This window comes from Buttiauxella cochleicola (assembly GCF_021282405.1).
In the GTDB taxonomy this organism is placed as follows: Bacteria; Pseudomonadota; Gammaproteobacteria; order Enterobacterales; family Enterobacteriaceae; genus Buttiauxella; species Buttiauxella massiliensis.
On sequence record NZ_JAJSOU010000023.1, the window covers coordinates 1 to 52,694 of the forward strand.

At 48.8% G+C, this 52,694-nt stretch carries 42 protein-coding genes, 1 other RNA gene and 1 pseudogene; 10 read left to right on the forward strand and 34 right to left on the reverse strand.

Features of this window, described 5'->3' with window-relative positions; all coding sequences use genetic code 11:
• Positions 1–152: 152 nt before the first annotated feature.
• From emrB to LVQ79_RS21080, 14 genes are all read right to left on the reverse strand, one after another.
• Positions 153–1,691 (reverse strand): multidrug efflux MFS transporter permease subunit EmrB, encoded by a 1,539-nt coding sequence (gene emrB, locus LVQ79_RS21015; protein ID WP_232866611.1) that lies wholly within the window; start codon positions 1,689–1,691, stop codon positions 153–155.
• A gap of 15 nt (positions 1,692–1,706) precedes the next feature.
• Entirely contained in the window at positions 1,707–2,879 is a 1,173-nt protein-coding gene (gene emrA, locus LVQ79_RS21020; RefSeq protein WP_232866614.1) for a multidrug efflux MFS transporter periplasmic adaptor subunit EmrA, read from the reverse strand.
• Between the two features lie 134 nt (positions 2,880–3,013).
• Entirely contained in the window at positions 3,014–3,544 is a 531-nt protein-coding gene (gene mprA, locus LVQ79_RS21025) for a transcriptional repressor MprA (protein WP_064513278.1), read from the reverse strand.
• An 84-nt stretch (positions 3,545–3,628) separates the two neighbouring features.
• Complete coding sequence (gene ygaH / locus LVQ79_RS21030) at positions 3,629–3,970, reverse strand: L-valine transporter subunit YgaH (RefSeq protein WP_232866616.1); 342 nt, start codon at positions 3,968–3,970, stop codon at positions 3,629–3,631.
• Positions 3,967–4,707, reverse strand: a complete 741-nt coding sequence (locus LVQ79_RS21035) for an AzlC family ABC transporter permease (protein WP_232866618.1) — start codon at positions 4,705–4,707, stop codon at positions 3,967–3,969. Before LVQ79_RS21035 ends, ygaH begins: the two co-directional genes overlap by 4 nt.
• Positions 4,708–4,831: 124 nt before the next feature.
• On the reverse strand, positions 4,832–6,007 hold the full coding sequence (locus LVQ79_RS21040; RefSeq protein ID WP_232866621.1) for an MFS transporter: 1,176 nt from the start codon (positions 6,005–6,007) through the stop codon (positions 4,832–4,834).
• A 118-nt stretch (positions 6,008–6,125) separates the two neighbouring features.
• Positions 6,126–7,118, reverse strand: coding sequence for a glycine betaine/L-proline ABC transporter substrate-binding protein ProX (gene proX, locus LVQ79_RS21045; protein WP_151995079.1), 993 nt, complete (start codon positions 7,116–7,118; stop codon positions 6,126–6,128).
• 54 nt (positions 7,119–7,172) lie between these two features.
• The gene (gene proW / locus LVQ79_RS21050) at positions 7,173–8,252 is read right to left on the reverse strand and encodes a glycine betaine/L-proline ABC transporter permease ProW (RefSeq protein ID WP_064513270.1); all 1,080 of its coding nucleotides are present in this window, start codon (positions 8,250–8,252) and stop codon (positions 7,173–7,175) included.
• A complete protein-coding gene (gene proV / locus LVQ79_RS21055; protein WP_232866624.1) occupies positions 8,249–9,448 on the reverse strand; it encodes a glycine betaine/L-proline ABC transporter ATP-binding protein ProV in 1,200 nt (399 codons plus the stop codon). The genes proW and proV overlap by 4 nt, the downstream gene beginning before the upstream one ends.
• A 444-nt stretch (positions 9,449–9,892) precedes the next feature.
• Positions 9,893–10,855, reverse strand: a complete 963-nt coding sequence (gene nrdF, locus LVQ79_RS21060; protein WP_232866626.1) for a class 1b ribonucleoside-diphosphate reductase subunit beta — start codon at positions 10,853–10,855, stop codon at positions 9,893–9,895.
• 9 nt (positions 10,856–10,864) lie between these two features.
• The gene (gene nrdE / locus LVQ79_RS21065) at positions 10,865–13,012 is read right to left on the reverse strand and encodes a class 1b ribonucleoside-diphosphate reductase subunit alpha (protein WP_232866629.1); all 2,148 of its coding nucleotides are present in this window, start codon (positions 13,010–13,012) and stop codon (positions 10,865–10,867) included.
• The gene (nrdI, locus tag LVQ79_RS21070; RefSeq protein ID WP_232866632.1) at positions 12,985–13,395 is read right to left on the reverse strand and encodes a class Ib ribonucleoside-diphosphate reductase assembly flavoprotein NrdI; all 411 of its coding nucleotides are present in this window, start codon (positions 13,393–13,395) and stop codon (positions 12,985–12,987) included. Before nrdI ends, nrdE begins: the two co-directional genes overlap by 28 nt.
• Positions 13,392–13,628: a glutaredoxin-like protein NrdH gene (gene nrdH, locus LVQ79_RS21075; protein ID WP_151995085.1), complete on the reverse strand. Its 237-nt coding sequence runs from the start codon at positions 13,626–13,628 to the stop codon at positions 13,392–13,394. The genes nrdI and nrdH overlap by 4 nt, the downstream gene beginning before the upstream one ends.
• A gap of 208 nt (positions 13,629–13,836) precedes the next feature.
• Positions 13,837–14,265, reverse strand: coding sequence for a carboxymuconolactone decarboxylase family protein (locus LVQ79_RS21080; protein WP_232866635.1), 429 nt, complete (start codon positions 14,263–14,265; stop codon positions 13,837–13,839).
• 131 nt (positions 14,266–14,396) lie between these two features.
• Here LVQ79_RS21080 and pdxR point away from each other — a divergent pair, with 131 nt between their 5' ends.
• Entirely contained in the window at positions 14,397–15,728 is a 1,332-nt protein-coding gene (gene pdxR / locus LVQ79_RS21085; RefSeq protein ID WP_232866673.1) for a MocR-like pyridoxine biosynthesis transcription factor PdxR, read from the forward strand.
• Positions 15,729–15,832: 104 nt separating this feature from the next.
• Here the strand turns inward: pdxR and LVQ79_RS21090 are convergent, their stop codons facing one another.
• Positions 15,833–16,159 (reverse strand): ElaB/YgaM/YqjD family protein, encoded by a 327-nt coding sequence (locus LVQ79_RS21090; RefSeq protein WP_034457412.1) that lies wholly within the window; start codon positions 16,157–16,159, stop codon positions 15,833–15,835.
• A gap of 160 nt (positions 16,160–16,319) precedes the next feature.
• On the opposite strand from LVQ79_RS21090, the gene LVQ79_RS21095 reads away from it, so the two are divergent.
• On the forward strand, positions 16,320–16,661 hold the full coding sequence (locus LVQ79_RS21095) for a DUF2002 family protein (protein WP_064513255.1): 342 nt from the start codon (positions 16,320–16,322) through the stop codon (positions 16,659–16,661).
• Positions 16,662–16,699: 38 nt separating this feature from the next.
• Here LVQ79_RS21095 and alaE read toward each other — a convergent pair whose 3' ends face one another.
• Positions 16,700–17,155 (reverse strand): L-alanine exporter AlaE, encoded by a 456-nt coding sequence (gene alaE, locus LVQ79_RS21100; protein ID WP_064513254.1) that lies wholly within the window; start codon positions 17,153–17,155, stop codon positions 16,700–16,702.
• Between the two features lie 333 nt (positions 17,156–17,488).
• On the opposite strand from alaE, the gene LVQ79_RS21105 reads away from it, so the two are divergent.
• On the forward strand, positions 17,489–17,776 hold the full coding sequence (locus LVQ79_RS21105) for a DUF2623 family protein (RefSeq protein WP_232866637.1): 288 nt from the start codon (positions 17,489–17,491) through the stop codon (positions 17,774–17,776).
• Positions 17,777–17,821: 45 nt separating this feature from the next.
• Here LVQ79_RS21105 and LVQ79_RS21110 read toward each other — a convergent pair whose 3' ends face one another.
• The 3 genes and pseudogenes from LVQ79_RS21110 to LVQ79_RS21120 form a co-directional block, all read right to left on the reverse strand.
• Positions 17,822–18,001, reverse strand: a complete 180-nt coding sequence (locus tag LVQ79_RS21110; protein WP_232866639.1) for a GDFGVC terminal motif YodC-like protein — start codon at positions 17,999–18,001, stop codon at positions 17,822–17,824.
• Between the two features lie 83 nt (positions 18,002–18,084).
• The gene (locus LVQ79_RS21115) at positions 18,085–18,609 is read right to left on the reverse strand and encodes a rhodanese family protein (RefSeq protein WP_154152856.1); all 525 of its coding nucleotides are present in this window, start codon (positions 18,607–18,609) and stop codon (positions 18,085–18,087) included.
• A gap of 549 nt (positions 18,610–19,158) precedes the next feature.
• Positions 19,159–19,633, reverse strand: a pseudogene (locus LVQ79_RS21120) (FHIPEP family type III secretion protein); the annotation flags it as partial.
• Between the two features lie 272 nt (positions 19,634–19,905).
• On the opposite strand from LVQ79_RS21120, the gene LVQ79_RS21125 reads away from it, so the two are divergent.
• Positions 19,906–21,429, forward strand: coding sequence for a sensor domain-containing diguanylate cyclase (locus tag LVQ79_RS21125; protein ID WP_232866641.1), 1,524 nt, complete (start codon positions 19,906–19,908; stop codon positions 21,427–21,429).
• Positions 21,430–21,507: 78 nt separating this feature from the next.
• Here the strand turns inward: LVQ79_RS21125 and LVQ79_RS21130 are convergent, their stop codons facing one another.
• From LVQ79_RS21130 to LVQ79_RS22620, 7 genes are all read right to left on the reverse strand, one after another.
• Complete coding sequence (locus LVQ79_RS21130) at positions 21,508–22,368, reverse strand: PA4780 family RIO1-like protein kinase (protein WP_232866644.1); 861 nt, start codon at positions 22,366–22,368, stop codon at positions 21,508–21,510.
• A 195-nt stretch (positions 22,369–22,563) separates the two neighbouring features.
• Positions 22,564–23,208, reverse strand: a complete 645-nt coding sequence (locus LVQ79_RS21135) for a Qnr family pentapeptide repeat protein (RefSeq protein WP_232866646.1) — start codon at positions 23,206–23,208, stop codon at positions 22,564–22,566.
• A 211-nt stretch (positions 23,209–23,419) separates the two neighbouring features.
• Positions 23,420–23,824: a dTDP-glucose pyrophosphorylase gene (locus LVQ79_RS21140; RefSeq protein ID WP_232866648.1), complete on the reverse strand. Its 405-nt coding sequence runs from the start codon at positions 23,822–23,824 to the stop codon at positions 23,420–23,422.
• Positions 23,825–23,955: 131 nt separating this feature from the next.
• The gene (locus LVQ79_RS21145; RefSeq protein WP_232866650.1) at positions 23,956–24,246 is read right to left on the reverse strand and encodes a Bor family protein; all 291 of its coding nucleotides are present in this window, start codon (positions 24,244–24,246) and stop codon (positions 23,956–23,958) included.
• A gap of 315 nt (positions 24,247–24,561) precedes the next feature.
• Complete coding sequence (locus tag LVQ79_RS21150; protein ID WP_232866652.1) at positions 24,562–25,656, reverse strand: GGDEF domain-containing protein; 1,095 nt, start codon at positions 25,654–25,656, stop codon at positions 24,562–24,564.
• A gap of 221 nt (positions 25,657–25,877) precedes the next feature.
• On the reverse strand, positions 25,878–26,168 hold the full coding sequence (locus tag LVQ79_RS21155) for a helix-turn-helix domain-containing protein (RefSeq protein WP_232866654.1): 291 nt from the start codon (positions 26,166–26,168) through the stop codon (positions 25,878–25,880).
• Between the two features lie 66 nt (positions 26,169–26,234).
• Positions 26,235–26,306, reverse strand: a complete 72-nt coding sequence (locus tag LVQ79_RS22620; RefSeq protein ID WP_120066499.1) for an ash family protein — start codon at positions 26,304–26,306, stop codon at positions 26,235–26,237.
• 397 nt (positions 26,307–26,703) lie between these two features.
• Here LVQ79_RS22620 and uraH point away from each other — a divergent pair, with 397 nt between their 5' ends.
• From uraH to LVQ79_RS21175, 4 genes are all read left to right on the forward strand, one after another.
• Positions 26,704–27,105, forward strand: coding sequence for a hydroxyisourate hydrolase (gene uraH, locus LVQ79_RS21160; RefSeq protein ID WP_232866656.1), 402 nt, complete (start codon positions 26,704–26,706; stop codon positions 27,103–27,105).
• Between the two features lie 183 nt (positions 27,106–27,288).
• Positions 27,289–27,672 (forward strand): phage polarity suppression protein, encoded by a 384-nt coding sequence (locus LVQ79_RS21165; protein ID WP_232866658.1) that lies wholly within the window; start codon positions 27,289–27,291, stop codon positions 27,670–27,672.
• Positions 27,673–28,079: 407 nt separating this feature from the next.
• Complete coding sequence (locus LVQ79_RS21170) at positions 28,080–29,138, forward strand: DUF262 domain-containing protein (RefSeq protein WP_232866660.1); 1,059 nt, start codon at positions 28,080–28,082, stop codon at positions 29,136–29,138.
• A 2-nt stretch (positions 29,139–29,140) separates the two neighbouring features.
• Positions 29,141–29,866 carry an MAE_28990/MAE_18760 family HEPN-like nuclease gene (locus tag LVQ79_RS21175; RefSeq protein ID WP_232866661.1) on the forward strand — a complete coding sequence of 242 codons (726 nt, stop codon included), beginning with the start codon at positions 29,141–29,143 and terminating at the stop codon, positions 29,864–29,866.
• A 34-nt stretch (positions 29,867–29,900) separates the two neighbouring features.
• Here LVQ79_RS21175 and LVQ79_RS21180 read toward each other — a convergent pair whose 3' ends face one another.
• The 8 genes from LVQ79_RS21180 to smpB form a co-directional block, all read right to left on the reverse strand.
• Positions 29,901–30,929: a DNA cytosine methyltransferase gene (locus LVQ79_RS21180; RefSeq protein ID WP_232866663.1), complete on the reverse strand. Its 1,029-nt coding sequence runs from the start codon at positions 30,927–30,929 to the stop codon at positions 29,901–29,903.
• A gap of 49 nt (positions 30,930–30,978) precedes the next feature.
• Positions 30,979–32,199, reverse strand: coding sequence for an integrase domain-containing protein (locus LVQ79_RS21185; RefSeq protein WP_232866665.1), 1,221 nt, complete (start codon positions 32,197–32,199; stop codon positions 30,979–30,981).
• Between the two features lie 205 nt (positions 32,200–32,404).
• Positions 32,405–32,767, reverse strand: a transfer-messenger RNA (tmRNA) gene (gene ssrA, locus LVQ79_RS21190).
• Between the two features lie 57 nt (positions 32,768–32,824).
• A complete protein-coding gene (locus LVQ79_RS21195) occupies positions 32,825–33,988 on the reverse strand; it encodes an HlyD family type I secretion periplasmic adaptor subunit (RefSeq protein WP_232866675.1) in 1,164 nt (387 codons plus the stop codon).
• Positions 33,989–33,995: 7 nt separating this feature from the next.
• Complete coding sequence (locus LVQ79_RS21200) at positions 33,996–36,182, reverse strand: type I secretion system permease/ATPase (protein ID WP_232866666.1); 2,187 nt, start codon at positions 36,180–36,182, stop codon at positions 33,996–33,998.
• Positions 36,179–37,585, reverse strand: coding sequence for a TolC family outer membrane protein (locus LVQ79_RS21205; protein WP_232866667.1), 1,407 nt, complete (start codon positions 37,583–37,585; stop codon positions 36,179–36,181). The genes LVQ79_RS21200 and LVQ79_RS21205 overlap by 4 nt, the downstream gene beginning before the upstream one ends.
• 225 nt (positions 37,586–37,810) lie before the next feature.
• The gene (locus tag LVQ79_RS21210) at positions 37,811–50,398 is read right to left on the reverse strand and encodes a BapA/Bap/LapF family large adhesin (protein ID WP_232866669.1); all 12,588 of its coding nucleotides are present in this window, start codon (positions 50,396–50,398) and stop codon (positions 37,811–37,813) included.
• A 792-nt stretch (positions 50,399–51,190) separates the two neighbouring features.
• Positions 51,191–51,673, reverse strand: coding sequence for an SsrA-binding protein SmpB (gene smpB, locus LVQ79_RS21215; protein WP_064513222.1), 483 nt, complete (start codon positions 51,671–51,673; stop codon positions 51,191–51,193).
• A gap of 154 nt (positions 51,674–51,827) precedes the next feature.
• Between smpB and LVQ79_RS21220 the strand changes: the two genes are divergently transcribed.
• Positions 51,828–52,265 (forward strand): type II toxin-antitoxin system RatA family toxin, encoded by a 438-nt coding sequence (locus LVQ79_RS21220; RefSeq protein ID WP_034457334.1) that lies wholly within the window; start codon positions 51,828–51,830, stop codon positions 52,263–52,265.
• Complete coding sequence (locus LVQ79_RS21225; RefSeq protein WP_232866670.1) at positions 52,255–52,545, forward strand: RnfH family protein; 291 nt, start codon at positions 52,255–52,257, stop codon at positions 52,543–52,545. Before LVQ79_RS21220 ends, LVQ79_RS21225 begins: the two co-directional genes overlap by 11 nt.
• Positions 52,546–52,694 lie beyond the last annotated feature (149 nt).

The window sequence follows — 52,694 nt, forward strand, 5'->3', positions numbered from 1 at the left end:
CAGCAACGCAGCGATGCTAAAACTCCCCTCGAGGCGTGAGCGTGAATATGCAAGGGAAGTGAGAGAAAAAAGGTCGAAATATCCCTTAAAAAACAATGCCGGTCACCTTAAGTGACCGGCATTAGCCAATCGGCCCCTTTAGTATTTCTGACTTAGTGCGCTCCGCCGCCGCCACCACCGGCACCAAACGGTGGTCTGGCAAACCAGATTAAACCCAGCAATAGAATAAATATTCCTGCAGAAACCCAGAAAATCTCATTGGCTGAGATAATCAGCCCCTGATTGGTGATCTGCTGCGCAATATAGCCAGAGGCTTGTTGCGGTGACATCCCCAGATTTTCCAGTTTTGAATACATCTCCTGTGCATTTGGGTTAAACGGTGAAACGGACTCCGTTAACTGCGCGTGGTGTAACGCCTCGCGGTTAGTCCAGAGCGTCGTGGTTATCGACGTACCAATCGAACCGGCAAGGGTTCGGGTAAAGTTCGACAAACTCGATGCAGCGGCCATACGCTCAGGCGGCAACCCGGAAAGTGTAATTGTCGTCAGTGGCATAAAGAAACATGCCACAGCGAAGCCCTGAATAAACTGCGGCCAGGCCGATGCGCCGAAATCCATTCCCGGCTCGAAGGTATATGCACGCCAGTAGAAACAGACGGCGTACATAATAAAGCTGAATGTCACCAGCCTTCGCATATCGAGCTTATGAGCAAAACGCCCGATAATCGGCGACAGCAGCACAGGAAGAAGCCCGACCGGTGCCGATGCCAGACCTGCCCAGGTTGCCGTGTAGCCATATACCTCCTGCAATAGCTGCGGCAGCAACACAATTGCGCCGAAGTAGAGCATGTAGGCGAGACTGATACACAAGCAACCAATGGTGAAGTTTCGCGACTTAAACAACGACAAGTCGACTATCGGGTTGTCGTCCGTTAGCTCCCAGACAATCAAGAAACTTATCGTCACCACCGCGACGATTGTCAGAACGACCACTTCTGTTGAGTTAAACCAATCCAGCTCTTTACCGCGGTCGAGCATGATTTGCAGGCTACCAATACCCACCACCAACAGCGCAAGGCCGATGGCATCAATACGGCGCTGCTCGGTTTTGGTTTCACGCCCACGCAAGGTTTGCATCGTCAGCAGAACGACCACCGCCCCGATGGGCACGTTGATAAAGAAGATCCAACCCCAGTGGTAGTTATCACTGATAAAGCCACCGAGAATTGGCCCACAAATCGGTGCCACGATGACCGTCATCGACCACAGCGCCAGCGCGATACTTCGCTTAGCAGGCGGGTAGTTATTGAGCAACAGACTTTGCGAAAGCGGAATCAACGGCCCGGCAACGATCCCCTGGATAACGCGGAAGAAGATCAGCATCTCCAGACTTTTGGACACGCCGCAAGCCCATGAAGCCAGCACGAACAGAATCGTCGACCACATAAACAACTTCACTTCACCAAAGCGCTTAGCAAGCCACCCGGTGATAGGAATTGAGATGGCGTTGGCCACCCCAAATGAAGTGATAACCCAGGTCCCCTGGCTCAAAGATGAGCCAAGGTTACCGGCAATGGTCGGAATGGCCACGTTGGCGATGGTAGAATCCAGCACCTGCATAAAGGTCGCCAATGACAAGGCGATGGTCATGATGACCAGCGGTGCCCCTTCTAGCGGTTTTTGTTGTGCCATACAACCTCCGCTTTGTTAACCCGCATTGGCCTGGATGATGTTATTAATCAGCTCATTAGCAGGTGCCAGGTTGAGTTCGCGCGCATTACTTTCATACACCGGAGAGTGACGCGTCTTGTTAGCCAGAATACTGCCTTCACGGTTGCTGGTATCCACGGTAACTAATGTGGACAAGCCAATACGTAGCGGGTGTTCTTGAAGTTGCTTCGCATCAAGCTCAATACGTACTGGCAGGCGCTGAACGACTTTGATCCAGTTGCCGGTAGCGTTTTGTGCCGGGAGCAGTGAAAACGCGCTGCCGGTACCCATGTCCAGGCCTACGACCTTGCCAGTGTATTCAATTTTGTCGCCGTAAATATCACTGACAACCGTTGCAGGTTGGCCGATACGTATATGCGCAAGCTGGGTCTCTTTAAAGTTCGCATCTACCCACAAACCACTTGCTGGCACGATAGCCATCAGAGGAGTTGTTGGGCTAATTTGCGCACCAACCTGAACAACGCGGCGTGAAACATAGCCGGTCATTGGGCTGACAATTTTGGTGCGGGCTAGCGCCATCCATGCGTTACGCAACTCGGCAGCCGCTTGTTTAACACTTGGCTGTTCTTCGAGTTTGCTACCCAGAACCATGGCCTGGTTTGCATTGTATTGTTGAATGGCAACATCCAGTTGCGCTTGAGCCGTCGCGACGGCATCTCGGGCGTGTTGCAATTCTTCACGGCCAATCAGGTTTGCGTTACCTAAAGGTACGCGGCGATTAAGGTCGCTTTGAGCTTGAGCAAGCGAAGTCTTTTGCAGCGCAATATTGGCCTGCAACTGCTTACTATTAATCATTAACTGACGTGTCTGGCGCACGCTTGAAGCCAACACGGTTTGTGCCTGCTCAAAAGCTTGCTCAGCGTCAGCCTGGTCTAACGTCACCAGAACATCGCCCTGTTTAACGAAGTCGGTATTTTCAGCCCAAACTTTGGTTACGCTTCCGGAAACCTGGGACATTATCTGTACCTGATTACCGGCCACATACGCATCATCCGTATTTTCGTAGTGACGTAACACCAAAAACCAATAAATCCCATATGCCACAGCAATAATTACAAACAGCAGGGTCAATACAAGTAAGGCACCTTTACGTTTGCCTTTCTTGTTACCCGGCTGTTGCGGGGTTTGAGTCTCCGCATGTGCGCTCATGCTTATCTCCACACTTTTTTATTATAGTGATCGGCTGAGCCGACCTGTTAGACCCAACAGGCCAGCAAGGTGAGTTGCTGGCCTGTCGGTATTCATCTTTTTTGGGGTATTACGATTTCACGCGATGACAGCACTTAGCGCACGGCTTCAAGTACAGTCTGGTTTTCGTCCATTTCATCAAGGCGGGTCAGCAGTTTGCGGGTAATATTTTCCAACTGCTCTTTCTCCGTACCGCTCAGCGCAGACCACAGCTCATGCAGGCAGTGGTGTTGCGGCGGTAACACCTGACGTATGAATTCCTGACCTTTTTCGGTCAAATGCAGATGCAGGCAGCGGCGATCGTTATCGCTTTCACGGCGTTCAATCCAGCCACGCTTTTCCAGCTCATCGGCAATACGGGTCGCATTGGTACGGGAAGAACCCAAAGCACAGCTCAATTCTGAAGGCTGAATACTGTGGTTTTCCTGTGATTCAAGAGTGATCAACGCCATAAATAGCGTCTCGTTAATGCCCTGAGCTTTCAGCATTTTATTGCGGTTTTCCAAAAGCTTGCCCTGCATGTGCATGCACAGGCGCGTCAGCAGAACTTCCTGATATGGGAATTCCTCGTAGCGTTTGGCGCGAAATTTTAGCATTTGTTCAATGGGCGTAAACGAACTATCCATTTTGGCATAACCTCATTAGTTGCGGTCGATATAATAACGATGGTGACAAATAAAGTAAATGTATTGTTTATACGTTTTTTATCGTCAGACGGCGATCACCATCATGAGTTTCCAGGTTAATCCATAACCCAGAGCACTTAATAACGTCGGGATAATAATGCTGCGAGTCTTGTAATAACTCAGCCCGAGAATGATAAAGCCCATTAACGTAGGGACCAGACGCTGCGCATCGTGCATGATCTCCGGCACACTTGAGACCACCAGCAGAGCGCAAATTGACGCGATACCAATGCTATCGAGCAGTACGCCAGTCGCACCACGTTTGGCTGGGCGTGTCGAATTTGCCCTAATACGCAGAGGTAAATAGCGGAATAGATAGTTGGCAAGCCCGACCAGCAGACCCAGCAAAAGTACTTGTGTACTCATCCCGGTTCTCCTTGATAAAACGCCTGAATCAGTGCCGCCAGACAGCCACAGACAATGCCTGCGAGGATGGACGCTGGAATCGAAACCAGCGTGATGCCCAACAGCGCGCCAGCAAGCGATGCGGTAACAGTCCAGGATTGCTTACGCTGGAATGACGCCAGCAAGAAGCTCAGGAATAGGGCAGGCAGCATAAAGCCTAACGCTGCTTCTACTGCCGGGAAGTTATCCAGCAAACCATTACCAGACCATGAACCTAACGCGGTGCCCAATATCCATGAAAACCACGAACTGAATGCGATGCCGATCATCCAGTTTTCGCTCCAGCGACGATTATCACGGACCAGTTTCGCTGTTGCGGCAGCAAACACTTCGTCGGTCAGGCCAAAGGCCCAAATCGCGGTTTTAGGTTTACTTAGCTGGCGAGTGATTCGTTGGCGCAGGGAAGGGCCGTATAAGACGTGGCGCACATCCATTGCCATTACTGTTAATGCTGCAACCCAGAGTGAGCTACCCGCAGCCAGTAATGCGGTAATAACAAACTGGCTAGCGCCTGCATAAATAATGCAGGAGAAAAATAGACTTTCGAATGGGGTAAATCCTAGCTTTGTGGCATTCAGCCCAAACGCAAATGCTACCGGGATATAACTGATGACAATCGGTAAACTGTCTTTCAGCCCTTCAGCCCAGGTAGCATCGTTTTGATTATTATTTAATGGAACTTCTGCAGGACTATCCATATTAACTATTTATCTATTTCTGACGTTAATGTCACTCGAATGAACAAACAGGGATAACCTTAACAGACTGGTACGACCCTTAATACCCCAAATTATTCAAGGGGAATGTAAAGGATTAGTGCCATCACGGCTGACGGTGATAGCCACGCCACCACACTACTAAATTTAGTAGGGCGATGATGGCACCTGCCGCGCAAACGCCATTCCATCCAGCATGTTGATAAGCACTGGCAGAAATAACTGAACCTGCGGCACCACCAATAAAGTAGCTAGTCATGTAACCGGCTGTCAGGCGATTTCGTGCATCCGGCATCATGCGATAAATAACGGTTTGATTAGTGATATGCACACCCTGAACCGTTAAATCCAGCACCAGAATCCCGATGATAAGTGCTATCACAGAGAACTGACCCATGGCGACAGCAATCCATGACAGCAGTAGCAGCACCAGGCCAATTGTGGTGGTGAGATGCGCTTTGCCTTTGTCGGCAAACCCGCCAGCTGGACGAGCGCCCAGCGCACCCGCGGCACCCGCCAGGCCGAACAGGCCAATCGTAGCTTCAGAGAAGTTAAACGGTGGCGAAGCCAATAAAAATGCCATCGACGTCCACAGAATGCTGAAGTTGGCAAACGTCAGGCAGCCCAACAGCGCGCGCGTTCGCAGCAGCGGGTTTTTGATAAAAAGGCCGAATACGGAAGAGAGTAATTGGGGATAATTCAGATGCGTTTCAGTCTTCACTTTCGGCAAGCCGCGCCACAGGGCTAAAGCCATCAAAACCATGAGAACACTGGCAACCCAGTAAACGGTACGCCAGCCGCCGAGACTCGCCAGCAACCCGGCAATGGTTCGCGCCAGTAAGATGCCGAGCAGCAGCCCGCTCATAATCGTGCCGACGACTTTGCCGCGTTTTTCTGGCTCGGCGAGCGTGGCCGCCAACGGCACCAGAATTTGTGCAACCACCGAGAACAAACCGGTTAGCGCGGTGCCTAGAATCATCACCCACAGCGTCTGGCTCAGTGCGGTGATCACCATGCCGCCTGCGGCAAGCAGCGTCATAAACACAATCAAACTGCGGCGTTCAAACATATCGCCCAGTGGTACCAAAAGCAGCAAGCCTGCCGCATAGCCCAGCTGCGCGGCGGTAACAATAAATCCGGCCTGGTTAATCGACAGGGAAAACGCATTGGCGATGGTATCGAGCAGCGGTTGCGCGTAGTAGTTGCTGGCAACGGCCAGACCCGTGGCGATAGACATCAGGACGATGAGCGCGGGGCTGAGTCCGTGGTGAGTATTTTTCATTCTTATTCTTCGGTTGGTAATGACAGGTCGCGAATGATAGCGAAAATTGAGGCAAGCAGGGGTTAGATTGTGCGGTAGGAAATTGGCGGGTGATGTGCATCTCCCGCCATAACAAGTTTTACTTCGTCGCTAATGCTTCTTTCACCCAGCCATCAAACTGTGCCTGGTGCGCTTTAATCCAGCCATCAACGTGACCCTGAATATCCGCTTCTGAGGATTTACCGTTATGCATCATCGCATTCTCGGCATTGATATCCGCCAGCGGCAGTTTCATCAGGCTAAACAGTTTCGCCGCCTGCGGGTTTTTCTCGGCCCAGGCTTTGTTTGCCACGATATGCATGGTGTTCACCGGGAAACCATAGTTCGCGCCGTTCGGCAGTTTGGTGTCGATGTTCTTTTGCTCACCCGGCAAGGACGAGAACGGCACCTGCAACCACACCACATCTTTCCCTGGTTTGAGCACATCGCTCACCCAGTAAGGCGTCCAGGTGTAATACAGTACCGGTTTGCCTTCTTTGTAACGTGCAATGGTATCCGCCATCATCGCTGAATAATTACCGTGGCTAACCGTTACCGTATCGGCCAGCTTATAGGCTTCGTTCTGATGGTTAATCACCGCTTCACAACCCCAACCCGGCGTACAACCCATCATGTCGGCTTTGCCATCGTCGTTGCTGTCGAACAGTTTGGCAATCTTCGGATCTTTTAACTGCTCAACGTTGGTGATGTGGTATTTATCTGCGGTCTTTTTATCAATGAGATAACCCTGCGCCGCGCCGGTCACATAGGTGCCTTCGCGATAAAACTTGTTACTGCCACCCGCGGCGGCATACATATCGTCATGCAGTGGCTGCCAGTTCACTGCGGTAAATGTGGCATCGCCAGAAGCAATCGAGGTGTAACCCACGTTGTAATCCACTTCGCTTGCCGTGTTTACGGTGTAACCCAGTTTTTCAAGGGCACGGCTGACAAGCTGTGTCTGGAAGGATTCTTCAGAAATGGTGCTTTGAATGGGCTGAACCGTAATGCCTTTACCCGGCAAGTCAGCGGCAAAAGTGCTGGTGGTAACGAGTGTGGCAAGAGCTGTCGCGAAAAGAGTCGTGTGTCGCATCGTTATTCCTGTTTTGGTGATGGGCGTGAGGCGGCACGAATGCCGCCATCATGTTTATTTGATGAAGGGACGGGTCAAAAGACCAATTGGGCCGGTATTGAACCAGCGGCGGTTGCCACGGCTGCGCGAATCGCGGCCAATGGACTGAGTTAAGCGGTCGAGAATAATGGCAAGAATTACAATGCCGACGCCGCCGACGGTCGCAAGACCCATATCGAGGCGGCCAATACCGCGCAGAACCATCTGGCCCAGACCACCAACGGCAATCATCGAGGCGATAACCACCATCGAAAGTGCCAGCATCAGTGTCTGGTTAACGCCCGCCATAATGGTCGGCATCGCCAGCGGTAACTGAACCTTGAACAGCATCTGGCGCGGGCTTGCGCCAAACGAACGCGAGGCTTCAATTAGATCTTCCGGCACCTGCTTAATACCCAGAATCGTCAGGCGCACAATTGGCGGCAGGGCAAAGATAATCGTCACCACCACGCCAGGCACGTTACCGATACCGAACAGCATTACGATTGGCACCAGATAAACAAACGCTGGGGTGGTTTGCATCGCATCCAATAAGGGGCGAATTATTTTTGCTGCCCGTTCGCTGCGTGCCAGCCAAATCCCTAGCGGCAGGCCGATTATCATGCAGAACATCAGGGCCGTCAGCACCAGCGCCAGCGTCACCATAGCTTGTGACCAGGCGCCAATCGCGCCAATTGCCACCAGTGAAATCAACGTTGCGATACCCATACCCAGGCTCGACATCTGCCAGGCAATCAGCGCAAACAGGATGATGGCAACTGGTGCAGGCATCCCCAGCAAGAAGTGCTGGAAGCCACTGAGGATATAATCCACCGGCACGCGAATGCCCTGAAACACCGGGCGAAAGTGCGTCACCACCCAGTCGATACCGTGAGTTACCCAGCTATCGAGCGGGATCAGCGTCTTATGGAACGGATCCAGAATGTTAAAATGTTCTGGCTGTGGCGCAGGAGCTGAATTCAGCCAGTCTGCACTGCCACTTGCCGCAGGCGTGGATGCCGCCTGGCTGCCCCATGCATCTGCGGTTGCAGCGGCATGGTTGGTTGTTGTGTCGGCAGCCGCACTGCCGGTATCCCACGGATTTGCTTCACTCATTGACTTACCCCTTCACGATCTAACGCCTGGAGTAGCACCCCTTTTGAGATGATACCCACGTACTGACTCTCTTCCCCAATAACCGGAACCGCGCATGGAGCCTGGCCGACATGGGTGAGCAACTCGCTCAGAGACGTATCAGCGGAAACTGCCGCTGGCGTTTCGAGGTAAGCTGTGTCCAGACCCTCGCCCGCAGCGAGTGCGGCTTTAAGAGAGTCGGTCGAGACAATACCGAGGAATTTTTGCCCGCGTTCGATGACATAACCGAATTCACGGTCTTCATCTTGCAGCAATTTCAGCGCAGAACGAGGGCCAAAACCGGCGGTTTTACGCAACAGACCAGCAGGGCTTCGGCGCGCAATATCTTTAGCGCTAAATACCTGACTAATATCCACACCGCGGAAGAAGGTGCGTACATAATCATTTGCCGGATTATTGAGAATTTCATCCGGTGTGCCGACCTGTATTACTTCACCACCTTGCATAATGGCAATTCGGTCACCAATACGCATTGCTTCATCTAAATCGTGGGAAATAAATACAATGGTACGTTGGTGTTTAGCCTGTAATTTAATTAATTCATCCTGCATTTCAGTACGAATTAATGGATCGAGTGCGGAGAAGGCTTCATCCATCAATAATATATCTGGATTAATTGCCAATGCACGGGCTAAACCAACACGTTGGCGCATACCGCCAGAAAGCTCATCAGGATAAGCGTGGGAATAATTTTCAAGCCCTACCTGACGCAACGCATCCAGCGCTTTTTCCTGACGCTCTTTCAACGGAATTCCCGCTAATTCCATGCCAAAGGCAGTGTTATTTAACACTGTCATATGAGGCATCAAAGCAAATGACTGGAATACCATGGAGATCTTACTTTTGCGAACCTCGCGGAGTTCTGATTCTGATATTTTGGCGATATCAACGCCATCAATCAGTACCTGCCCACGGGTTGGTTCAATCAGGCGATTGAGAAGGCGAACCATGGTGGATTTACCGGAACCCGATAACCCCATGATGACAAAAATCTCGCCTTCTTCAATTGCCAGACTGGCGTCTTTTACGCCAAGCGACAGCCCTGTTTTTTCCAGTAGTTCAGCTTTTGAAATACCCTTTTCAATATATTTAAATGCGCGCTGTGGGTGCTCACCAAATACCTTATATAAATTCTTCACTTCAAGTTTAATTGCCATGCAATAAAGTTATTCCTGTATTTATATATTTATACACAATTCCTGATGGAAATATTCACTGCATATACCCTAACATACTCAGAATCTGAGACAACCCTCGATTTCTGATATATCCAATATCCACGCGGCTTGAGTGGGCAGAATTTCCCATGAGTAAAGGGCTGAGGGCAAATCAGAGAAAGATGATATTTTTTGTAAGCGAAGGCGAAATTTGCCTGAATAGCGCGATATTCAGGCAAAAATGTAAACAGCAATTTTGTAGTATTTAATTAAAATATCAACGCCAGAAATGTGCGGTTTATTTGGCATAAATTACGATAAGAAACCAAAATAATTCGAGTTGAGGGAAGGCGACAAAGCCGCAAGTCCCCAGGAGCATAGATAACTATGTGACTGGGGTGCGCGGGTGCAGTCAACGCACCTGCGGCTCGAAGTATGAAGGTTTTAGAAATCCCAATCTTCATCGATTGTTTCCACCGCTTTCCCCATTACATACGATGAGCCAGAACCCGAGAAAAAGTCGTGATTCTCGTCCGCATTGGGGGAGAGTGCTGCCAGTATCGCTGGGTTCACCTCTGCCATTTCTGGCGGGAATAGCGCGTTGTAACCCAGGTTCATTAACGCCTTATTCGCGTTGTAGCAAAGAAAGGCTTTCACCTCTTCCTGCCAACCCACATCACCGTAAAGCGCATCGGTATAAGCGACTTCGTTATCGTAAAGATCCATCAGCAAATCGAGGGCAAAGTTTTGCAGCTCGGTCTGGCGCTCAATGCTTTGCTGTGCCAGCACTTTCTGGAATTTGTAACCGATATAATAACCGTGCACCGCTTCGTCACGAATAATCAGACGAATCAGGTCAGCCGTGTTAGTTAATTTGCCACGGCTCGACCAGTACATCGGCAAATAAAATCCAGAATAGAAAAGGAATGATTCCAGAAATACGCTGGCAATTTTCTTCTTCAATGGGTCATCGGCGTGGTAATGAGCGAGGATAATTTGCGCCTTACGTTGTAGCGGCGGGTTTTCTTCGCTCCACGCATACGCCGCATCAACATCTTTAGTCTGGCAAAGCGTTGAGAAAATCGAGCTATAGGAGCGGGCGTGCACCGCTTCCATAAAGCTCACGTTAGACAAAACGGCTTCTTCATGCGGCGTGATCGCATCATTCATTAATACCGGCGCGCCAACCGTATTCTGAATAGTGTCCAGTAGCGTCAATCCGGTAAACACGCGGATAGTCAGTTGCTGTTCTTCATCGCTGAGCGATTGCCAGGCCGGAATATCGTTCGACAGTGGGATTTTCTCCGGCAACCAGAAATTGCTGGTCAGGCGATTCCACACTTCGAGGTCTTTCTCATCCTCGATATTGTTCCAGTTGATGGCACTTACACGGGTTAACTGAGTCATGTTTTCTCCTTATAAAGCGCAGGACACACAGCCCTGCACCTCCGTTCCATCCAGTGCCATCTGGCGCAAGCGAATGTAATAAAGCGTTTTGATGCCTTTTTTCCAGGCATAAATCTGCGCTTTATTAATGTCACGAGTGGTGGCGGTATCGCGGAAAAACAGCGTCAGCGATAAACCTTGATCAACGTGGCGTGTGGCTTGCGCATAGGTGTCGATAATTTTTTCCGGGCCGATATCGTAGGCATCCTGGTAAAACTCCAGGTTGTCGTTAGTCATAAACGGAGCCGGATAATAAACGCGCCCGATTTTGCCTTCTTTGCGAATCTCAATACGCGACACTATCGGGTGGATGCTTGATGTTGCGTGGTTGATATAAGAGATGGAACCCGTCGGCGGGATAGCCTGCAAATTCTGGTTATACAGGCCGTATTCCATAACATCCTCACGCAACTGCTGCCACTGTTCGCGGGTGGGAATAGCGACCCCGGCTTTGGCAAATAATGCGCGCACCTTCTCGGTTTTTGGCTGCCATGTTTCGTGCAGATACTGGCGGAAATATTCGCCATTCGCATAACGTGATTGCTCGAAACCAGCGAAGCGCTGTTTGCGTTCTCGTGCCAGTAAATTGGATGTGCGTACTGCATGCCAGGTCACGGTATAAAAATAGAAATTGGTAAAATCCAGACCTTCCGGCGAGCCGTAGGCAATGCCTTCACGCGCCAGATAACCGTGCAGATTCATCTGCCCAAGGCCGATGGCGTGGGATGCGGCATTTCCGGTTTCAATCGACGGTACCGAGCGGATATGGCTCATATCGGAAACCGCCGTCAGGCCGCGAATCGCTGTTTCTATCGTCTTGCCAAAATCCGGGGAATCCATGGTGTGGGCGATATTCAGTGAGCCGAGATTGCAGGAAATATCTTTGCCTATCTGCGCGTAATCGAGGTTTTCGTCATAAGTTGACGCGCTGTTCACCTGCAAAATTTCTGAACATAGGTTGCTCATATTAATGCGCCCGGCAATCGGGTTTGCGCGATTTACCGTGTCTTCAAACATAATGTACGGGTAACCGGACTCAAACTGGATCTCGGCCAGTGTCTGGAAGAAATCACGCGCATTAATAAAGGTCTTGCGAATACGCTCGTCTGCCAGCATTTCTTCGTAAAGTTCGCTGACGGCAATATCACCAAACGGCTTGCCGTAAATACGCTCGACGTCATACGGTGAGAACAGCGCCATCGGCTGATTATCTTTCGCCAACTGGAAAGTGATATCCGGGATCACCACGCCAAGCGAGAGCGATTTGATACGAATTTTTTCATCAGCATTTTCGCGTTTGGTGTCGAGAAAACGCAAAATATCGGGATGATGGGCGTGAAGATAAACCGCGCCCGCGCCCTGACGCGCACCGAGCTGGTTGGCATAAGAAAACGCATCTTCCAGCATTTTCATAACCGGAATAACACCGGATGACTGGTTTTCGATGCGTTTGATCGGCGCGCCAACTTCACGCAAATTGGAGAGCAGGAAAGCTACGCCACCGCCACGCTTAGAAAGCTGCAATGCGGAATTTACCGCGCGACCAATCGACTCCATATTGTCTTCAATTCGCAGCAAGAAGCAGGACACCAGTTCGCCGCGCTGCATTTTCCCACAGTTCAGAAAAGTGGGCGTGGCAGGCTGGAATCGGCCGCTGAGCATTTCATCCATCAATTGCGTGGCGAGGTTTTCGTTACCCTGCGCCAGTGTTAACGCCACCATGCACACACGGTCCGGGAAATGTTCCAGATACTCTTTACCGTCGTAAGATTTCAGTGTGTAGCTGGTGTAATACTTCCATGCGCCGAGAAATGTCTGGAACTGGAAACCACTGTTGAGCGCCTTCTCAAACAACGTGATAACAAAACGGCTGTCATAGCGTTGTAGCACGGCATTGTCGTAATAACCTTCAGCCACCAGATAGTCGAGGCGGGCTTGCTGGTGGGGAAACTGGCGCGAACGGGGTAGCACATGTTGTTTATGGAATTGCTCTACCGCCAGCTTATCTTTCTCAAACTGGATATGGCCTGCGGAATCATAAAGATTCAACATGGCGTTGAGTGCGTGATAATCCGCGCTTTCCGTCGCCATTACGCTGATAGCTTCTGTCGTTGCCAAAATTCGTTGACTCCCTTACGCACGTTTTCAATATCTTGCTCGGTGCCGAGTAACTCAAAACGATAGAGATACGGCACCTGGCATTTCTGGGCTATCACGTCGCCCGCCCGGCAAAATCCTTCACCGAAATTACGATTACCGCTGGCAATCACACCGCGCAGTAACGAGCGATTTGTCGGATTATTTAAAAATCGAATGACCTGGGGCGGTACGGCACCGGCAATTCCACCACCGCCGTAGCTTGGCACTATCAAAATATAAGGCTCTGGAACGATCAGCCGCTGTTTGAAATCCAGCGGAATGCGCAGCGCGGGTAATTCCAGGCGTTCGACAAAACGCAGAGTATTTTCCGAGGTGCTGGAGAAGTAGACGAGGTTGCTCATGCAGTGGCTCGTAAGCGCAGGCGGTTGATCATATCCGGCCGGAATCCGCTCCAGCTCTCTTGTTCAGTGACCACAACAGGCAACTGGCGAAAACCTTTTTCCCGTAAATCATCAGCGGCTTCAGGGTGTAAATCGAGGTTAATCAGCTCAAAATCGAACCCACGGCTTTCCATTGCCCGCTTGGTGGCATGGCACTGAACACAGTCATTTCGAGTGTATATGGTAATGCGCATGATTCTTATTCTCTCTGTTGTTGAGAGTATGAATACTAGATGTGGGTAATAAAATAATCAACCATACAAGATATAGTATTTTTGAATAAGGATAGAAAAGGTGATGAGCGGGGCGGGTTGCGGGAAAAAAGAATTTTTAGGGTGGATTAGCGCTAGCGAATCCACCACTATGGTGCGGGCGTCGCTGCGCCAATCCGACCAGAAAAAACTACATACGCATACTGATCGCCAGGCGGTTGAACGCATTCATCAGGCTTGCAGTGAAAGTAAGATCGCTAATTTCTTGTGCGGTGAAGAATTGCAGTAGTGGCTGATAAACCGCATCTTCCGCGCCTTCAGTGATAAGAGTGATGGCTTCGGCCCAGGCTAATGCCGCGCGCTCTTTTTCACTGAAGTGATTACTCACTTTCCAGCCCGCCAATGCATCTAGCTTGGTCTGGTCTACGCCATCTTTGCGCAGTGCTTTTGAGTGCATCTCGAGGCAATAGGCGCAGCCGTTAATTTGCGAGACGCGCAGGAAAACAAGTTCAATCAGTGTCGAGCCGAGTGAGCTCGACTCCAGACCTTTCAGTGCCTGAAGCATTGGCTTGAATACGGCTGGGGAAAGGTCGTAGTAAGGCTGGCGTAATTCAATCATGGTGTAATCCTCGTGTTGGTGTGCGGGCAATTTAACACTATGATGGACTACTAAAGAGAGCCATAAATTAACTAATAAAGCAGGCCATAATGGCAAAGTCGATTGAACCCGTAGTGAGTGCTCATCATTCGATTCCGCGTTACCAGCAAATCGCGAGGCAGCTTAAGCAGGCTATCAGTGATGGCGAGCTGGTTGCCGGAAGCCGCTTGCCATCAAGTCGCACTATGGCGCTGGAACTTGGGGTGGCCCGGGCAACCGTGGAAAATGCCTACGGGGAGCTGGTTGCACAAGGGTGGCTGGAAAGACGCGGCCAGGCAGGGACCTTTGTCAGCTTGTCGGTGACGAAAGGCGCAAATAACCCCGAGACGACAACCAGCCAACCGCAAGGTACACCACGTCCGTTCCAGGTGGGTTTACCCGCGCTGGATGCATTCCCACGAGCATTGTGGTCGCGAATTATGGGACGGCGCTTACGTCTGCAAACACGCTACGATCTCGTGTTACCCGAAGCGAACGGGGAATCGACATTGCGCCAGGCCATTGCCGATTATTTGCGTTTCTCACGCAGCATCGACTGCCAGCCGGAGCAGATTTTTATCACCGCAGGTTTTCAGGCTGCAATGAGGCTGGTTGTGCATACCCTTGCCAAACCTGGTGACGGAATCTGGCTCGAAGATCCCGGTTATCGCTATGTGCGCCCGGTATTTTCAGAAGCGGGCATGGCATTACATCCGGTGCCGGTCGATGGTGAAGGGATGCAGATTGATTATGGTATTAACCATTTCCCAGATGCGCGTTTTGCACTATTGACCCCGGCTCATCAAAGCCCGCTGGGCGTGGCTTTATCAATAACTCGCCGTCGCCAGTTGCTTGACTGGGCTGCGACAAATCATAGCTGGATTGTTGAGGACGATTACGACAGTGAGTTCCGCTACCATGGAAAACCGCTGCCGCCGATAAAAAGCCTTGATGGTCCGCAGCGCGTTATCTATGCCGGAACGTTCAGCAAATCTTTGTTTCCCGCTTTACGCGTCGCCTGGCTGGTGGTGCCGCAACAGGAGGTTGAGGCATTTTCACAGCACACACATTTTCTGCCATGCACCGCTCCATTGTTGATTCAGCAAACCATTGCAGATTTCCTGCGCGAAGGGCATTTCTGGCGGCATCTGAAAAAGATGCGTTTGTGCTACAGCGAGCGAAGAGTATGGCTGGAGAGTGCATTGCAACAACAGGGGTTTGATGTCGTCCCACAGGCGGGAGGTATTCAACTGGTGATGCGCGTAAAGGGTGATGACCGTGTACTGGTGGCTAAGGCACGCGAGGCAGGGCTTGCGGTGCAGGCTTTAAGCGACTGGCGCATCGTTTCAAAAGGGGAAGGGGGAATATTGATGAGTTTTACTAATCTCACCTCACAAACTATGGCGTTAAAAGCCGCTAAACAACTACGCGATGCGATTAGTTGAAATCAAACAGCCACAAAGATGTGGTTTGAGGTATGACGGATATAAAAAACCCCGGAAGTGGCTCCGGGGTTAGACGCATATTTATTATCACTACACTTTTCGGATTATCGACGGGAAGCTAATAAAGCCCCGATGAAAATACCTACAGCGGCGCTGATACCCACGCTCTGCCATGGTTTATCGCGCACATATGTATCTGCACAACCTACTGCATCACAAGCAGCCTGTTTTACGCGGGTGCGACCATGAAGGCGAGCTCTTGTCTCTTTAAGCAGAGACTCCGCTTTTTTGCGGGCAGCTTCCCCTTCTTCTTTAACATCGCTACCGAACGATTTAAGAACCTCTTCCAGCGTGTCAGCCAGTTGGTTCACGTCACGGTTAATATCATCAACGCCTTCGTCTACATCATTTCGATTTACGCGGTTAAACATTGGTTTCTCCCTTTTTGCGATGTACTACTCAGTGTAGACCATAATTTTTAGTAATGAGTCAGTTCACTCTCTTTCACCGTCTTTATGGACTAATCTGAAAGCGTTGCTAATGCTGGTTATTGTAAGGTTGCGCTGCAATAGAAGATGACGAGGAAAAAATATGTATTTACGACCTGATGAGGTGGCCCGCGTTCTTGAAAAAGCCGGTTTTACCATGGATATAGTGACACCGAAAACCTACGGATACCGGCGTGGGGAAAACTACGTTTATGTAAATCGTGAGGCGCGGATGGGGCGAACAGCTTTGATCATTCACCCCACGTTAAAAGAACGAAGCCAGACTCTGGCAGAGCCTGCGACAGATGTAAAAACCTGCGATCATTATCAGCAATTTCCACTCTATCTGGCTGGTGAAACTCATCAGCATTACGGTATTCCGCATGGATTTAGTTCACGCGTCGCCCTGGAACGTTACTTGTCTGGCTTATTTGGCGAGCACTAATTCGAATGAGGCGTTGTTGGGTTCACACCTCAACGCTATCACACCTCTGCTTTTGCGCTTCGATAACCGCTGATACGGAATAAGCGACGGCAATAATCAAGAAAATAGCCATACGCAGCGCCCATAAGCATTGAGACGATGATATTTGAGCTTACCGCCGCGACTATTTGATTCCAGTCAGCTCCGACCGACCACAAAATAGCAACATATACAGGTGACTGGAACGTCACGTAAGCCAGTACATCGGCGAGATTTTTCGCCCAACTGGCCTGGCTGTAGCGTTTGGTAAAACGCATAAATGCATCACGGTAAAAACCGTATGGCCAGGCAATCAGGATGTTTACGGGAATGGCGACCAGGCGCGAAGAGAGTGATTGCTCAAAACTCATGCCTGAGAGAAAGATTTCAATCATCATGTTCACAACCGAGCAATACACTACCATCGCAAAAGTATCTGCGACTGCATGGCGCAGGCGTGACTCAGGAGAAAACATTATTCCAACTCCGCATGATAATTAGCGATATACACTGCCATTTGGTGTAAATGGTAGTGCTAATAAATGATTTGTTTATGGCGGCTAGATTATATCCCTGCATGCAATTAGACAATTAGTGATAAATTTTTATTTAAAGGCATTTCGTCAATAAAATCCGCTAAATGAGACATCTCAGGCAGAGTTTCCTGATTTTGTCGTTTGGCTATTAATTTTTTATTTAAAATCAAATGGTTAATTTTTCATGCGTTGCCTCATTTTTAAGGCTATCCAGGGCCTGAAAAATCGTTATATAATTTGTTATATAGCGATGTAATCAACAGGAGCATTCAAGTGGATAATCATTTTGGAAAGGGATTGATGGCAGGGCTCAAAGCCCGTGAAGCTGACAGTGTCACCAGAGTCACTCGTTTTTGCCCGGACTATAAACGCGGATTTGTGCTGGGGTTCAGCCATCGTATTTCAGAACAGACGGGCGACCGCCAACGGGCCGCATGGGAAGCAGGGGTGTTGACTCGTCGCTACAATCTCGACAAAGAATTGGTGGCTGATTTTTTCAAAGAAGTGAATGCGGATACCGCAGTGAAATGCTTTTTTGCAGGTTACGACAGAGGTTACTGAGAAACGTTGTTTGGCGGGCAAAACAAGACCCGCCTGAGATAGGCATTAGCAAACGCCAAAATCGTCATCTTCTTTATACAGCGCAACGTCTTCTGCCTTTAAGGTGACTGTTTCGCCTGTCAAAATGCTTCTGGGCGTACAGAACAGAGTATCTCCCTGAACATCCAGAACTTCATATTTTGGGCCGCCTTTTTTGGGCTGCACCAGATCGCCTAGTTTGAACATAGTTTTCCTCTTTCAACGAAGATAAATAAACAACGTCTATGGTTAACCATAGCCCAAAGCTGCAGGGTATATGTCGATTTAACCTAACGTTTGTTCCACGGCATTTTTTCGAGCAGACGCGCCATGCCACAAAAACCGCTTATACCTGCAAAGAGCAAACCTGCGCCGACAAATCCTGAGAGTAAGAAGAAACCTGGATGTACTGCGTAACCCAACACTACGCCTGCAAGCACCAACGTACCCGCAGCAATTTGTACCTGGCGCATCAAAGGTAATGGTTGTGATTTATCCGCAAGAATTTCCTGCCCGTCTTTCTTCCAGGCATCTAACCCACCAGTGAGGATCAATACTTTCGCCGGAGCCACAGCATCAGCCAGCTTTTGAGCATTTTGCGTGGTGCGCATGCCGGACTGGCAATGAAAAATCACAGTATCGAAAGGGTCGAACGGGCCAAGGCGGTCACCGTTTTCAATGGCCGAAAGAGAGAGCAAATGCGCCTCAGGGATATTCTCACGCGCATGTTCATCCCGCTCGCGGATATCAATCAACGCGGCTCCTTGGGCGACCAGAATTTTGGCCTGTGCGGGGGAAATAGTCTCGATAGTCATGTTGTTCCTATTGGCAATAGAGTGCTTTTACTGAGCTAAGGAGACGATAAATGAAAAAGGAATGCACGGTTTTTTGGAAGTTTTTGATCGGTAGATCATCGATGAAGGGGTGCAGGAATATCAAACTATAGGACCTGGCCTGGATCTGGGTACTATGAGTGCTGCATTGAAAGTGTAGTAGAGCCTTTTGAAGGGAAGTTTTAATCGCCCTAAAAATATGGCTGTACCATTATGAGTGCGAACATCAAAGATATATGCCATAAGCCAGTGTTACTAAAATTAATTGAAAAATATGTCGACCTATAAGGGGGCTACGACAAGTAAACGTATTATTACCGTTTTTACTGACATTTATTGGACGGCATTTACCATTGTAGATGACGAATAACATAATGATTATATTACTACTGCTCCTCAAGTGATGATCTATACACATTGCAGTATGCTTAATTGTTTATATCATCTTACTATTATTGGTCATATATATCAGAGAAGTAATTGGTACAGGGTTAGCTATGAGAGCCAAACAGAGGGTCTGAAAAGGATATATAAGTTGGCAACCAAATCTTCTGCCAGTTTAGGTGCCTGCTGGTTCAAGGGATGATGTAGATGAGTGATTTCGTCGTAATTAAACAACTCAGGCAAGTAATTACGCGCTATTTTATTGACGTGAGTTGCGACGACGCTTGCACAATCCACCACCTGATAACCCAGATTCACCGCCTTCGCTTTTTGCTCCGGTAATATCAGGGTAATCGTCATATCATAAGCCGAGTTTGTATCCTGCACCCCATCGATTTCTCCGTATAGTTCCGCTCCGCACCAGGAATTGCGTGTTAGTTTCAGTACTGATGTCGCTACTGTCACACACTCGGGTCACAATAATTGCTGCAGCAGTAGAAAGTAGCAGGGAAGGAATTTGCGCGACTAGGCTATCAACGATGGACAGCAAAACATACTGTTTGAATGAGTGGCCAGCATCGAGGTTATGGGAAAATAGACCGATACAGATACCGCCGATAACTACTTGGCTAAAGGCGTCAATCACGTTACCGGGGGCACCTTCGCTTTCGTGACCATGCAATAACACCACACGGGTAGCACTGCTTGCTATTTTAATAGGTTATACGATAATAGTCGCCCGATTAACTGGATGTTTATCATGTTTGTGAGTATTAAAAAGTGATTGATTTGTTATTTGTTTAGAATGCAATGGTTAAATCATAGACATCAAGTCTATTTAATAGTTATTGAATTATGCTGTTTCTTTGCATAACAACTAAGAATTCCTTACTCATGTTAACACTAACTTCAAAACGCGCTCTGGCAATAACAATTTCTGTTGTACTTGCGCCATTTTTTTTAATTTCTATTTATTCTTTCTTCTACATTCGAATCAATACATCAAATCATTTTGATGAAACTATGTACAGGTTTACATCAAATAGCGCCCATAACTGCATTGAAAACCCAATAAGAAAAATTAATGTCCTGTTTAGTTCCTTGTCAGGTGTTATCGATAAATATGATATAAATCAGTACATTTCTTCTAATAACGCTGAATTGAATTTACTCATTCCATCTTTAGTTAATGCAAACGAAATGCTGTCGAGTGTACTCATTTCTGATAATCAAGATAACTACAAATTTTATCCACCTTTTGAATTAGAAAATTATAAACCAAGTTCGCGCCCCTGGTATCACCGGGATGGCTTTAAAGATCAAGTGTTCTACTCTGAACCTTATACTTCGGCAAAAAAAACCAACTCTGGAAAAAAGAAAGATAAATCGATAAGCGTGAGTATGAATCTCTTTGACAAGCATTCTGAATTTATCGGGAATATTGCATTTGATCTGAGTTTTATTGCTATGAGCAATAATATGCAGGGGCTTATCGTCCCCTATAATGGTCACTTCAAGGTCGCAGCAATGGATGGCTCTGTAATTATGTCCTCCAATGTTAAGGATATTTTTAACCGAACCGTACCAGATTCGTGGATTAGAGAAGCAAAAGACTCTACGGGCTACTTTAGAGACGAAGTAAACAACAAGATTGTTTTTTATCAGGCCTATCAAAACCCCGACTGGATTGCCTTCACCTCGGTTGATATTAAAGAGTACGATAAATTATTAAACGATTCCTATATTGTGCTGGTATATGTCATTCTGGCCTGTATATTTTGCTATTTCATTATGGCCCTGATTTGTAGAGCATACTTTAAGCAGTGGATCGATACACTTTATAAAAATATTAATGATGATGTGAATGAGTTGCCACATAATTTTGCCGGGTTATGTCAGGGGTTGGCTAAAAAAAATGAAACTCTGAAAGAGGCAGTACAGGCTGCAAGTACCGACACCCTGACGAAAATAGGTTCCCGCCGCAGGTTTGAAGAGGACGCCCTTAACCTGGTTCGTTCAAATACACCTTTCCATCTGGCGATGATTGATTTAGATAACTTTAAAAAAATTAATGATACCTATGGTCACCCGACGGGTGATTTCGTTTTACAGCATGTAAGTAAGATTGGGCTTGAACGTTTAGGTGGTACTCATTCTATTTATCGTTTTGGCGGTGAAGAGCTGGTCGCCATCTTCTGCGGAATCACATTTGCTGAATGCTATGAAATTATTGATAGCTGGCGTTATACCGTTAGTCGCAGAAAATGGCGCGAGCAAAATCTAACGGTCACATTTAGCTGTGGAATAGCCAGTTCCGGGGATGGTAAAACACTGGATGAAATTGTTGCTTCAGCAGATAAGTCGTTATATGAAGCGAAGGAATCAGGAAAGAACTGTATTTATCCACCATTAAGTTGAGAGTATTTGCCCTTAGCGATTAAGGTTGGAGAGACAACAAAGCCCGCATAACTTTTGCTATGCGGGCTTTTTTATTCATCATTCGTACTGTTGGTCGCGCTCTTTGGCTGCCCGTTGACGGTCGTAATACTCATCTTCTGCGGTAATGATTTCATCAATCAATGAATCCATATCCACATCATGGATCTCTTCGACGAAAAGCCCGGTCAACGGTGTTTCTGGCGTTAATTTCCCGTCTTCATATAACGCCCAGATCTCTTTTGCATAGCGAGTCTTCAACAGATGCGGGGCGAACTGGCCGTAGTATTCGGTGATGTTATTCACATCGCGCTCAAACATGGACTCAGCATGGTTGTTTGCAGCGGCGTCGACGGCTTGCGGCAAGTCGATAATGACCGGCCCTTGCGCATCAAGCAGCACGTTAAACTCTGACAAGTCACCATGCACAATGCCTGCACACAACATGCGCACGATATTGCGGATCATGGTATTGAAATCAGCAATAGCGCTCTCTTCATCCAGCGTCACATCACTTAGGCGAGGAGCCACTGCACCATCGGCATCAGTCACTAGCTCCATCAACAACACGCCGTCAAGACACATGTAAGGCTGCGGCACACGTACCCCGGCATTAGCAAGACGGAACAGCGCATCGACTTCCGCAGTGTGCCAGGTTTCCTCTTGTTGCTTGCGCCCGAATTTCGAGCCTTTTTGCATAGCACGGGTGCTGCGAGAGTTACGGACTTTTCGCCCTTCCTGGTACTGCACGGCCTGCTTAAAACTACGCTGTGATGCTTCTTTGTAAACTTTGGCGCATTGGATATTGCCACCGCATAACACAGTGTAAACGTCGGCTTCTTTGCCGCTCTTCAGCCTTTGGAGCACATCGTCAACCAGGCCATCATCAACCAGCGGTTGGATTCGATTTGGAATTTTCATGCCGCTTTATACCTTATTTCATCCGCTTTTCGTACCAATAACGCAGCCGATGATACGAGAAAAAGAGGGCGTAATCTGGAGAGATAACGTAAATGCATGTATTTAATTGTTTGTCTGCATGGCTGCATTAAATTGTACATATGTCATACAACGTGCTGTGTGTTTGAAAGTTGAAACCCGCTGCATCATGCAGCCCTAGCCGATAATTGTTATTCCCAGTCGCTCCATGATTTGGATCACCTGATAATTATCCAGTTTTACTCCTTGTAAGTCGATGCCGCGTACGTCCAATTCACCCAATTCTGAGTTGGTTAAATCGCAATGGGTAAAGTTTGCTGCGCGCCAGTCGAATGAAGAAAACTCTCCCCCGGAGAGATCGGAGCCACTAAAGGTCGCGCCAAGTATCTGAGCGCCATTCCAGCGGTTTTCCCACAACTCACACTTCTCAAGCACTACCTTAGTAAAGTTGGCGTAACTCAGGTTGGTTTTGGTGATGTATGCACTGCAAAACCAGGTGCGTGTTGTGATCATATTCATGAAGCTTGCACCACGGAAGTCTGCGCCCTGGGCCCGACACTCGCGAATTTCAACGCCCAATGCGTTTGCGTTTCTGAAATCAGCCATCGATAAATCACAGCTCTTGAAGGCAGCATCCCTCAGTATTGCCCGGCTAAAATTACCACCTTGCTGGCTTTCCCTGTCGTAAAACTGGCAGCCAATAAACTCTGTACCCGTCAGGTCAGCCCCTGAAAAGTCACAGTTATAGAAAGTACTGTTTTCAATTTTCGCGCCGGTAAACTGATTACGACCAATCTTTTCGCCATTTAAAGCCAGATTCATAGCAATTAACCTGTTTATTTATACAGTAATTAGTTGATTGTAACCCGAATTAAGGTGGTGGGAAATCGGTTTGCAGCACGTTTTTCGTGTAGGGCGTAGTAGGCCTTTAAGAGTGAGATAGAACCCACAATTCAGTAATCGTAAGGTGGATAAACATAGGATTTGGCGCATTGCCGATTCTGAATTTATGGCAGTAAGACGTTGCCTGAAATTATAGCGGAAGGGCTGTAAACTCGAGCGCCAGGCCAATGAGCGTCATATTTTGCACTGATGGCTCTGCCGTCGCTGCAATCAACGTGCCCTGGAATTTCAGTTTTTTGAAGGGCCCATTAATGATAAGCCTTGCGCGCAGACTAGGGAGCGCCTGAGAACTGACAGGATAAATAATGCGCCCTTTGATCGGGACAGGGATTTTACGTAATTCAATGCGCTGCAAGACGCCGATATCAGCGTAGAGCACCGCAACCGGGGTGACAGAAGCCAGCGGTAGCGCCGAGACACTAATAAAATCCAGTAGCAATTCAGGTTGCAGATAATGCAGCCCGCCATGCGTCACGGTAACGCCTGGGATTTCCGGCATGGGGAAAGACAGTGGAAGGAGTGATGATTCAGTCATTAATTCCTTCTCCATAAACAAGGTAGGTTCCGTATCAGCAGCTTGTGCCAGTCAGTAATCAAAACTACGCGCTATCTGATAAAGGTAGACCATCCTTCAGCAGGCATTCAATGAATGCCTGCGAAGAATAATTATTTAGAACAATATACTCGGGCTTCACGAGGTGTATAAATGCCAAGTGATACAACTCGCAGAAGTACATCCATTCCTGATTCCTGTACTTCTGTGCGGATGACTTTATCAGCCCCACCACAAACAAGAGCGGCATCTATGGTCTGAGATTGCCCAAGACCTTGAACAAAGAATGTTTGTTTAGTTTCCTGAGAAGGTTTTTCAGCAATACCGTCATTAATCTTGAAGGTTTGTTGAGCGCAACCAGATAATGCCATAGTTGTAATAGCTGCAATTAATAATTTTTTCATGGTAACCATTTTATAGTGAAGTTAAGAGTTTATATGTTCTTTCTTAAAGTACTTAAAAAATAAAAGTTCGCACACTTTATCTTCAGAATAGTAAAAGGCGTTTAATTTATATTGATTTATGTTAAATGAAATGCGTGGAATTGTTTTAGCGATGATTGCACTATGTTGAAAAGTGTTGGTATAAAGAGTTTAAAATCATTCTCATTTTCAAGAAAGTAGGTTTGATGTATTAGCTCGTAAAGGTGACTGGCCACCTTTACGATTCATTGGTTATGTCAGCAGTTGGTGGCATTGTCTCTTTCTGTCACCTATATATTATTCGGATATTCGGTAGCAGTTTCTTCCATTATCCTTTGCCTCATAAAGAGCTTTGTCTGCACAATTTATAATATCATTGACATACTTTGCATCGTTACAAATAGCCGCACCTTGCGTGACTGAAATGCTCTGGTCTCCTATGGATTTCAAGCTACTTTCATTGATGGATTTTTTGATATGCTTACACAGCATCTCGATCTTTGCAGAGGTTGCATCATTGATGATAATAATAAATTCATCTCCACCATATCGAGAAACGCTTGATGCGAAAGGTTTAATACAACTTTTAATTTTATCGGCAACAGTGATAAGACAATCATCGCCAGCGACATGACCAAAGCTGTCATTTATCTTCTTAAAAAAATCAATATCAACAAGTATGATGGCAAAGGCTTTTTGTTGAATCACACATTGTGAAACCGCTTTTTTAAACTCGACCTCAAAACCACGGCGATTAAAAACACCTGTCAGATAATCTGTTTGGGCATAGTTATACGCATTAAATGCTTTTTTTTCTAAAATTAATGAAGTGGCAATCTCCTTATTTATTCTTCTTTTAATTAAAGAGTCGCTGGTTTTTATAATGAACCAAATTCCTGCCAGGATAATTGACATGTACAGAGATTGAAGTAATCCATTTTTTAAAAAGGTTGCCAGTAATAATGAGCTGAAAATAGGTAGGCAATAAACAAAAATTAGCTTTAAGGGATAACCAGATACAACGCCACAAAACAATACAATCACGCAAAGAAAAACTGGCCCGAGAAGACGGTTTTCCATGATATAACAAAAAACAATGCCCCCCCATATGAGCCCATTAATAAAAATAAGCATCGATGCATTTCTCATCCAGTTTTTATCAAGATAAGAAGGGTTTAATGTGCGAACAATCCACAGCGTCGATATGAATAAAATATAAATGAATGCAAGATTTTTACTGTAAGTATTTACTGTTATATATTTATCATCGTCCAGGAAATAGGAATAAAATAGAACGAAAGAAGACAGTGTTAATGTCACAACAATAAACCATGCGCCACTGAGGGAGATCATTTTACGTCTCTCTTCATCAATAGCATCATCATAATTCATAATATCATTACTCTTTTTTTCATTTGCCGGCATTTATTAACATTTGGAATGTTTTTGTACAAAAACATTCTTATAATATCACAGGTTCCATTTAGGGTAATGATTCTACCGGCTTAATATGGGGACTATTCTGATCACAGTCGTCAATCCAGTCAGAAAGTATTCAACCCTTCTAATTACAGCGTCACCTGCGAAAAATTCAGGCAGATGACGCTAGTTGTTTATTTCGGATTACGGTTGCGCATTAACCGGATGATCGGTTCGTTTGTTTGAGGATTAAAGTAGCGGCTCGGCCAGATGATTTCGACGGGTACGTCAATCGCTTTGCTTATTATCAATTCACCTTTCGCCCATGGGCGTATCAGCGCATTGGCAAGAGTCGTCGAACTTAAGCCTGCAGCGCGGGATTCGGCAGCCAGCGAGGTGCCTTTTTTATGCAGCGCAGCGATGATATCGGCCTTGTGCCAGTCTTGTTGAAAAGGTAGGAAAGTAGGGCTGTGTGATAATTTCATTTTCGCATTCTCCGTTGCAAGGCGATTTTTGTTACCACCGGAGGTGCAAATCTCTTGGGTGGTAGCTCAGACGGAGTTTGCACTACCGGTCACAACGGATGCCGGCCAGTCCGAAGACTGCCCCGCCTGAGCCACCATTGATATATTGCGTTATTACATGGAAGTGTAACAGGCAACAGGTGTGCGCATGCCTCGACATATAAACTGAATTTATAAATCGACGTTGTGATATCCGGGGTGCAAATCCCGGCTGCGGATTTTGCCGCAGCGGCGCTGACTATAACGTAAATCGGAAGTGTTAACCAACCCGCTAACAGACGGAATGCGAGCTGTTTTCCAAAGAATTTTTATGAGTTTCAGGAATTGCAGACTATTCACGTGCTCCTTTAAATCCTTGATGATTTTTTTACACCAGGGCTGTCGCTGATCAAAGCCAATTGCAGTCTTAAAGACGCAGACATATAACAAAAAGTTTAATTTTATTATGTCTGTAGGTTCATATAATCCGTTAACAAATCTACAACAGGTTAACGCAATGAAAATCTTAGCGGCTTCAATTCTCTCCTTGATTAGCTTCAGTGCACTTGCAGCACCAGAAGGCACTCTTAGTGTTCATATTCTCAATCAACAGACTGGTTTACCTTCCCAGGGCGTAGTTGTCGAATTGGACAAACAAGAGAGTTCTTCCTGGAAGCATCTTGCGACTTCGAAAACGGATACTGGTGGCAGAATCAAATCACTTTTCCCGAACAACGGTGATATGGAACCAGGTATCTATAAAGTGACCTTTAAAGTGGGGGATTATTTCAAGGCAAATAATCAGGAAACATTCTTTCCGTCAGTTCCTGTGATTTTCAACGTCACTAAGACGAATCAAAAGCTCCATATCCCTTTGTTGTTGAGTCAATACGGTTACTCAACTTACCGGGGGAGTTAAGATCAATTATCGTTAATTGTTTTTGAGTTTATGGATAGCCACTGGCATTTGCTGGTGGCTTTTTGTTTTATGGGAAGGGTACACAACACAAATCACAGGCACAAAAAAGCCCGTAGGGCTTGTGCCATGCGGTCTTCCAGGACTTCCACGGACGACTCTGGTAATCGTTGAGGGAGAATTTTGGTGGGCGGCGGGGCGTATATTCGCTCTCATGAAGCGGTACAGCACACCAGTATTTGTCATTCACTTGATGCATTTATGAAGCAAAACGGGGCAGCACTGGTCAGTACGCCGGCACCGGAGTTAATGGGGATTAATCAGCTTCCGGCGGCAATCCGCGAGCTGGCCATACGGCGAGCGACGCATTACGTCGGGGAAGCCCTGCGGGATTATCTGGCGACCGGCTCGGAAATTCATTACACAGCGGAAAACAGCGACATTTTGACAGCCATCGGATTCAGGCCTGATAAGGCTTCGCGGGCTGATAATCAGCAGAAATATACACCGGCACAAAACCATGTTTACGCGCACCGACAGGCAGAACTGAACCAGCAACCACCCGCATAAAATCGACCTGAAAATCCCGCCATTTAATTTAATTAAACCATGCATTACGGTGCATGGTTTACATGTAAAACCTCGTATTTTTCACACCTCATCACCCCAGAGCTGGCGCGGCTCCGGGGTGTTCATGCATCGGCATTAAAACCCACCCATGAAGCGGGCAGGCGTGGCGGGGATAGCATTGCGCGCAAATAAGATATTATGTTTTTTAATCTATGTGATGTGCTTGTGGCACTCAGGGATTGATAAGCCAAATGGATTACCTTCAAATAAGTTCAATGGGCACTGAAATTATGAGTGATCTGTCATTGAGTGATTGTTATAGTATTAATCTGCTATCTGATATGCCTTTTTCACTAACGTGTATTTTATATATGTTAGGGGTGTTTATAAATTACGGGGAAGTAAACATGAGTCGTAACTTAGACGATTTGGATGCCATAAATTTGGCTGAGTCTCAAATAGTAAGTTGTTCAAAGAGAATAGAGTATTTTATATCTGAATTCACACTGGAAATTCTTGCTCTTAAAATGAAAAACGGAGAGTATTTGGTTCCTGATTATCAAAGGAATTTTACATGGGAAGAAGACCGAAAATCAAAATTCATCGAATCAATCCTTATCGGCCTTCCAATACCATTTATATTTTTTTGGGAAGATCCTAAAACGGGCAAGCTTGAGATTGTTGATGGCTCACAGCGATTAAGAACAATTAAAGATTATTTGTACGATGAACTTACATTGCAAAATGTTGAAAAAATACCAGCTGCAAATGGTCTTTTGTTTTCTCAATTGCCAGAATCAAGACAGCGTAAAATTAAAAACAGATCATTGAGAGGCATTGTTTTAAACTCTGCTGCTGATGAAGAATCTAGATTTGATTTGTTTGAAAGGATAAATACAGGGAGCAAGGTTGCTAACCCAGCAGAAGTTAGGCGAGGTGCATTACGAGGTGAGTTTATGAAGATGATAATCTCATTGTCGGAGTCAGAGATTTTTAAACAGTTAGCGCCAGTCTCTAAAAAGCAACAAGACCAAAGAGAGCGTGAAGAGCTTGTTTCAAGATTTTTCGCATATGGAGATGGGCTTGATGGATATTCTGATGATGTTTCAAGGTTCATCTTTAAATATATTAGGAAGATGAATGAGAAGTTTAACAGTGAGCCAGAGTTACGGGGGCAATATGAGCAACGGTTCATGACTGTCATGCAATTTATTGAAAATAATTTCCCATATGGATTCCGTAAAACTGCTTCTGCAGGGACAACCCCTCGATCTAGGTTTGAGGCTATATCAATTGGTACTTATCTTTATATAAAACAAAATCCTGATTTTGCAGCGCAGAGGGATATAAATATTGATTGGGCAACTAGTAAAGAGTTCAATGCGGAAGTTAGATCTGATGGTGCGAATGCGAAGAGGAAGCTCACTGGAAGAATTCAATTTGTAGCAAATAAATACGGTCAGTAATTATGGAAAACGTAAGGACTACATTTGATGATAGGGTTAAAGAAATTGAAGATTATTATCAATTTCTATTTTTCCTAGATCAGGGGGTTATGGCAGGTTCTTCAGTGCTTAGAATGCAAGATGAAGAGATGCCTATTGATCCATCATTGCAAAAAACTTTATTTGCTGGGGTTTATCTCCATCTATACAACTTAGTTGAATCGACTGTTACATTACTATTGAAAGCAGTTGAAAAAACTATTATTAGTGAAGTTAATACAAATGGTATAGGTGTGTTACGCAATGAAATTCAATCTCTTTGGTTGCGATATATTGCTGGAACTCATGATTCTTTGCCTCCAGAGAAGCGGCTAGAGAAAGCATTAAGTCTCTGCGGTTACTTCCTCGAGAGTTTACCTTTTACGCTCGAAATACCAAAAGGTGGGGGGGGGAATTGGGATAACGAAAATATAAGAGCTTTGGCGTTACGCATGGGAATTAATTTAACAATTCCCAGAGCATTAAACTCTTCAGTAAAAAGACCTATTAAGGATGGGAAGGGAGTTATACAGATTATTACTCTAACAAGAAATAAATTAGCTCATGGGGAGCTATCTTTTTCTGAGTGTGGTAGTGAATTGACTATTTCAGGCGCTAAAGATCATATTGATATAACGACAAGATATTTGATGGCTGTGATTAGTTGTTTTGATGATTATCTTACTAATGGTCATTATAAAGCTGTATAAACTCAAGGCGTGCAAATAAGCACGCCTTAGAACATTATATTAAATGTTTTACAATGCTTCTTCCAATAACTTCACCGAGTTTAACAGGAACAGCATTCCCAATCATTTTTGCAAGGGAGGCAATATCTAAATTTTCCCCAACGCCAAAGAATCGATAGTTTTTCGGGAAAGTTTGTAATAATGCCGCCTCTCTAAGCGAAATAGCTCTATTTTGTTCAGGATGACCAAAGCGCCCATTTCCAAAACCGTAGCATTGTGTTGTTATTGTCGGGCTAGGTTCATCCCAACTCATCCGACCGTAAACACTACGGAAAAATTTACCTGAGTCTTTTAAATGACAGTTAGCCCGAAGATCAATTGGCCAATCATGCCAGTCTCCACCGGGTTTGGATGCAATGATCCTCTTGAGGTTTAAAGGACTAAGAGAAGATGAACGATGAAGTGGATCGTTAGCATCAGATGTACCAGCGTTAATCACAGGTAAACCTGCTATTGCATCTTGTACAGTAATATAATTACCTTTTGTATGTGTTGGCTCAATTAGTGTTATTGGTCCGATTTTTGAAGCTAATAAAACTAAACGCTTACGTGTTTGGGGAAGTCCGTAGTCGGGACAAAAAATTATTTTATATTCTGTAAAATAACCATGTTTTTTTAAATTCCGTAAAAAATCTTTAAAAACATTTTGAGCCATTAATCCCGGAACATTTTCCATTGTAATAATATCAGGTTGGCATTCATCAATAATTCTTGAAAATGAATATAATAAAGCCCATTTATCATCTTTTTTCTTATTTTTTGTTCTACCATATGTTGAAAACGGCTGACACGGGGCGCATCCAGCGAGTAGAGTTATATCCGCATTTTTTAAATGAGATGAGACTTCTTTGCCATCTAAAGTTGTAATGTCTTTGTTGATGAACTGAGAGCCATTATTATACTCAAAGGCAAAGCGGCATGTTTCTTCTATGTCATAACCCGCAGAAACTTCAATGCCTGCTTTTTTTAGTCCATGTGTTAGGCCGCCTGCACCACAAAATAGATCTACTGCCTTGATTTTCAAAATAATTCTCTTTGGTTAAACTATATCTCAAGCTATTATATCAGCTTAGTTATGTAACATCGATGGCAAAGTCATTACCATTTAATTGTCGTACATATTTACCCCACCAATGCATCAATTTACAACGCTGTAGGAGATAAGTACTTCGATTATAAGCTCTCCTGACCTCATTTTTATCGCTATGTGCCAGCGCTGCCTCAATAACATCAGGATTAAAATTAGCTTCATTCAACGCAGTGCTAGCAATCGATCGCAATCCATGGGCAACAAGTTTCCCACCATACCCGATACGTTTTAATGCCGCATTTGCCGTCTGGCTGTTCATTGCTTGCTTTGGATCATTTCTACTTGGAAAAACATGCTCCCGGTGAACGCTTATAGGTTTCATAACTTCAAGTATATCTAATGCTTGGGGGGATAGAGGAACAATGTGCTCACGTTTGCCCTTCATCCGTTCTGCTGGAATTGTCCAAAGTTTTGTATTGAGATCGATTTCTTCCCATCGAGCACCTGAAGCCTCTGAAGGGCGGACAAGTGTTAGGAGCTGCCATTCAATTAAACAACGTGTTGAGAAAGACAGATTCGACATGATGAGTGAGCGCATCAGCTTTGGCAGTTCTTCCGGTCTCAAGGTTGGCATGTTTTGCTTTTTAGGTCTCTCAAAAGCCATACCAACACCGGATGCCGGGTTTGAATCAATCAAACCGGTGTTAACTGCATAAATCATAATTTCGTTTATGCGTTGTACCAGACGGCGAACTGTCTCCAGCGCTCCACGCGCTTTGATGGGTTCAAGAGCCTCTACTAGTGTCCTGGCTTTGATTTCCTGAACGCGGATCTCCCCAATGGCTGGGAATACGTCTTTATCAAGAGAACGCCAAATATCCTTCGCGTAATCTGCTGTAACGCTTTTGCTTTTGAGCTGGAACCAGTTAGCGGCCACGGTTGAGAAAATACTGTCGAGGGCAATTTGCTGCTGTTCTTCTGTGACCTCAGCTTGAACCTGCGGGTCGATGCCTTTGGCTAACAATGAAAGATAGTCAGCTCGTAATGCTCGGGCATCCGCAAGCGAAAGGGCAGGGAAAGAACCTAAACTAACCATCGTTCTTTTTTTGGTGGTCGGTCGTTGATACCGAAAGCGCCATAGCTTTTTACCAGTCGTCTTAACTATGAGGAATAAACCCTCGCCGTCATGAAGCGTAAGTTCTTTATCGCCTGCTTTGGCTCGTAGAACTTCGGTGTTAGTGAGGGGGCGCGTTGTCCGTGCCATATGGCCGCTCCTTCGTGAATTGGTACACGTTTTTAGGCCTACAGCATGGCTGTGTACCTAAACGTATACCAATTATCACTGTATTCAGGCGGATCTTCTCGAATAGTTACGGACAAATCACAGGCACAAAAAAGCCCGCAGGGCTTACGCCGTGCGGGCTTTCAGGACTTCATATCAGGCTCTGGTGACCATCAACAAAGAATTTTGGTGGAGCTGGGGGGAGTTGAACCCCCGTCCGAAATTACTACGCCGTCGGTACTACATGCTTAGTCTATCTTTACATTCGCCGGGCAACTGCGGGTAGACACGCCATTACCAAACTATCCTGATTAGTTTTAGTGCTTCAACCCCAGGCAAGGTTTACACACGATCTCTTTTGGGTTTGACTTCTCTTGATCCCCGTCTTAAGAGCGGAAGCTAGGGAGAGAAGGCTCTAAGCAGGGTATTAAGCTGCTAGTGCGTAGTTTTCGTCGTTTGCGACTATTTTTTTGCGGCTTTTTACGAGGCAAACCGCCCCTCGGCATGCACCTTGGGTTTCGCGAATCCCGTCGAATCCAGAATCAGCCCCACAAGTGTTTTGTAAGTATAACAGAGTTGTAGCTTCACTGACTACCCCTCATCCCTCTTAACGCTCGCGCAGCGCTTCCCGGGCGCGGTTAAAGGGTTTAATCAGGTAATCGACGATGGTTTTTTGCCCTGTTTTGATGTCGACGGTGGCGACCATACCTGGCGAAATTGAAAAATGGTGTCCGGCTTTGTTCACCAGGTAGTCCTGTTGGGTGCGTATAAATACCCGATAGTAGACGATTTCAGGCTTAACTTTGTCCTGAATGGTATCCGGGGAGATAGTTTCCACCTCGCCTTCTAAGCCGCCGTAAATGGCGTAATCGTAGGCGGTGACTTTTACCAGCGCGCGTTGGCCGGGATGAATAAAAGCAATGTCGCGCGGGGAGAGACGAGCCTCAATCAGTAGATGGTCATCAATCGGGACGATTTCCATCATTTCCCCGTTGGGGGGGATTACGCCGCCAATGGTTGTCACCTGGATATTTTTTACGATACCGCGCATTGGCGAGCGCACGGTCATACGGCTAACCGAATCTTCCCGGCCTTTGATAATGGCAGAAAGCATGTCGACTTCGGCATTTGCTTTGGAAAGCGCCTCGCGCGCTTGCACATAATATTGTGAGCGCAGGTCGGTGATTTTCAGTTGCAGGTCACTTTTTTGCCGCTGGAGGCGCAGCACTTCTACATTACTGGCGGCGCCGCTTTTTGCCAGGCGCTGAGTTATCGCCAGCTCTTTGTTAACCGACACCAGCGCATCTTGTATATCCGCTGTAGAGTCATTGAGTTGCGCGCGGCGGCTTTTATACAGACGCATTTCTGAAGCGGTGAGGTCCGGCCAGGCTTTGAGAGAATCAGGGAAGACCAGCGGGAGATCGCTCACTTCCGCATTAAGTCGCACGCTGGAGGCAAGCGATGCGCGATAACGTGCGGCACTTTCGCCAACATTAGACTCTGAACGGGTGGGGTCAAGCCGGGCAACAATTTGCCCAGCCTGAACTTTGTCGCCTTCATGCACTAACACTTCGGTGACAATACCGCCGTCGAGCGACTGGAGTATTTGTTCGCGTGAACTGGGGACGACTTTCCCTGTACCGGTCGAAACCTCATCAAGGGTGCCAAACCATGCCCAGACGCCGAGCAATATAAACAGTAAAACGCTGAGGGTGATAATGCGGCTTGCACCGGAAAACTCACTTTCCCGCTGAATATCGGGGTCGTCGATGGCGACATCACGCTGACTGGTTTTCATTTTTCCACTCCCGTCCGTTTGCTTGCGCGGTGGCGCGACTGTTACTCAGTGCCTGCGCCTTTGGTGCATCCATCACCAGTTGTCCTTCCTTCAGAACCAGTACACGTTCTACCAGCTCCAGCATCGGCACCCGGTGTGTGGCGACTATCAAAGTGCGATTACCGAGCCATTGTCCAAGGCGCTGAATAAATTCGCGTTCGGTATGGTCGTCAAGGGAAGCTGTGGGCTCATCGAGCAACACAATATTGGGTGAGCGTAATAACATGCGGGCCAACAGGATTGACTGACGCTGGCCGCCCGACAGCCCGGTGCCGCCTTCCATAATGGCGTGGTCGAGCCCTTTTGGCAGGTGCTTAACAAAGTTGCCTGCGCCGCTAATTTCAAGCACCTCGAAGATGGCTTCATCGCTGGCATGAGGTGCGCCGAGGATAAGGTTTTCACGTAGCGTGCCGTAAAATAGCCGAGCGTTCTGGCTCAGGAAACCGATATTGCGCCGCAAATCAGCCATATCAATTTGCGTCATGCTCAGATTGTCGAGGCGCACGTCTCCACTGACTAAATCGACACCGCCAGCTAAAGCCTGCAAGAGCGTGGATTTACCCGCGCCGTTACGGCCCAATACTGCCACTCTTTCCCCTGGCTGAATCTCTAAACGAGTGATGCGTAGAGGAATGCGTTGGTCGTCGCTGTGGTAGCGAAACTGCGCGTTTTCAAACAGGTAATGGCCGTGAAAGATATCCTGGTGAACGAGGCTTTCGTCGCGCTGAGTTTCCACAGGCAACTGCATAATACTGTCCAGCCCTTGTTTCGCGGCTTTGACTTGTTGCCAGCGAGCCAGCACGCCGCACAGGTTTGCCATAGGCGCGATCATGCGTGACGCGAGCATAGAGGCGGCAACCATTGCACCGGTTGTCATATCGCCTTCAATGACCAGCGGTGCGCCAAACAGAATCACCGCCGCATACACCAGGCTTTGAATGGTTATTCCCCAGCTAATCAAACCTTGTGAGAGTTGGCGAGTGCGCAGACCGGATTCCGCCGTAATGCGGATGTAGCTGTTCCACTGCTGCAAAAAGCGGTTTTCCGCCTGCATTAGTTTTATATCTTCCAGCCCTTGCACGCTCTCTACCAATACCGCATTGCGTAAGGTGGATTCATGTGCCGACTGGTTGGCAAGCATGGCCAATTTTTTTTGCAGCAGAATGCCTGGTAGCACCATCAGAACAGCAGCGACGGGGGCTATCCACGCCAGTTGTGGCGCGATGATCGCAAGAACGATGATAAACATGAAAAAGAACGGCAAGTCGACGATCGTCGAGATCGTCGACGATGTAATCATTTCGCGGATCTGTTCTAGCTCGCGAAGCTGAGAAATAAAGCTGCCGGTGGATCGGGGAACCGCGCTGTTACGCAGGCGCAGCGCATGGCTGAAAACGCGGTCAGAAACGCGCATATCTGCACGTTTGCCGAGTACATCCATAATATGGCCACGAGCCACGCGCAGTAAAAAACCAAATACCACCGCCAGCATCACACCGGAGGCGAGCACATAAAGGGTCGGATAAGATTGCGCGGGGATCACCCGGTCGTAGACCTGCATTGAAAAAATAATGCCCGAAAGTGACAACACGTTGACGAGGAACGCCGCGAACATCACCGGGCCGTAGGGCCGCCAATCTTGCATCACCAATTGTTTTAGCCAGTCCGGACTAAAGCGCGAAATATACGCATCTACACGGCTATCTTTTAATGCCGAGAGTGGGCGCAGGGCGGCAACAAAGCGGATTTGCGGCAGGAGTTCACTGAGTGCCACCCGGTTGGTCTGGCGGTCGTTATCGATCACGCAAATATCAACGGTATCTTCGCCATCAAAATGTTCAATAACCGCCAGTTGCCCATTTTTTAAGTCCACGATAACGGGCAGTCGCCATTGCGCGATAGCGAGTTCAGGGGCGCTTAATAGATGAAAAGAGAGCCCCGCCTGGCGTGATAATTGTGTCAGGGCCGAAAGCAGGCCCTTATCTTTAAACCACGGCGCGTTAGCCTGAATAGTGCCTGGCGAACATACCACGCGATAGTGTGCAGCAACATGGCTGATAGCGTGCGCCCAGTTGCTCAGTGCTTGTTCGGTAAGTGACTCATCAACAGGAGGGGGAATTTGGCTCATGGCTGGATCTCCAGTGACTGGATGGTGCGATGTTCCAGACCAAATGCATTGCGCAACCGGCCGCTGTTATACAGGCAGTTGAGCTGCAATTGATGAAGTTGACTGAGTGTCTGCTGCTGTGCGAAACGCGCCTGGAAGACCTCCTGTTCGGCGTTGAGCACATCTAGCAGTGGGCGCGAACCTAAACCGAGATATTGTTGTTGGTACAACTCGCGCGTTTGCGCGCTTAACTCTTCCTGGCGTTGTAAAACCTGAATTGCCCCCATCAGGCCAAGAGCCTGGCTACGCGATTCCATGAGTTTCTGGCGAATATCAAGGCGTGTGCGCTGAACGCCGGATTGAGCCGCTTCAACCGCATGGCTTGCGGCGTTGCGCCGTGCCGTGAGTCCACCGCCCTGGTAAAGCGGCATTTCGACTTTGATAAACGCCGAGTATTGGGTGCGATCCAACACTTCGTGGCTGGCGTATTTATCATTCAGATAGTGCTGAACCTGCGGTTCGAGAGAAATCGTCGGTGTCATTTGCGCGTTGGCGTAATCGAGATTCGCCTGCGCAACACTTGCCTGTGCCCAGGACGCCAGAACGGCAGGCACTAAGCGGTCGTCCGGTTTGGCAACATCGCAGCTTTTGCCGAGCTTATCGGGGAATTCGTTGCTGATACCGTTGAGGCTATTCCATCCCAGCCAGCTCATTAATGTGGCCTGGGAGCTGTCGAGATTGGCCTGATATTGAATCAATTGTGAACGTGCAGACTCAATACGGGCATTGGTTTGCACCACGTCTGACATTGACGTGGCACCTTCATCGTTACGCTGCTGGGTTAAATGGCCTATCGCGCTCAAGGCATCTAACTGGTCTTTGGCAATATCGACCATTTGCTGCCACATCTGCACCTGAACCATGGCGACGGAGGTGTCGTGGCCGACGTTATCAATGCTCACCAGCACGTTCGCCTGTTCCTGTGCAACACCTGCGCTTTCAGCGCGCACCTGGCTTGAGACTTTGCCGAAGTCATAGAGCATCTGCGAAACTGACAGCACCAGCGACGGGCTAAATCCGCTATCGGTGTAGCCGTTGCTGTAGCCATTGTTCATGCCCGCCGTAACCTGCGGATAGTATTTTGATTTTGCGACGTTGACTTGTTCCGACTGCCCGGCGAGTTTGCCGATGGCTTCATGAATGCTCGGGTGCCAGTTCACCGCGCGATTAACCGCATCGTTGAGGGTGAGTGTGCCGGGCGCAGGGGCGTTTAGCGGCAGAGAAGAAGAGCCGTCAAGAGAGGGGAGTTCATGCTGTTGAGCAAGTCCCTCAGGCGTAATGAATTGTTGAGTATCATCGGCATACGTCTGGGCTACACACAGGCTGCATGCCAGCCATAGAGCGACAGGCTGTAATCTTCCCATAATTTATCCCTATTAAATGTATACCCTTCATACTTCAAGTTGTTGGTGCGTTGGCTGCTCGCCTTCGCCCCAGTCATATAGTTATCTATGCTCCTGGGGACTCACGCGCTTGCCGCCTGCCTACAACTCGAATTATTTTGGGTATAGCTATTGTTTTTTTGGTATGCCACGAACATTAATCCACCATTTTCCCGGGCGTCTTTGCGCCCGGGTTATTCCTGGCTATCAGGTAATAATGTGGTTCTGCTGCACCAGCTCATCGAGCGTGACGTGTGTGCTCTCCAGTGTGACCAGTTGGGTTGGGCTGTGCGTTGCACCTGTACCGTCGCGGTCGATAGAGATAACCGTGCTGGTACCGTTGTAATTGACGCTCAGATAGTTAGCGATGTTGGATGTTGCCGGGTTCCAGCCGGTAAGCAGGTCGTGGATATTGATTTTGTCGCCATCCGCCATATGGAAGTCCTTCCAGGTATCAGCACCATTGCCACCCGTCGAATTTGCGCTGTTTAGCAGGTGATAAACCAGCGTGTCGCCATAGGCCGAGCCGGTTATCACATCGCTTTGCGCGGTGCTGACAAACTGCGGGTTCATGTTGATGGTTAACGTGGCGCTGTCGGAATGGCCGTTCTGGTCATTCAGGGTGTAGGTGAACGTTTCTTTGGTCGTTATCGACGCCGGGTTAATCCCGTTGTTAAGCGTGTAGGTATACGCTCCGTCGATGCCGATTTGCAGCGTGCCGTAATGCCCCTGAATCGTGGCGGTGGCGCTGCTGTTGGTCAGTGGGTTAAGCGTAGTGGTCGTGCCGTTGAAGCCAGTAATACTGAGCAACGTGTGAACGGTACCCAACTGGTCAATCGCACCGGAAGAGTCTGTGCCATCGTACAAATTGCCGTGGACGGTACTGACGCCCTGCGTTAGATAATTATCCAGATCAATGGTGGTACCGGTGACGGTTGGGGTTATGGTGACCTGGCCTGCCGCCAGTGCCCCCATACTCCCGGTGTAGTTCAGCGTATAGGTGCCAGCCTGCAGATCCAGCCCGGCCAGGTTAATGTCTGCCACGCCGCCTAATAACAGACCGCCACTGAATGTGCCGCTTCTTATCACGGTTCCTGCGCTGTTGGTGATATTCCAGTCAACATTTAAACCGCCCAGTGACAACACCGATTGCACGGTAAAGTGCAAAGCGGGGTTGTGCAGAACATCGTTGGTGCCGACGACGAAAGTCCCTGAGCCACTACCGGATGATGAAGCCAGCAGTTTTGCCTGCCACGACGCTGAACCCACCGTGGTATCGGAGTAGCTGGCGGTGGTTTGTGCGGTGTTGATGAGCATCGCCGTGCTGATATCGTCAATCGCATTAACCGGCGTCGGCGTCGCCGTGACGTTCAGCGATGCGGTGTCGGTGTCGCCATTTGGTGCGGTGACCGTGTAGACAAAACTGTCCGGTGTTTTGATGCTGTCAGCGCCGACACCCGCATTCAGTTTGTAGGTGTAGTTGCCGTTGGCATCAATGGTCAGTACTCCATATTCGCCATTGATTGTTGTCGTTCCTGTTGCGGCAATGGAAACGCCGTTCACCTGGGTGATATGGCTACCCACGGGGGAAATATCATCCTGCATGACGTTACCGTTCGTCGTGGCGCTTAGGCTTTCCACAGCATACGTATGATCTTGCAGGATATTCAGCGTATAGCCCGTCAGCACCGACACGCCACTGGCGTTATTGAGCAGGAACAGATATTCACCGCCCGGTAGCGTTAACGTTAATTGCCCCGATGTACCGCCCAGCAGCGGGGCAGTAAGCCAGGTTTTTTGTACCTGGTACTGTTCAAACTGCTGGGTGACGTCGTTGAATTTGTAGATATACAAATCGAAGGTAGACAGTAAGGCCACCCCGCCAACACTGGCCTGTAACGTCATGGTGCGCGTGGAGCCATCATCGACATCAAAGATAATCGGGTTAGCCATATTGGCCAGCACGTCCGCGTTCAGCACATTCCCCAGCCCAACAGAAACCACCGAGAAGCCACTTTGCTGCGATGCGCCGTGGTTTACCGCTTCCACATCGGTGCTGTAGGTCAGTGCCGCGGTGTTATCCGTTGCCGTTACGCTGCTGGCTGGCGCGCCATTACCGAGTGTGACCACCAACTGAGCGGTGTCGCTGATACCGTTTTGGGTGATGGTGTAGTTGAAGTTTTCGGTGTGCCCGAGTACTGCCGCCGTGGTGTTATTCAACGTGTAGGTGTAACTGCCGTTCTGGTTGATATGCAGAGTACCGTACAACCCATTGATATCAGCACCACTCGCACCAACAGCCAATACTTGCCCCTGTGCGTTAGTGACCGATGTGACAACCGTGCCTGCCGGGGCGGTATCCTGCCCACCGCTCGGGTCTATATCGGTTATGACATTCCCCTGATGCGATGTTTCACCCGTCACAACACCCGGGCCAACTTGCTCAACGGCGACGTCGAGACTGGTTAGTGAACCGGTCGCCAGCAGATTAGTGTTGTAACTCAGCACGCGATAAGTGCCTTCAGGCAGGTTATCGATTTTGAACGTAATGCCGCTGGCCCCAATGGTTAACAGGTTGGCAAATTGTGCCTGCGATGAGTCGTAAATAGTGGTCCATGTACCGGTGCCGGAATCGAACCGTTGAACGGCCACTTCCAGCGAGTTGAGCAGCGTCAGCACTATGCCGGTTGCGGCAGCTTCAATCGTGATATTCCCGGTTCCTGCGCCAACGTTAAACTGGACCTGCGCCGTGTCACTGCCGAGCACCTGTACTGAGTTGCCCAGCGCACCGACTAACAGAACGCCATAGTCGTTGTAATGGACCGGTGGCGAGACAGTCGCAGTGCTGCTCAGTGCCAAATCGATAACGTTGTCATTGGCGGCCAGTGGCAGATCCGGCGCGGTCGCCGTAATGACCGGCGATACGTTGCCTGCTGCATCCGTGGCTTTGATGGAAAGAATTTCACCGTCAATCTGGCGCGTGGTGAGCGGAGCCGTCCAGGCACCGCTGCCGTTGGTGGTCGCCGTGATGGTGGTGACGCCGTCTGCCAGAGTGACAGTGACGGTGCTGTTGGGTTCGGCGGTGCCGCTTATCGTATTGCCATCGACACTGACGGTCGCGGTTGGTGCCAGCGGTGCGATGGTGTCAACTATGACGGTGACCTGGGCGGACGGGCTACCGGTGCCGTTAACGTTGGTCGCGGTGGCCGTGAAGTTGTGTGAACCTTCGGTCAGTGCAGATGGGATATAGCTCCAGGTCCCGTTCGTCGCAACGGTGCTGCCCATCAATACGCCATTGTTATAGATGTTTACGGTTGCACCGACATCCGCCGTGCCGTTGAGCGTCGGCGTGGCATCGTTGGTACTTTGCCCGTTAGCCACGGTTCCGGTCACAGGGGCGAAGTCATCCATCACACTTGTAATGACAGGCACACCCGGTAATGCGGTATTTGGCGCAGTAAATCCTGCAGAAGTACCAACGTTACCTGCGACATCCTGAGCGAATGCAAGCAGGGCCTGTGAGTTGGTTTGCGCAGGCGTAATTGCCACGCTGAAGCTACCCGTACCGTCAGCTGTTGCTGTTCCGAGGACGATTCCGCCGCTGGTGGTAATGGTCACCGTGCTACCCGCTTCAGCAGTCCCTGTTACGGTGGTGCCTGTCGCGTTAACGGCTAATCCAGTTGGTGCACCCGGCGCTGTGGTATCAACCACAATCGATGACGACTGCGAAAGGGCGCTGGTGTTGCCCGCAAGGTCAGTTGCGGTAACGGTAAATGAGTGGCTTCCTTCGGACAGTGGCTGCGTTGGGGTATAAGCCCACGCGCCGGTGCCGCTGGCGGTGACGTTGGTAACAAATACACCTTTGTCATAAATAGCGACGGTCGATCCGGCTTCAGCCGTACCGTTAAGTGTTGGCCGACTGTCATTGGTTGCCTGGTTGTTGGCGAGAGGGTTGTTAAATACCCCTGCTGCTACATCATCAACAATCGAAGTGATAACTGGTGTCGTTGGCGGGGTGGTATCGACCGTTATCGCAAACCCTGCTGATGCGGTACTGACGTTACCTGCAGCGTCCGTGGCGGTGATGGTGAACGTATGTAAGCCCGCGGCAAGCGGTGTGGTCGGCGTAAACGTCCAGTTACCGCCAGCAGGAACCGTTACAGTGCCAATCGGTGTGCCACCATCGAGGATGGTAATGGTTGTGCCCACTTCACCCGTGCCGCTGATCGTTGGGCGCGCATCGTTAGTGACTTGTCCGTTCGTGAGGTTGGCGTTAAACACGCCGCCTGCCACATCGTCATACACGGTTGACAACGCAGGCGTTACCGGTGTGCTGGTATCGATAGTCAGCGTAAAGCTGCCAGAGACTGCCCCGATGTTACCCGCTGCATCAGTGGATGTTGCCGTAAAGACATGTTCTCCATCGAGCCGGGCTGGTGGTGTATAGCTCCAGGTGCCCGTCGGGCTGGCAGTAACTGTGGCGAGAAACACGCCATTGTCGGAAATACTCACTATCGAGTTGGCTTCTGCCGTCCCGCTCAGCAACGGCGTGTTGTCGTTGGTCGACTGCCCATTGACCAGTGCGCCGGTGACCGGGCCGACATCATCAAACGCCTGAATAACAATCGGTGCCGTTGGTGCAGCCGTATCGACGACGATATTGAAAGTATTAGACAGTGAGCTGACGTTGCCCGCGCTATCTGTTGCGGTCACGGTAAATGCGTGGTTGCCGTTAGTCAGTGGTGAACCCACTGGTGGCGTAAAGTTCCATGTGCCGTCTGTGGCGCTGGCGTTAACAGTGCCGATTATGCTGCCGTTGTCGTAAATGGTAATAGTGGTACCCGCTTCCGCTGTTCCGCTGATCAGTGGCAGGGTGTCATCAGTGGATTGGTCGTTGGTTAAATCACCTTTTTCAGTACCCACATCGTCTGCAATATTGGTAATAGCAGGAGTACCCGGTGCGGCCAAATCAACCACTACGTTAAAGATGGCAGATGGCGCGCTGACGTTACCTGCCGGATCGGTGGCGGTAACGGTCAGATTATGTGAGCCGCTACTTAACGCTGTTGGTGGGGTAAAGCTCCAGGTGCCGCCAGAGCCAACAGTTGCAGTGCCAAGCGGAGTAGGGTTACTGCCATCGTAAATTTTGATGGTGGCACCGACTTCTCCCGAACCGGTGATAGCAGGGCGCGTCTCGTTGGTCGGCTGGCCACTGGTGATCGGCCCAATATTTGGCGCGGTGTTGTCGGTAACCGCAACAATTAATGGTGCGGTTGGGGCTACGGAATCTACAACGACCGTGAAGACCGAAGATGGGTTACTGATATTTCCTGCCGCGTCAGTGGCGGTGACGGTCAGGTTATGGCTGCCCTGGCCGAGTGCGTGCCCACTGTCTGGTGTGAATGACCAGTCACCGGTTGGACTTGCGGTGGTCGTGCCGAGGACGGTAGTGCCATCTTTGATCGTGATTATCGCGTTCGCTTCACTGGTGCCGCTGATGGCAGGCTGTGTATCTTTGGTGAGTTGACCGTTGGTCAGAGGGTTGTCGACACCTACTTGAGTCTGATCATCTACAACCAAAGTAATGGCAGGCACCACCGGAGCTGCCGTATCAATGACGGCATTATAGGTGGTTGCCGGGCTGACGTTGCCCGCTGCGTCGGTGGTGGTGAGCGTGAGCGGGTGGCTGCCATCAGTTAGCGCTGGGTTCGGGGTGAAGTTCCAGTTACCTGTGCTATCAACCAGGGCAGTACCGATAACCTTACCGTTTTCACTAATGGTGATAGTGGAATTCGGCTCGGCTGTTCCGGTAAAGGTTGGCGTGTTGTCATTGGTCGGTACGCCAGAAATGACTGGCGCAGGTGTTCCTACGTTGTCAGTGACACTGCTGATCACAGGCGCTGTTGTGAGCGTATCAACGTTTACCGAGAAACCAGCAGAAGGTGCACTGGCATTACCGGCCGCATCAGTTGAAGTGACGGTTATCGGATGCAAGCCCTGGCCCAAATCGGTTGTCGGCGTGAAGGTCCATGTCCCCCCACTGCCAACTACGGCGGTGCCGATCGACGTGCCATTATCAAGGATCGTGATAGTTGAACCAACCTCACCGGTGCCTGTGATCGTTGGGCGAGGATCGTTGGTGGCCTGGCCGCTGTTAACGGTTCCAGTAATTGGGGCTACATCGTCGGTGACGGTAGTGATAACCGGAATCGTCGGTGCGGCTGTATCTACGATGACGGTAAAGGCAGGCGACAGGTTGCTGGTTTGAGCCCCAAAGGTCTGGCTGACGGCAAAGGTATGCGAGCCTTGGGCCAGCGCTGCTGGGATCTGGTAGCTCCATGCGCCTAAAGGATCGGCGATCACGGTGGCAACTTCTGTTCCATCAACAAAGATATGAACAGTTGCGAGAGATGCAGCGTTTGAGCCACTCAGTGTCGGCGTGGTGTCATCGGTTGTTTTTCCGTTGGCGATATCTCCGCTAACGGTACCTACGTCATCCACAACATGGTCAATGGTTGGTGGTTGAAGGGTGAGTGAGAGAGTTGCATTAAAGTTTGCTGATGGGCTTTGGTTTCCTGCAACATCCTGCGCTATAGCGACCAGCGCGGTGCCTGGTAACTGGGCGGGCGACAGAGTGATAGCCCATTTTCCATCGGCATCAGCGATGCCACGGCCCAGTTCCGTTGTACTGTTCCTGATGATGACAGTACTGCCAGCTTCGGCAGTACCGCTGACAACTGTGCCATCAGGGACTAAAACAGTTGGAGCCAATGGCGCAACAGTATCAATGTGTAAAAGAATGGGGTTCGTTGATGCCACCGTATTCCCGACAGCATCGGTAGCACTAAAGGTAAACGTATGATCGCTTACGCCTGTCGGGAGTGCTGTCGTTGGCGTGATGGTCCAGGTGCCGTCTGTACCCACAATTGCGGTGCCAATTGCCGTGGTTCCACCGTTGTCGTAAATAGAAACGGTACTGCCAGCAGTGCCTGTACCTTTGAATGTCGGAGTCGTATCGTCGGTATAGCTGCCATTCACCAATGGCGTTTGAATCGTACCGACATTATCAACAACTTCTATCACAACCGGGGCGGTGAGCGGCGTGGTGTAGACCGTCAACGTAAAGTCTGCGGAAGAAAGGCTGATGTTACCTGCAGCATCGGTTGCCGTTGCAGTAATTTTCTGCTGACCGTCCTGAAGCGTTGTTGTTGTAATCGTCCATGTTCCGCCAGATACCGTTGTGGTCCCGATAACTGTGCTGCCGCTATACAACGTAATGGTATCGCCATCTACACCAGTGCCATGGAATGTCGGCGTGTTGTCGTCTGTCACTCCTCCGGTTGACAGCGAAGCCTGGACTGGGCCGACGTTATCGTCAGCAGAGTCAATGGTTGGGGCGGCGGATGCGGTGGTATCCAGGGTGAAAGCAACCGAGCCAGACGGCAGGCTTTTGTTACCCGCAGCATCAGATTCGATAACGCTAATTGAATGGTTTTGCCCGGAGATAGGCGTTTGCGGCGTAAAGCTCCAGGAACCATCCGCCCTGACAGTCGTCGTGCCAATGTCTGAGCCATTATCGCGAATGGTGATGGTATCGCCCACACTCCCTGTTCCTGAGATGGTTGGTGTGGTGTCGTTGGTGCTGCCACCATTACTGATATTGCCCAGAACGGGGGCCTGGTCGTCAGTGACCACCGGGATGCCCGGAGTGGCTGGCACTGTTGAGTCAACTGTCAGTGTGAAGCCAGCTGAAGGCAGACCGACGTTGCCCGCAGGATCGGTCGCAACGGCGGTCAGGCTATGTGAGGTTTCGCTCAACGCTGGTGAAGGTGTAAATGTCCATGTGCCGCCAGCAGGAACAGTCACCGTACCAATCGGCGTGGTACCACCGTTATCATAAATATTGATTGTTGCCCCTGGTTCGCCACTACCGGTGAGCGTCGGGGTTCCGTTTTGCGTGCTGCCCCCGTTGACCAGTGGCGCTGACTGATTAGCAACTTCACCTTGAGCGCTGATAATTAATGGCGCGCCAGGCGCAGTTGTATCCACAGTCAGGTTATAAGAGGCGGCAGGACTTGCATTGCCTGCAGCATCGGTGGCGATAGCATTAAGCGTATGTGGCCCTTCGCTCAATGGCTGCGTCGGAGTGATGCTCCATTTCCCATCGGTTCCTATCGTCACGCTGCCGACAGGAGTCGTGCCATCGTACAGAGTGATAGTCGAACCCACATCCCCGGTGCCGCTCACTTGTGGGCGGGTGTCATCGGTTGCGTTATCTTGGGCCAGCTCCCCTTTGACCGTGCCAATATTATCCTGAACTGAATTAATGACAGGGGTAGCGGGTGGGGTAATGTCCACGTTAATGGTAAACCCGGCTGAAGGGCTCGTGACATTACCTGCAGCATCTTCAGCAACGACGGTAAATGTATGGCTACCAACAGGTAACAATGTTGGGGTGTAACTCCATGTTCCTGACGAATCGACAGTCAGCGTGATGAGCGGTTGTGTGCCATCTAAAAGAGTGAGGATTGAACCGGGTTCACCGGTACCAGTGATCGTCGGAGTTTGATCGTTTGTCGAACCATTATTCAGGACCGGGCCGGTAATTGTTCCTGCATCATCGTTGACCAATGTAATAGTTGGTGCCTGCGGCGCGATAGTGTCGACAACCACGTTGAACGAGGCTGCAGGACTTGTGTTATTTCCAGCATCAGTTGCAGTAACTGTCAGGTTGTGTGAACCCTGGGAAAGTACAGTTGTGGGGATAAAACTCCACACGCCCCCGGCACCTGCGGTTGTGCTACCCCACAATAAGCCGTTGTCATAGATCTTCACGGTCGTGCCTTCTTCGGCTGTGCCCTGAAGTTCTGGTTTGCTGTCATTGGTTGTTTGGCCGCTGGTGAGATCACCCGTGTGATTGGCAAAATCATCAATAACGTGTGTGATAACCGGTACTAATGGTGCTGTTGTGTCCGGGGCATCAATAGGTGCTTTAGGTCCGAGGTTGCCCGCGTTATCTGTTGCTGAAACGCCGAGTATTTCGCCATTGGTTTGTGGTGGGGTAATCGATACGGTAAACGTGCCATCGCCTCCCGCAGTACCACTTCCCAATTCAACGTTGTTAGCATTGGTAACCTTAACGGTGCTGCCTGGCTCGGCACTCCCGGTGACGACTGTCCCTTCTTCATTTACATGTAAATTTGTTGGGGCATCAGGTGCAGTGTGGTCTTGTGCCACGACGGTAGCACTTGGGCTGGTGTTATGAGCGGTATCAGTTGCAGTAACCAGCAGCGGTTGGCCGTTGAGTTGCGCAGGCATGAGCGGGGTAACGTCAAAGTCACCGTTGACATCAGCCGTGCCCGTACACAATACCACGCCTTTACTGTCTTTGACGGTGACCGTGCTGCCAGGTTCAGCATTACCTGTGACATGTTCGCCATCGGCTGAAACCAATAAATTGGTTGGTGCGAGTGGAGCGGTGTGATCTTCTGCAACGACCGTGGCATTAGGGCTTTGATTTCCAGCAGTGTCAGTTGCGGTAGCGCCGAGTGTTTCCCCGTTAAGCTGTGGCGGATCGATGGTAACGCTAAATTTACCATCATTGCCGGCTGTAGCACTACCAATAGGGTCACCGTTACTGTCAGTTATGGTGACAGTACTGCCAGCTTCTGCGCTACCGGTGACGACAGTGCCATCGGCCGAGACATCCATACCATTTGGCGCTAGTGGCGCCAGGGTATCAACGACAACGGTAAACGCAGAGGATACGCCACTGGTACCGCTGCTATTTGTCGCGGTTAAAGTAAAGACGTGTTGGCCGTCGAGTATTGCTGGTGGTGTGTAATTCCAGTGGCCAGTTCCGTCAACCGTCGCGGTTCCAGATAAAATACCGTTGTCATAGATTGTTACGGTACTTCCTATTTCCGCCAACCCGCTTAGCGTCGGGGTTTTATCATCGGTTGATTGCCCGTTGCTTAGCGTGCCGGCTATTGTTCCGGCATCGTCGGTAACGGTGTCCAACTCAGGCACAGTTGGGAATTGAGAGTTAGAGGCAGTAAAAGGCGTATCAGGTCCGGCGTTACCTGCTGCGTCCTGAATATGGGCGCTCAGTGATTCACCGTGTGTCTGCGCAGGAGAGATATTGACAGTAAATGTACCGTCGGTGCCGACTAGTGCCGTACCCAGCAACGTATTACTTGCGTCAAAAATGGCGATTGTGCTGCCCGATTCGGCATGCCCGGTCACCGTTGTTCCGTTCTGGCTAACGCTATCGATAACCGCGGCTGTTGGTGGTGTGAGGTCAACCGTAAACGTTGGGCCGGTGACGAGCGGGCTTTTATTGCCCGCAGCATCGCTTTGCTGCACTGTCAGTACATGCTCGCTCTCCGTCAGTGGCGTACCTGGTATGAAACTCCATTTGCCATCATTACCAACCGAAACCTGGCCAATTTGTACTCCTTTGTCGAAGATCGTAATGGTGTCGCCCGATTCCCCCGTACCGGTAAGCATTGGGCGGGTATCATTGGTCACGCCATTATTGGCGATAGGTCCCGTAATTGTGCCTACGTCATCCAATAGCTCGGTAATAATCGGGATGCTCGGCGCAGTGTGATCGGGTGCCGTGACGGAGCTTTGCCCACTACTGTTGCCTGCAGGGTCGGTAGCCGTCGCTTCCAGTGTTTCACCGTTGACTTGCGGTGGGGTGATGGTGACATTAAATTTGCCATCAGCGCCGGTTGTAGCACTGCCAATTGGAGCACCATTACTATCGGTTATGGTGACAGTACTGCCTGCTTCGGCACTACCAGTGACATGCGAGCCGTCGTCTGAAACAACCAGATCTGTTGGGGCTGTGGGGGCTGCTGTATCAATTGCAACGGTGAAACCAGACGAGGTTCCGCTGGTGCCACTGCTGTTGGTTGCGGTTAAAGTAAAGACGTGTTGGCCATCAGGCAACGCAGCTGGGGTGAATGCCCAGTGCCCCGTACCGTCAGCCGTCGTGCTTCCGATCGCTACACCTTTGTCATAGATGGTCACTTTTGTTCCAGCTTCAGCCGTTCCGCTTAGCGTCGGGGTTTTATCGTCTGTAGCCTGGCCGTTTGTTAGGTTGCCGGTAATTGTTCCTGCATCGTCAGCAACGGTAACCAGTACTGGCACGGTTGGAAAATGGGAGTTAGATGCATCAAAGTTGGTATCTGGCCCGACATTACCAGCGCGATCATGAATGTTTGCCGTGAGTGTTTCACCGTGCGTCTGAGCAGGGGTGAGGGTAATAGTAAAGCTGCCATTGGCACCCACTACTGAGGTTCCAAGCACAACGTTATTGGCACCTGTAATCGTAACTGTTGTTCCTGGCTCGGCAGTTCCTGTCACTTTGGTGCCATCCTCGCTCACATTCGTGATTTTGGCAGCATCAGGAGGGGTGTGGTCGACGATAAATGTCGGACTGGTCGTTGTTTTACTAACGTTACCTGCAGGATCGGTTTGAATCAGAGTGACGGTGTGATTGCCGTCGGCGAGCGGTTTAGTTGGGGTGAAGCTCCATTTTCCATCACTGTCAACCGTGATCTGAGCGATCTGAACGCCGTTATCAAAGATGGTGACTTTGTCACCTGCCTCGCCGGTGCCGTGGATTATTGGAGCTGTTTCATCGGTATATGTACCGCTAACGATAGATCCTTTGATACTACCGACATCATCTTGTAGCTGATCAACGTCGGGAGACTCGGGTGCTACGGTATCGATAGTTATCGTGTAACTTGGCGAGTGAGTACTTTCACCCTTGGCATTGGTTGCCGTAACACTAAATGAGTGAGAGCCATCAGATAGCGCGGTGGTTGGGGTGTAGCTCCAGTTGCCGCTAGCATCAACGACTGCGGTGCCAATTTCTTTGTCGCCATCATAAATATGAACGGTAGTCCAAGCCTTCCCAGTGCCCTGAAGCGTTGGGGTATTATCGTTAGTAGATTGAGTTTTCGGGACGTTGCTTAGTACTGGTGCGACGTCATCCACCACATTGGTGAGTGTAGGTGCATCCGGTAATGGAATATTAGGTGCAATGACCGTGGCATCAGGGCCTGTGTTCCCAGAGGGATCGGTAGCATGAGCCGTCAGATCTTCACCGCTGATCTGCGGGTTTTTTAGCGGGATAGTGAAAGTGCCATCGCTGCCAGCGGTGCCTTTTCCGATAATTTGACCACTGGGATCTGTAATTGTCACCGTGCTGCCGGGTTCAGCTTTGCCGGTGATCGTTTTACCGTCTGCTGAAACATTTAAATTTGTTGGTGCAGCAGGGGGCGTGGTATCAGTCGACGGCGGTGGAGGTGGATTCGGTCCCCCTGTTTCACCGTCGTTATCCGAATCACCGCCACCACCACCACCACCTGCGGCCAGAGCAATACCCCCAGCAATGGCTACACCACCTAAAACCCACGGCCAAATAGCGGCACCACCATGGTTTTCTGCACCCGTGGCAACCATGAGATCATCAATACTATTGATATGCTCGAAGTGAAAAGCCGAATCTGTATCCTGTACCCACCACAAGGCACCATGGCTGTCTTCAAGCACCAGTTGGTTGCCACCTTGATCGGCGTAAGCATAGAAATTTTTAACGGTAATGACTTCACCGTCACGAAGAGTGATAACCATATCCTGGTTAGTTCGAGCGATGCTGGCAATATCAGAGCGTTCGGCTTTAAGTTCGACAATAGAAGGAGCTGTTAGCGTAATTTCAGAGGCTTCAACATTGTTCGTTACGCCAGTAAGTTTTGAGATGATTGATATTGAACGCATTGTTATCACTCCATTCGGTGTGAACAGGGGTAGACTTTAGAAATGCTTAATCTTGCAAATGATTTCCCCGAGACAAATTGTTATAGCAATCTCACGCATTTATAAAATTTAAGGCGAACGAATCCGTACGTCAGAATATTGACGGCTAACATTATTGATATGTGGTTGCTTTCTACCGGGCTATCACTTTATTTAAATGTAAAATTCATACTTTTGTATCATTTCCATTCGGGGATAATGAAGATATAGACAGGAAAACATGAAAGCGCAAATTAAGGGACCCTGGGTAAATATTTTAGAGTTGGTTAATAAGGTTTTTTTCTAACGAGTCGTCAATGATCCATGAATTTTTGTTATAACTAAAAATAGGTTATTTCGTGGGTTATTTGGTTGATTTTAAAGTTATTTATTTATGTTTGTAAGGTGTGAATGGCCATTTGTTAATGTCCCATTATCTATAATATCATTTCCATTGTATTGGTGTGGTTATTTGTGTGCGGGTAATTAATTGTTTTTTTGTTGAAGTAAAGGATGTTCTTGGGAATCGGTTTTTTTTATAATTTATATATAAAACTGAAAGGGAAAATATGAAAAATATACTGAGGTTTTTCTGAGTAGCACATTTCTAATAAGACCGAGAAATCTATTTTTAAAAAATGATTGCTTACCGGAACTAATTTTTTCGTAGAAGATGTATTTCAGATGAATTATTAATGAAGCATTAGCAAGTGTTAACAGTACTGGCCCTGTGCTGCAAGGACCAGTAAAGATTTCTGAGAGTTAGAGACGTGATTATCGACCAGCGTGTTTCATAATGCGCGCTTTATCCACCGCCCATTCTTTGTCTTTCAGGTCATTACGCTTGTCGTGTTGTTTTTTGCCTTTTGCGACGCCGATTTTTACTTTACACCAGGCGTTTTTCCAGTACATCGACAGCGCTACAACGGTATAACCATCTCGGTTAATACGGCCGTAAAGATTATCCAGCTCACGTTGGTTAAGCAGGAGTTTACGGGTACGCGTAGGGTCACAGACCACATGGCTTGATGCCACGTTTAATGGGGTAAAGTTTGCGCCAAACAGGAATGCTTCGCCATCGACCAAAATGACGTAGCTGTCACCGATGTTGGCTTTCCCTGCACGTAGCGATTTTACTTCCCAGCCTTGTAGCACGAGGCCCGCTTCAAACTCATCTTCGATAAAGTATTCATGGCGGGCGCGTTTGTTTTGCGCAATGGTGGCTGAACCTGGTTTGAATGCTTTTTTCTTTGTCATAGTGCTGCTCAGTATAAGTAATCCAGGAGTTCAAATACACCCCGCTTCGCTGCGAGGATGAAGGCATATCTTAGCACGGCTCTAGCCTAAGAGTTTTTCTTTGCGTGATGATAAATGTTATTATTTGCCCGTTTTGTGACTCTCAGGAAATGCTATGCCTCAGATTACCCGTACTGCGCTAGTGCCTTACAGCGCGGAGCAGATGTATCAATTAGTGAACGATGTGAAATCTTACCCAGATTTTTTACCAGGTTGCACAGGCAGCCGGGTGATTGACGCGTCGCATGATCAGATGACGGCGGCGGTAGATGTTTCTAAGGCAGGTATCAGCAAGACCTTCACTACGCGCAATACGCTTACAAGCAATCAAAGCATTCTGATGCATCTTGTCGATGGTCCATTTAAGTCATTGATGGGGGGGTGGAAGTTTACGCCGCTGAGCGCTGAAGCATGCCGTATCGAGTTCCAGCTTGATTTTGAATTTACTAACAAACTGATCGAGCTGGCGTTTGGCCGTATCTTCAAGGAACTTGCGGGGAATATGGTTCAGGCGTTTACCGTTCGCGCCAAAGAGGTCTACAGTGTCGCCTGAAATTAAGGTCGAAGTCGTTTACGCGCTACCGGAAAAGCAATACTTGCTCAAGGTGCGACTGGCACAAGGCAGCACTGTTGAGCAGGCAATTGCCGAGTCGGGAATTCTCGAACTGCGCACGGATATCGATTTGGCAAAGAACAAAGTAGGAGTTTTTAGCCATCCGGTAAAACTCACCGATACGGTTAATGATGGTGACAGGGTGGAAATTTATCGACCTCTGATCGCCGATCCGAAAGAACTCAGACGCCAGAGAGCTGAAAAGGCTGCTCAGAAGTAGCCAAAAAAAAGGTGCCGATTGGCTAATGCTGATCGTTTAAGGATCAGTTGACCGATCCGGTGGCTCGTGTAAAAAGGGTTCATGCACAACATGGACCCTTTTTAAATGGAACTTTCACAAGCTCTCGGTATTATCAATCTCACTGCCCC

What these genes read in the sequence shown, in the direction of transcription:
- LVQ79_RS21170 (WP_232866660.1), top strand. Translation starts at nt 28,080, where the DNA reads ATGAGTCGTAACTTAGACGATTTGGATGCCATAAATTTGGCTGAGTCT.
- nrdI (WP_232866632.1), bottom strand. Translation starts at nt 13,395, where the DNA reads ATGAGCAACCTCGTCTACTTCTCCAGCACCTCGGAAAATACTCTGCGT.
- LVQ79_RS21220 (WP_034457334.1), top strand. Translation starts at nt 51,828, where the DNA reads ATGCCTCAGATTACCCGTACTGCGCTAGTGCCTTACAGCGCGGAGCAG.
- LVQ79_RS21040 (WP_232866621.1), bottom strand. Translation starts at nt 6,007, where the DNA reads ATGAAAAATACTCACCACGGACTCAGCCCCGCGCTCATCGTCCTGATG.
- nrdF (WP_232866626.1), bottom strand. Translation starts at nt 10,855, where the DNA reads ATGACTCAGTTAACCCGTGTAAGTGCCATCAACTGGAACAATATCGAG.
- LVQ79_RS21205 (WP_232866667.1), bottom strand. Translation starts at nt 37,585, where the DNA reads ATGGGAAGATTACAGCCTGTCGCTCTATGGCTGGCATGCAGCCTGTGT.
- LVQ79_RS21095 (WP_064513255.1), top strand. Translation starts at nt 16,320, where the DNA reads ATGTATTTACGACCTGATGAGGTGGCCCGCGTTCTTGAAAAAGCCGGT.
- LVQ79_RS21035 (WP_232866618.1), bottom strand. Translation starts at nt 4,707, where the DNA reads ATGGATAGTCCTGCAGAAGTTCCATTAAATAATAATCAAAACGATGCT.
- uraH (WP_232866656.1), top strand. Translation starts at nt 26,704, where the DNA reads ATGAAAATCTTAGCGGCTTCAATTCTCTCCTTGATTAGCTTCAGTGCA.
- LVQ79_RS21185 (WP_232866665.1), bottom strand. Translation starts at nt 32,199, where the DNA reads ATGGCACGGACAACGCGCCCCCTCACTAACACCGAAGTTCTACGAGCC.
- LVQ79_RS21115 (WP_154152856.1), bottom strand. Translation starts at nt 18,609, where the DNA reads ATGACTATCGAGACTATTTCCCCCGCACAGGCCAAAATTCTGGTCGCC.
- emrB (WP_232866611.1), bottom strand. Translation starts at nt 1,691, where the DNA reads ATGGCACAACAAAAACCGCTAGAAGGGGCACCGCTGGTCATCATGACC.
- LVQ79_RS21130 (WP_232866644.1), bottom strand. Translation starts at nt 22,368, where the DNA reads ATGAAAATTCCAAATCGAATCCAACCGCTGGTTGATGATGGCCTGGTT.
- LVQ79_RS21125 (WP_232866641.1), top strand. Translation starts at nt 19,906, where the DNA reads ATGTTAACACTAACTTCAAAACGCGCTCTGGCAATAACAATTTCTGTT.
- LVQ79_RS21090 (WP_034457412.1), bottom strand. Translation starts at nt 16,159, where the DNA reads ATGTTTAACCGCGTAAATCGAAATGATGTAGACGAAGGCGTTGATGAT.
- LVQ79_RS21140 (WP_232866648.1), bottom strand. Translation starts at nt 23,824, where the DNA reads ATGACTGAATCATCACTCCTTCCACTGTCTTTCCCCATGCCGGAAATC.
- proW (WP_064513270.1), bottom strand. Translation starts at nt 8,252, where the DNA reads ATGAGTGAAGCAAATCCGTGGGATACCGGCAGTGCGGCTGCCGACACA.
- emrA (WP_232866614.1), bottom strand. Translation starts at nt 2,879, where the DNA reads ATGAGCGCACATGCGGAGACTCAAACCCCGCAACAGCCGGGTAACAAG.
- LVQ79_RS21135 (WP_232866646.1), bottom strand. Translation starts at nt 23,208, where the DNA reads ATGAATCTGGCTTTAAATGGCGAAAAGATTGGTCGTAATCAGTTTACC.
- ygaH (WP_232866616.1), bottom strand. Translation starts at nt 3,970, where the DNA reads ATGAGTACACAAGTACTTTTGCTGGGTCTGCTGGTCGGGCTTGCCAAC.
- alaE (WP_064513254.1), bottom strand. Translation starts at nt 17,155, where the DNA reads ATGTTTTCTCCTGAGTCACGCCTGCGCCATGCAGTCGCAGATACTTTT.
- LVQ79_RS21110 (WP_232866639.1), bottom strand. Translation starts at nt 18,001, where the DNA reads ATGTTCAAACTAGGCGATCTGGTGCAGCCCAAAAAAGGCGGCCCAAAA.
- LVQ79_RS21145 (WP_232866650.1), bottom strand. Translation starts at nt 24,246, where the DNA reads ATGAAAAAATTATTAATTGCAGCTATTACAACTATGGCATTATCTGGT.
- LVQ79_RS21175 (WP_232866661.1), top strand. Translation starts at nt 29,141, where the DNA reads ATGGAAAACGTAAGGACTACATTTGATGATAGGGTTAAAGAAATTGAA.
- mprA (WP_064513278.1), bottom strand. Translation starts at nt 3,544, where the DNA reads ATGGATAGTTCGTTTACGCCCATTGAACAAATGCTAAAATTTCGCGCC.
- LVQ79_RS21080 (WP_232866635.1), bottom strand. Translation starts at nt 14,265, where the DNA reads ATGATTGAATTACGCCAGCCTTACTACGACCTTTCCCCAGCCGTATTC.
- smpB (WP_064513222.1), bottom strand. Translation starts at nt 51,673, where the DNA reads ATGACAAAGAAAAAAGCATTCAAACCAGGTTCAGCCACCATTGCGCAA.
- LVQ79_RS21210 (WP_232866669.1), bottom strand. Translation starts at nt 50,398, where the DNA reads ATGCGTTCAATATCAATCATCTCAAAACTTACTGGCGTAACGAACAAT.
- proV (WP_232866624.1), bottom strand. Translation starts at nt 9,448, where the DNA reads ATGGCAATTAAACTTGAAGTGAAGAATTTATATAAGGTATTTGGTGAG.
- nrdH (WP_151995085.1), bottom strand. Translation starts at nt 13,628, where the DNA reads ATGCGCATTACCATATACACTCGAAATGACTGTGTTCAGTGCCATGCC.
- LVQ79_RS21150 (WP_232866652.1), bottom strand. Translation starts at nt 25,656, where the DNA reads ATGAATTATGATGATGCTATTGATGAAGAGAGACGTAAAATGATCTCC.
- proX (WP_151995079.1), bottom strand. Translation starts at nt 7,118, where the DNA reads ATGCGACACACGACTCTTTTCGCGACAGCTCTTGCCACACTCGTTACC.
- LVQ79_RS21200 (WP_232866666.1), bottom strand. Translation starts at nt 36,182, where the DNA reads ATGAGCCAAATTCCCCCTCCTGTTGATGAGTCACTTACCGAACAAGCA.
- LVQ79_RS21155 (WP_232866654.1), bottom strand. Translation starts at nt 26,168, where the DNA reads ATGAAATTATCACACAGCCCTACTTTCCTACCTTTTCAACAAGACTGG.